The following is a 57671-nucleotide window of genomic DNA, read 5'->3' as shown; positions in this document are numbered from 1 at the left end:
AATCATTCGTGCAGGTCTTGAAGATCATTTTTGTGGGAAATTATTGGGATTACCTATGGGTGTGGATGTTTGTTATACAAATCATGCAGAGGCCGACCAGGATGATATGGATACTTTATTAACATTGTTAGGTGTTTCCGGATGCACTTATATTATGGGAATCCCCGGTGCTGATGATGTGATGTTGTCTTATCAAAGTACATCCTTTCATGATGCACTGTATCTCAGGCAAGTATTGGGTTTAAAACCTGCGCCAGAATTTGAAGATTGGTTACTCAGCCGAGGAATATTTTCAAACAAAATTGGCTTTTTACCCAAAGAAAATCGGGAACTTGGTTTGCTGGAAGATATATTAGGAAAGTAATACACGTGACTTTTTTAGAAGAATGGAAACAATTTAGTCAAGCAAGGATCGGATTGAACCGTACCGGAGGTTCTATTGCCACCAAAGATATGTTAAAGTTTCGGTTGGACCATGCAAGGGCCAGGGATGCTGTTTTGCTGAGTCCGGATTTTTTAGGGTTACTCGAAAACTTAAACTTCTTAGGCAAAGAAAAAAATATCCCCGGTGTATTTGTCGAGAGCAGAGTTCAATCCAAAGAAGAGTATTTGTTGCGACCGGACTTGGGGAGAAGGTTGTCACACAGCTCTTTGGAAAAACTACAAAAGTTAAGAGGTGAATTTGATCTCGTTTTAATTGGTGTTGATGGCCTTTCAGCAAAAGCACTCGATGAAAATTTGATTCCATTTCTAAAACTTTTAATGAAAGAAATCAATCAAACGGATTTACGGATAGGGCCACTTATACTTTCAAAGTGGGGAAGAGTCGCGATTGGGGACGAAATTGGTGAGGTTTTGAATTCAAATATTTCTATCGTCGTGATTGGGGAACGTCCAGGTTTGTCTTCTGCTGATAGTTTGGGAGTATATATCACCTATAGACCACAAGTTGGTAAAACTGATGAAAGCCGCAATTGTATTTCCAATATAAGACCGGGTGGTTTTGTTTTTGAAAGTGCTGTAAAAAAAACAATGTATCTTCTCAAAGAATCAATGCAGAGACAATTATCAGGTGTAGGGTTAAAAGATGAAATGCCACCGGAGTTTTTATTGCAATCAAAAGATATACGAAAGGTCTCTGAATCCAATTGATTGTTGGCATAGATTGAAAAAATGAAAATCATTCGAAACAGAAGATTGACAGAATGGACAAACTTCTTTTTAATCAAAGTAATTCCGGGAGGAATGAGGTGAAACTCCTCAACTGACGGTGCAACCGTGAATTCTATTCCATATATTTTGGATGGAAAAGTCGGATCTTCCCACTAATGAATCGCCCGTAAACGATCATTCGTCCTAAAGTTTTCAAAGGGATCCCGGACAAAGATGCTGGAATTTCCCAACCTCCGCTACAGAGATTGTGCGATTCCTTTTTGAAAGGAGATTCCTCTTGGAAAAATTCAAATCACAAACTTTAAAAATGTTGAATGAGAATCAAATCGATCGGAAACATGAAGAAAAAATTTGTCCCCATTGTTTACGAATTTTTGAATGTAAGGTCGGTTCCATTAGTCTTTGTCAATGTACGAAAGTGACTCTATCCTTAGAAGAAAGAGAATACTTGGCAACACAATATGCAGATTGTCTTTGTTACCATTGTATGCAAACTTTAGCTTTTGAATTCAGAATTAACAAATCCTATAAGACAATCACCTGGAGTTTTTGAATTTTGAAATAAACGAAGATCCCATTTTTGTTATTTAGGTTCGCCAAATGATTGTATGATTAAATTTAAATCTTTTGATACAAAGCGTAAATTTGAATGGTAAAAAAACTTAGGAAGTGGTCTTATTAGTAATAGTAAGGTTTAACTTTATTCTTATGAGTGTATTCTTTTTAGTTCCGTTGTTTGCATCTTTGGCAAATGTAAGTTGTTTTATTGAAAATATCACTCGTGACCATCGTTTTCACCGACTCTTAAGTCTGTTTTATTTTACAATTGGGGTTCAGAATGCTGCAACAGCAGCCCTTTGTTTTGCTTCTGATGAAACTACGGGCCTCGCTTTTTGGATCTTCCAATGCCATTCTTTTTTTCTATTAGCTCCGGTTCTTGTCGCAATTTGTTCGTTTTGTACGGGAAGGCGACTTCTCAATCGAGGGACCATCTCCATCGCAGTATATGCTTTGGTAGTGGATTTACTTTGTTCCTCTATGCCAAAATCGGTTGTATACGGGTTTGCAAAATTTTCTTTTGGGATGGCCCCACTCCTAACTCAGGTTGGTGGAATCCTGGGTGGTTCTGTTCATTTTTTTGCGATTGTTTTGTCTTTATATTTTGTCCTTTTCCCATTGGAATGGAATTCCTTTTTTGAACGTCGAACCTTTTTCGTTGCTCTTTGTATTTGGTGGTTCGGATTGTTCTCCAACTTTTTACCAATGTATGGATTTGATTTTCCACCGCTTCATCCAGTTGTAGATGCCACATTGTCCGTTCTATTATCAATTTATTTAAATCGTTTTAATGCCTCAAAACCCAGTGTTTATAGTTTAATCGCATCCATTTTAATTTCTCTCGCGGTGGGGTTACTTCTTGGTATCATTGTTTTAAGTGTTCTTCCGATCTTTGTTTATAGAGAATTTTTCGTCTCTATTGTGACAACTCTTACAAGTCTTTTGTTTTTTGCATATTTGCTAAAGACTACTCTCAAAGACAACAGACCCAATTTTTCTTTTTCGTTACCTCTTGAACACTTTGGATTGTCCAAACAAGAATTACGAATTTGTGAGTTGATTGCGGAAGGTCATAGTCGTTCTTTTATTCGGCTCATCCTTAATGTTTCAGATGGAACATTAAGGAACCATTTAAAAAATATATATGGAAAAGTTCTTCCGGAGTCTAACTCTACATCAAAAGACCAACTACAACGTCTGACTGTATTTTTATCCAAACAGAAAATTGCACAATAATAAAATATCGAATAGAATTTAAAAATTTGTTTTTATCGTTTATTTTTCTATTGTTCGACACAAACTAACTCGCGATTCACGGAACATTGTTGTAACCCTCTTCCTGCCGTTAGGGTCAAAATATCTTGAGTAAAGGCATCTCCTGTGTTCCCAAGTTCAAAAGTTGCATTGGTGGTCCACTTCAAACAAGCCCCATCTAAATAGGATGTCCAATCTAAATTGAGTCCTGTCCAATGGTCAGAGCTAATTGTTGTTATTGGAGCGGATAAACTTGTGATAAATAATCCATTAGCATTCGTTGTATCTATATTCGTTCCATTTGGTCTTATATACACTTGGTTTGCCTTAAAAACCCAGTCAATTTGACCATCTCCCGTATTTGCAGTGACACTCGCTCGTCTCGATATTCCATCGACGACCATTGCTTTATAATTTCCAGAACCAGGGTAGTTTGGATCCGAATGACAAAAGGAATCAAAGTTAGATGCTTTTCCAATATTGGCAGGGTATCCATTTTGGGTGATAAATATAATACAATTTAAACAGGAAGCCTGGCAGTTAATTTCGATATCGTTTACGTTTTTGTTGGAGACTGTCCCTATAGAATTTACCAACTCACAATAGTTACCGTCTGCTTGCTTTGCAAAATTTACTTCGTAATTTGCACCAACGGGGACCTGAATGGGAAAAACAAACTCAGTGCTACCCGAAGGAATCATAAGGGAAATGTTCTGATTTAAAATGAGTATCAATCCGCTTCCTGTTAGACCAGAAATTTTCCCACCAACAGTAAATCCTGATCGATTTGATACATTCGCTGAAAAACAAGGATGACTTTCGTCACCTAGCATGAATTTTGCTACAACGGTTTTTGAAAAAGATTCTGAATTTACATCACAAGTATTTTCTAGTTGAGATGGAGAACAATTTGTGACCAAGCCAAAGGAAATGATGAAAGCAAAAGTAAACTTAAGGAAAGAATGAAAAAGGGAATTTAGTTCTTTATACTTTTGCAAATCGTACATTGTTATTCGTGTCAATTTGTTCCAAATCCCAGACGTCATCGGGAAGCTTCCTATAAAAGTAAACATCTGGGATTTGTGAATCTGCAATCATTCATTGGGGATGGCTACATATCCTTTTAAGATCGCAGATCGAAAGGGTTGATCCAACATGAGAAAAGATTGTACTTCTGCACAAAGAAACTCTTTCTCTTGAATTTCAAAACTTGTTTTGATTGTATGTTGGCCAGCCAAAGGAATTCCGATATCTAAATCAACAGGAGGGGCAATTGACTCAGGTAAACTTCTTGGACTAACGGCACTTAAATCTAAATGTAAAGAATTTCCATCAACCGGAAGATTGAATTTTGCAGTGATTTCAATTTTGTTACCAGATTTTGTTGTTTCAAAACAATGATCTGCACAATTCCCGTAAGTCGCAGGTGATTTGATTGCATCAGCACATTTTCTTGCGTGTCCAATTCTTAATTCTTTTGTAGAGATCCCAAATTCATTTTTTGCGACAACGAACACTTTATACTTTCTATCTGAATCACAAAGGAAAGTATAACCGGAAAAGTTACTCGCTGTACGTTTTAAAGTTTCTAATGCATTCGTCACGGTACCATCAGGATTTAATTCCATATTTTTTTTCCCGAAGTACATTGTGAGTTCTGTATTTGCTGGAACTGGTTTTTGAAAGGTAATGCTTTTTGTTTGAAATTGTAATAACCCTTTGGTGGAGTATGGGTCGTCAGCGGGATTTGCAGGATTCGTGATATAGGTAACTTCATTCAGGAGAGGAGGGCTTGCTGGAATTTCACCTGCTATGATAGGTGTTTCCACTCCGGATCCAGTTTGATTTCCTCCAAGGTTAGCGGATGTGTTTGGATCAGCAGCAATCAATAGAGGTACAAGAATGGTTTTGGGATCTGGCGAAGACCCCTCACATTTTAGAAAAAAAAGTGAAAGGCCCGTCATGAGTAAAACAGGAAGGTTCCGATGAACAAACTGAATGGTTCTGTCTTGGAGCCGAACAAAATGCCGAAATGTTTGAGTGGGTGTTTTCATGCACCCAAGGTAACATACCTCTCTGGCTCCTACCATGTCCTGGATGTCATGAGTGCGATACAAGTACTATGACAATTGTCATGTTTGGAAAGAGTGATGTTCCTTCCCTGTTATTTTCACCTCGCACACTTTCGAAACTCACTTACTTTTTTCACTGAGTGGTTATCTTTAAATAGTTTCCCATTTGGATAACTATTTTGCTTGCCAGTTTTTGGGTAAATGTTAATAGTTTCCCAAATGGATAACTATCAAAGCCCGAATCTTTTACTCTTCTTCCACCCACTTGCCTCCTTTTGCCATAAGGTTCTCATCGCTCTCTATGAAAATGGGACAGAGTTTGAGGCGAGGTTGGTGGATTTGTTGGAGGAAGAGTCCAGTGCCGAACTTTTTGCCTATTGGCCTGTTGGCAAAATTCCAATCCTTCGGGACCGAGTGAGGGAAAAAACAATTCCAGAGACAAGTATCATCATTGAGTATTTGGATGAATTGTATCCAGGAAAAGAAAGGCTGATTCCCAAAGAACATACTTCTGCCCTCGAAACAAGACTATGGGACCGTTTTTTTGATTTATATGTCAGTGAACCGATGCAGAAAATTGTTGTCGATCGTTTGCGACCCATAGGCCAGAGAGACCAACTTGGTGTAGAACAGGCTTATCAAAGGCTACCGATCGCATATGGAATGTTGGAAACTCAACTAAACTCTCGGAGATTCATTGCTGGGGAGAGTTTTACGATGGCTGATTGTTCGGCAGTTCCTGCTTTATTTTATACGGATACGATTTTGAGTTTTAGAAACACTTATCCAAAACTGGAAGCTTATTTTGAAAGATTGTTAGAGAGACCTTCCGTCAAACGAACGATAGATGAAGCTGAGCCCTATTTTCATATGTATCCGTTATTTGATAAAATTCCCAAGCGGTTCCTAAAAGAAAAAAAGTAAGGACTTTTTATAGGGGTTTGAAATTTTAAATCGATTCCTTTATGAACAATCATTCACAAGGTTTGGAACATATATTTCACGCACTTGCCGATCGCAGTCGATTGTCTATGGTCGAACGATTGAGCCTTGGCCCTGCATCAGTTAAGGAATTAGCGGAACCTTTGGAGATGGCTCTTCCTTCCGTATTAAAACACTTAAAAGTTTTAGAGGAAGGTGGAATTGTTTTATCAGAAAAGTCAGGAAGGGTTCGTACGTATCGATTGGACCCACAAAAACTTGAAGGAATAGATTCTTGGATGGAAGAACGAAAGGCAGCTTGGAATCGCAGTTTTGATCGACTAGGAAGTTTTTTAATCGAATCATCAGATGAAAATTCTGACGGAGAATAAAAATGAAAAAGCGACAAGTCAAAAATTCTACATTTACGATCGAAAGGATTTTACCTGCTTCTAAGGAAAGAACCTTTGCTGCTTGGGCAAATGCCGATTCCAAACGAAGATGGTTTGCTTGCCATGACGATTGGAAAACTGTTGAGTTTAGTTTGGACTTTCAGGTTGGCGGAAAAGAAACCAATTTAGTTCTGACACCATCTGGAAGTCGGCATGTATTTGATGGAACTTATTATGACATTATCCCTAACGAAAGAATCGTTTATGCTTTTGGTATGTATGTAGATAATATTCGGATCTCTGTTTCGCTTGTAACGGTTCTCTTTGAGTCCGTTATCGAAGGTAGAACAAAGATGATATTTACTGAACAGATTGTTCTGTTGCAACAACCATCAGTAGCTGGTTTATCAACTGAAGAAGAAATCAATGGCCGTGTGGAAGGAACCAATGCAGGCTTCGATCGTCTTGCGAAAGAGTTATCCTAAGTTCGAAAATGGTTGAACCTAGGATAATTCTTTGTTATGTTCTGTGCAAATGATTCAAACTGGGTACAAAAATTCGTAAAAAGTACCGTTAATCATAGGGACTCTTATATTCTTTAAATCGCCCTTTCCTTCTGTTTCTAAATATTGAACGAAAGGTTTTTCCGGTTTGTAAAAATATTTGGTTCTTGTTCGTTCCAAAGACTGAAGCGCATTTTGTATGTATGTTTCTTTTGGTTCTTTTGGATTTACAAACTGAAAGAGTCGGCGGTTTTTTGCGGAAGCCGGAAGGGAAGATTCCCAACAAATTTCTTCCTCAATCGAAAGAATTTCTTCATACAATTCCGAATGGTTTGTCGGACCACCTAAGGTAACCAATTTTAAAGAAAGATCATAATACTCATCGAGTAAGGATTCCATATATTCCATAGTCTCTTTTAACCTCTAATTGCAAAGATACCAGTTCCCTAGGACAAACTAAGGCTGGGAGTCGAAAAAAATGAAAACAAGGAGCGGATTCAATCTGATTCTAAAACTCAAATAGCCAGAATTAGCGGAATGCCCTTTCAAAAAGGGCCGCGACCAGCAGAAAATTGAGGTCTTCTGTATGCATTTGGACTATAGGATATGTGATAAGTACGAACTGTTCTTATGAATCAAAGAGGAATCAATGGAAAAATTCGGAAAAATAATCCTCTGTTAAAAATTTGAATGATTGAAAAGAAGAATCCAAATACAAATAGATAAAAAATCTATATGACAAATTCTAGTTCCATGTCTCAAACCTCCCTCAAAGAAAAGATTAACAAAAGTAAGGTGATTGGAATCAAAGGCCAACTGATGTTATTTATATTTTTTATTCTCTCAACTGTTCTTTCCTGTATTTTTTATATTTCTTATACAACGGCCAAAGATCAGGTTCTGAATGTAGGAGAAGAGATGTTTACTAACGTTCTCAAAGATGCCGTTGGGTTGGTTGATGCTTTAAACGAAAGAGTAAAAGCGGGTGACATGACCTTGGAAGAGGCACAGGAAATGGCAAAAACATACATTGTTGGTCCTAAAATGCCAGATGGAAATCGAGACATTTCAAAAACAAAAATGTCAACGAATGACTATATGTATCTTTGGGGGATTACACCGGAAGGGATCGCAACCATGCATCCATTTAATATTGAAGGAGCAAATATTTGGGACTATCAAATCCAAGGGAAATACACGGTGAGAGACACATGGGGCAATCCAAAAGCTACAGGTTATCCTCTAAGAGAAATTTGGCAAAACCCTGGAGAACCCATTTATACTTTTATGGCCTACCAAGCATACTATAAACCTTGGAACTGGGTGATCGGTGCGGGAGGTAGAGAAGAAATCATTTATGAAAGAAGATTACGTGGAATGCAAGTTATCTTTCTCCTCAGTGCAATCATTAGTTTGACATTTTCTATGTTGTTATCTTATTTTTTAGCATCCTTTATTTCGAAACGAATACAAAAAATTAAATTCGTGGTGGAAAAGGCAAGCCAGGGAGATCTTCGAGAAACAGTTGATTTGAGTTTTAAAGATGAATTTGGAATTCTCGGTGATGATTTTAATATCATGGCAACAAATTTACGAGAAATGATGAAACACGTAGTCAATTCATCAACCAAGGTAGCTGAATCTGCAAAAGAAATGTATATGAGTGCGGAAAATTCTTCAGCTGTCGCAGGTGATATTGCCAAATCAATTAAACAAGTTGCTGTCAATACAGAATCACAACTAGTTGCTTTCACAGAAAATAAACGAGGGATGCTTGAAAATTCCCAAGCTGTCGCAAAAATTGCAGAGTCTACCGCAACTGTTTCTGATTTGGCTAGTGAGGTTTTGGAAAAAGTTCAAGATGGAAGAAATGTAATCGGCACTACCATTAAACAGATGTCAGTTGTTAATTCCTCTGTCAGTGGGATTTCAAATAGTATTCATGTTTTAGGTGAAAATTCAAAAGCGATTGGACAAATTGTAGAAACGATCAACCAAATTGCGAGTCAAACTAATTTGCTGGCTCTCAACGCAGCTATTGAAGCGGCCAGAGCAGGAGACCAAGGGAGAGGTTTTGCAGTAGTCGCCGATGAGGTTCGAAAGTTAGCAGAACGATCCGAGTATGCAACCAAACAAATTAGTGTATTGATTGGAGAGATTCAAAACAATACAACTTCTGCCGTTGCAATGATGGAGAATGGTGCAAGAGAAGTGGAACAAGGTGTTTCAATGGTGAATGAAGTTGGGCAAACATTTGAAAGAATTGCTGGTTCTATTGAAAAAGTAACAGATGAAATGCAAGGTGTTTCGGCAACAACGGAAGAAATCTCAGCAAGCACAGAAGAGTTAAATGCATCTACAGAACAATTGGCACAAATCTCTAATGGGATTTCTGATAGCACACAAGCCATCGCCGCTTCTTCAGAAGAACAACTAGCATCTTCTGAAGAAGTAACGGAAGCAGCCAATAATTTAGGAGTCCTGGCAGAAGACTTAAAAGCGGAGATTGGTAAGTTTAAAATTTAATACTTAAAGATTAACCTTCTAAGTATTTCATAAAACTAGCGGATGCTTTTAGTTTTTCCATAAGGACTTTTAAGATGGCGACTAAATCTTTTTCTTTATGCTCAAAGAAGCGGATGATTTGTAGAATTTCCCAAACTTCTTTCCCAACTTCCATCGTTTTTTTGACCATGGGAGGTGGGTTTTTTAGGTAGAGGTTTTCTCCTGCAGCATTGACTTTCACAATCATTTCTGCAAGGTTAGTTGGAATTTTTGCGATGTCTGTGACGTATTTCCAATTATAGCTAAGGCCTGTTAGGAGTGGATTGTCTAATCCATTAAATTCAGTTCTTGGATCATTTTTGTAAATCACGATTGGTTTTCCAACAGCAAAGGATATTCCTGTTTCAGAAATTGAACCATCGTCTGCAGGTCTTCCATTCATATTGAATACAGTTGCGCTACATCGTTCGACAACTTGGTAAACATCCATTGCAAAAACTGCTTTTTGCACAAAAATCATGATATCACGAAAAATTTCGCCTGAAATGATAGGGGTGTTGACCATTGCCATTACTTTGGCTACTTCGATTCCATCCCTTTGTGGAAGATATGTTTTGTATCCTGCACTCTCTAAGCTTGCCGCAATACTTGCCATTGTGTTTAGTTCTTCTGGACTAAACATCGGACCAGAACAATAAATGTATTCGCTCATAATTTCCTCTCATTCATAAGAAATGAATTAGGGGAGATTTTGAATCTCTAATAAATTAAATCATCTCAAATTTTATTAACATTAAAAAAAGTTAGATGTTTGGCGAGATCAGAGGTCAACAACAACGAGTGTTATGTCGTCATCCGGTACAGTTTTTCCACAAAATTCTTTGATTTGTTCTAAAAGACCGTCGGCAAATAGATCAGTCGAACTGTTTTGGGAATTTTCAACAATATAATGACTGAGTCGTTCATCACCAAACATTTCTCCTGCGAGATTTCGTGCTTCGGAAATTCCGTCCGTATATAAAATGACTCTGTCGCCAACTGCAAATGGAATGTCCAAAATTTCATCAGGAATCTCAGGAAAACATCCAAGAATTCTTCCTCTTGGTCGTACCATTTCTACTTTGTTAGTTTTTCTTCTATAAAAAGCTACGGGAGGGTGACCGGCACTTGCATAAAGGATTCTTTGACTTTCTAAATCAAAAAATAAGTAACAAGCCGTGACAAATTGTTTATGAATAGAATCCAGTAATAGTTTGTTGATTCTTTTTAAGACTTCGTTAGGTTTTTTGGACACATGTTTTTGTAAGTTAAATGCCATCTTAAACATTGCGGCAACAATTGCAGCAGGAATCCCATGTCCTGAAACATCGGCAATCACAACACCTAGACTATTTTCGTCGGGAGTGTGAAAGTCATAATAATCTCCTCCAATCGAAGTCATCGGATTGTACCTTGATACAATGGTTGCCCTTCCTCCAGTTGGTGGATTTAAAGGAAGGGAAGAGTCTTGAATTTTTTTTGCTAATTTTAGTTCGGCTTTGATGCTTAAATAATCTTCTTTTTCTTCAACCGCAGATTTTAAAAGGATAAGTGTGTTGACTCTCGCAAGTAGTTCTCTTTTATCAAAAGGTTTTCCTAGATAATCGTTGGCGCCTGCCTCTAAGCCAGAAAGTACATCTTCAATTCTATTTTTTGCCGTTAACATTAGAATTGGCATTTCATACATTGAATAAGATTCTCTCAATATTTTGCAAACTTGATAGCCACTCATTTTTGGCATCATGATGTCTAACAATACCAAATCTGGTTTAATTTCATTTGCGACATTGATTGCTGTTGGTCCGTCCAAAACCGGAACTACGTTAAACCCTGATCCGCTAAGTTGGATTTTTAAAACTTCTAGATTAATGGGGTCATCGTCAACAGCAAGTATCGTTAGATTTCTATTTAAATCTTTCGAGAGATTTGTGCTAAGTTCCATCCTTTCGGTATACGCTTGTTCAACGATAAAATTTCCGCGTAAATCTTCTGTGGACATCCATATATGAGAACCTTCAGCATTTGAACTTTTTGGGAATTGAAATTCTGTTTGACCATTCGCAAGAGGTAATGTAAATCGAAATGCAGAACCTTTGCCTAGTTCCGATTCAACAGATATCGTTCCTGTATGTAATTCTACCAAGTTTTTTGTGATGGAAAGACCAAGTCCTACACCACCAAAGTTTCGCGAGATACTGGCGTCCGCTTGAGCGAAGGGAGAAAAAATTTTATTTTGATCTTCTTTAGAGAGCCCAATCCCTGTATCAATGATGGAAATTTCCAAATAATCAACCAAACCGTTGTTAATTGTTCTCGCAGTGACTCGAATAGTTCCTGATTCGGTGAATTTGATTGCGTTCCCGATTAAATTGAATAGGATTTGCTGAATTCTACTTTCATCTCCAAAAACCAAAGGAGTGTTATCTTGAATTTCGCTGATGAGAGCAATGCCTTTTTCTTTAGCTGTACGTTCTAGTAGGCTCATTGTTACTTCAACGGAAGGTTGGATTGCCAGTGTGATCGGGAAAAGTTTAAACCTCCGATTTTTCATCATTGAAAAATCAAGCAGGTCATTGACTAAGTTGGAAAGTCTTTTGGCAGACGATATGATAAACCCTAAGTTTTTGGCGACTCCATTACTAACGGTACCCATCGCACCTTCTATGAGAGATTCTGTAATGCCGATAATACCATTTAGCGGCGTTCTCAATTCGTGAGAAGTATTGGATAAAAACTCGTTTTTCATTTTATCCAATGAAATTAATTCTTCGTTTTTCTTTTCTAGTTCACTTTTTAATTGGTTTGTTACTTCATAAAGTTTTGCGAAACGAATCGATAATGCAAAGGACAAACTCAGAGTGTAAAATAAAAATCCTTCTGAAAGAGATCGATCTAAAATAGAAACATAAATTTGTAGATAACTTAAAACTGAGAAGATCACGGTGATCCCAAGTCCAATTTGCCCAATTAAAATAATAAAGGCACCTGGCTGTTGATTACGAACTGCTTTGATAGTGAAGGCGAAAATAAAAATAAGTTCTAGAAGTGAGAGAATATCATTCACATTTAATGTATACTTTGAATAAATATCCATGATAAAAGGATTAAATGTAAAAAAGGAAACGATGGCAAGGATTGAATGAAAACAAAGAACACCCTTTATTAATTTGGATGGTTTTTGTCCTGCAAAATCAAAAAAGAAAAGAGTTCCAAATATACCCATTAAGTTCAATGCAGGATGGAAAACAAAATGGTTGAACCAAAAGTTATCCCAAATAAAATACGGGAGGGATAAGTTGCCAAAGGTTGCAAGTCCCGCAAGGATTGCAAAAAAGAAATACATTAAATAGGCACGTTCTCTTCGGCTACGTAACCAAAGGATCAGGCAATAAATTGCAGAATATAAAAAAGCAAAACAAATTGCTGAATTCCACATAATGTATTTATAGAATTTTCCTTGGATGAGATCTGACTCGCCCATATAAAATTCCGAATTTACAAATCCACCCCATCCGACATCATCAGCCACTCGCACAGCAATCGTGTTCTCTCCCTCAAAATTAATGATATAGCTTGGGATTGTATATACACTGATTCTACTGCTTTTTTTAATCAACTCACCGGAATCGGAAATCAAACCTGTTCGACCAACAAGAACTCCGTTGATATAGATTTCATTGGCATCGGCAATGATAGGAGTGAGGATACTTAACTTTTGGTCTAGAAATGATTTTGAAACATGGAAGGTTTGTCTATACCAACCGACTTGAAAACCAGACAAACCTGAATTGTTCCACTGCGCAGGAACGGATAGTTGGTCCCAGTTTGCATCGGGGAAATGTTTTTGGGCTTTGGTTATGTCATCTTTAGGGCTGAAACTCCATGGACCTGAGAGTTTCAGTAGTTCTGTTGGATTGTTTAATTGAAAAATGGTAAGTTTGGGGCTAGCATGAAGTGGCAGTAGGGGGACAAGAGAACAGTAAATCGCAAATAGATAACGAATTTTCATTATAAATCCCAAGAAAAAGACTCTGCCTTTTGCTTCATTAGGGAGGATAGTAGATTTTTACCAAGAACAAAAGGGTTTGGTTTTTAAGAAAAGAAACAAAGTCAAATCTAAATAAAAACGAACAACATGCTTTTACTCGTGATAGAACTTAAGTCAAAATGCTACAAAAGTAACAAAATGGAAGAATGCTATAACGAAATATAAGTGTTATTTCTTCACATAACTGGTGATAGGTTGTCTGCAACTCCAACAAATACGATTTGTTTGCCAAATCATTCGTTGACAAAAGAAAAAAAGTCACAATTATTTTTGGAAGATTATAAAATTTTTATCAATTAAAATTGGAAATTTATGTTCAAAACTCGTAAATCCCGCCTCTGGTTTTTTCTACTGATCGTACTGATACTTCTATCTTTTTTAAAACCAAAAGATGTGGGCTCTGCTTACCAAGAATACTATTCTGCTCTTAATGAAGAGTTAAAAACAAAAGGCTTTGGAAAACCGGTTGTACTTTTGGACTTGGATCGGTTGGATGAAAATTTATCTACCCTGTCGAAAAATATACCACCGCCTTTGCACTATCGTATTGTTGTAAAGTCACTTCCTTCTTTGGATCTTCTTCGTTATATTACGAAAGCAACAAAAACAAATCGTCTTATGGTTTTTCATTCTGGTGATCTCGTGATGTTACTCGGTGATCCAGAGTTTTCTTCTTTCGATATCCTCCTAGGTAAACCGATGCCAGTTCGTGCATTAGAAGATATTTATCAAAAAACAAAACTAGACCGATTCCAAAAAATTCACTGGTTAGTAGATACAAAAACAAGACTCAACCAATACTTGGAATTTGCAAAACTGAAGAATATAAAACTAAACCTTGTTTTAGAAATTGATATTGGCCTTCATCGAGGTGGATTCGTCCATCCAAATGAAGTAAATCAAATTCTTTCCATGATTCAGGGCGATCAAAAGAACTTGGAGTTTGGTGGATTTATGGGTTACGAGCCACATGTCGCTTCCGTTCCAAGTCTATTAGGCGATAAAAATGATGTTATAGAGAAGGAGATTCAATCTTCTTTGAATCAATATGAAGCTTTTGTTCATTCTGGAAAAAAATCTTTTCCTTCTTTGTTTGATAAAGAATTACTATTGAATGGTGGAGGAAGTAAAACATATCGATTTTATCAAAAAAATCAAAATGTTGTCAATGATGTCTCCGTTGGTTCAGCACTTGTGATGCCAACAGATTTTGATGTGAGCACGCTTGTGGAACACAAACCTGCCTTTTTTATTGCTGCCCCAGTTTTAAAACGATTAGAAGGAACAACTATCCCATTTTTAGAATCCATTTCTTTTGTATTTCCATTGTGGAATCCAAACTTACAAGTGACTTATTTCATTTATGGTGGTGCTTATCTTGCAAAAAAAGAATCTCCACAAGGTCTATTTGACAATAGCCTTTATGGTTCTAGTACAAACCAAGGGATATTGAATGGAAGTTTGGCGACTGGATTGAAACCTGATGACTATGTTTTTTTCCGCCCGACTCAGAGTGAGAAGGTGATGGCAGAGATGGGCGAAGTAGTTCTTTTGAGAAAAGGAAAAATCAATGGAACTTGGAAGTGTTTTATCAACTAGCATGCAGAAGTGATTGGCATACTAGGTGATTATTATTTTTTACTTCATTTGGCAGTAAAAAAATCCCACATTACATCATTGGCTTTGATGGCAGTGGAAGGGGTGGCGGACCCAAAGAAAAATGAGGGTTTTTTACCGCCTGGCCAAGAATGTCCTCCCGATTCGGTGACACAAAGTTTTACCTTCACACCATCTTTGCATTCAGTGTATTCGTCGCAGGTAACGCCAGGTTCGTCTAATACACGTTTGGGTGTAGGATTGCACTGGTTGAATCCCACCCATTTGCTTACGGATTTTGGAACAGAAACAAAATCGGTAACAAGCGATCTATCTTTGAAGCTATTCCCAGCACCACCGTTAAATAGTACTTTGTCATCATCTTTTGCGTGAATATGCAAAACGGAAATTGGTTTGGAAGGATTACAAGAGGCCGTATTATCTGTACCTGCAACAGTTGTGATAGCAGAAAATGTATCTGTCATTTCACAAGCGAGACGATAGGTCATCATAGCTCCATTTGACATCCCAGTAGAATAAACTTTGGATTTATCAATATGCATTTGTTTGGTGGCATGGTTTAATACTTCTTTGATAAAACCAACATCGTCGATTTTTTTATCACGTGCTTCGGCACAACAATTTCCCGCATTCCATGTCGCAATTTTTCCAGATTTGTATTTGCTGTAACCATTTGGAAATACGACGATATGTCCAATTTCTTCAGATTTGGATATTTGATGGTAATATTCTTCGTTGGATTGGATTTCCATATCACCACCACCTCCGTGTAAAACAAAGAGAAGAGGCGTTTCTTTGTTAGGTGAATATGATTTTGGTACATGAATTTTGTAATAACGAGGGATTCCCTCAAAAGAAAAAGTGAATGTGTAATCACCAGGACTTTCGATTTTTTGGTTTAGGTCGCTGGACGCAATGGGTGCTGGTTTTTCTTCCATTTTTTTTTGGAAACGCTCTTGGATTTTACTGCGTAACCAGCCACGGGAACAAGAAGCGGTTGAAAAAATGATGAGGATGGAAGATAAAAATAATAGGAATTTGAATTTTCGTTTCATAGACTTTTCCTTCATATTCTACGATAGGACCTGAAATTTTTAAAGAAAGTTCCAGGTATTTCCGTCTATCCGTTCAAAAGTAGTAAGTTAGGCAAAGAAAAATTGGAAGAAGTTGTTTAATTTTATTTTCATTCAGTTACCGAATTTGCCAAAATTTCAAGAGAACGAATTTTTTTATCGGTATCATAAATGGATGTGACAGTCATTAATTCATCGGCTTTTGTCTCATCTAAAACTTTTTTAATACCCACTTTTATTGTCTCAGGTGCACCTACAACTGAATAAGATAACATTTGAGATGCCATTTGTTTTTCTTGTGGAGACCAATAGGAATCCATGTTTTCGATGGGAGGTGGAAAAGGTCCTCTCATATTTCGAAGGATACGAGTAAAAGATTGTTGGGAACTTGTGAAGAGAAACTCCGCTTCTTTGTCTGTATCCGCTGCAATCACATTTACTCCTACCATCACATAAGGTTTGTCCAAATAGAGAGAAGGTCGAAATTGTTTTCGATAAATGGCAATTGCTTCCATAAGTGCTCCCGGTGCAAAATGAGAAGCAAAGGCATAAGGAAGTCCGAGGAGTGCTGCTAATTGTGCACCAAATAAACTAGATCCTAAAATCCAGACGGGGACATGGGTTCCCATTCCGGGAATCGCACGTACTTGTAATTGATTTTCATCATCTTCAAAATAAGCGAGAAGTTCTTTGACATCTTCTGGGAAGGTTTGTGCATTCATGGCATCACGTCTTAACGCACGTAAGGTGAGTTGATCGGTTCCGGGAGCACGACCAAGGCCTAAATCAATCCTTCCGGGATATAAACTTTCTAAGGTTCCAAATTGTTCTGCAATGACAAGAGGAGAATGATTTGGTAACATGATTCCACCTGCACCAACGCGTATGGTTTTGGTATGTCCCGCCAAATGCCCAATGACCACAGAGGTAGCAGCACTCGCAATGGAAGGGAAGTTATGGTGTTCTGCTACCCAAATGCGATGATAACCCAAACTCTCTGCTGCTTTTGCCACTCGCACGGAATTCGCCAGTGCCTCTTTTGCACTATTTCCTTCATTGATAAATACTAAATCGAGAATTGAAAATTTTGCCATTAAGAACACATTCCCTTTTTGCTCTCTCCCGTGTAAATGGGTAAAAAAAGAAAATCATGTTTTATAGAAAAAAAATAAATACGTTTGTTATGTGAAATTTTATTTTGTAGTATAATTTTTAAAAAAAATAATCCAATGAAATCAAATATAAGTCTAAGTAACTTGCAGGCCAAGGATTATACCTTCTTTAGTTTCAAAACATGAGAAGCGACTAGTTTAAGGTTTGTAGTAAGATTGGATTCATTAAGACCGAATGAAAGTATGGAAACCCGATCTAAGTCCTAAGGAAAAATCACTAATCCAATCTGTATTTGTATTTGAATCCAATTGCGAAGAGAAACAAACACTTCCTTTTTATGCGGATGGATTTCCTGGAATTGTTTTTTTTCATTCTAAAAAGCCTGTGACGGTTTTTGTTGGTTCGGAATCCAAAGTAATGGACCCTGTGTTTGTATATGGGCAAACCATTGAACCCATACAAATTGAAATTAATGGTCCTTTTTTCTTCGTGATGGTGCAACTTCTCCCTGCAGTCGTAGAATCTTCTTTGGACATTCCTGTTCTTGAATTAACCAATTCATGTTGGACAATCCCCAGATCCGATTGGAACTTTGAACCTAGTTTTAGTTTGGCGATAGATGAGTTTTCTTCTTCTTTGGGTACCCAGGCATTAATGAATTTCATTATCGAAAAAGGAAAGAAGTTTCACCCAGACCCGGTTTTGCATGTTTGTATCGAAGAAATATTAGAGAAAAAAGGGAACTGTGAAATTGGAAAATTATCTAAAAAACATGGACTTTCGGAAAGAACACTGCAAAGGCGATTCCAAAACTATGTGGGTTTGACTCCAAAACAGTTTTCAACCATCATTCGGTTCCAATTTAGTTTAAATGAAATAAATACAGAAAACAATTCTAGGCTTACGGATGTAGCGTATGTTAGTGGGTATTCGGACCAATCTCATTTTATCCGCCAATTTAAGTTGTTCACCAAAAAAAAACCATTTCAATTCAGAGAAAAAAACTAAAATCTGTCGGGTTTGTTCAATTTTTCTTTTTTGATTTTTTGTATTCTGTATACATGAAACCAAAAACACTCATCATTGGATCCAGCGGAAAAACTGGATCACGAATTCTATCAAAACTAAAACAAGCCAATTATCCGGTTCGGTTGGGATCAAGAAAGGCGGAACCATCCTTTGATTGGGAAAACCCAGAAGGTTGGGAAAAGGCCCTCCAAGGAATCAACCAGGTTTATATTAGTTACCAACCAGATTTGGCAGTACCTTCATCTTTGAAGGCCATCCAATCCTTGGTTCAAGTTTGTCAAAAAAACGAGGTAAAACGTCTTGTTTTGTTATCTGGAAGAGGTGAACCAGAAGCAAGAGCTTGCGAACAAATTGTACAAAACTCTGGGTTAGAGTGGACCATCCTTCGATCGAGTTGGTTCTTACAAAATTTTAGTGAGGGAATGTTTCTCGACTCAATTTTAGAAGGTAAGGTTTTATTTCCAAGGGTAGCAGCCAAGGAACCCTTTGTGGATTTGGATGATCTTTGTGATCTTGCCTTTGATTCTCTTGTGACAGACAAACATAAAAATAAACTCTATGAGCTGACAGGTCCAGAACTTGTTAGTTTTAAAGATGTTTTTCAAACGATAGCAAAAACCACAAATCAATTGATTTTATTCGAGGAACTTCCGTTAGATGATTATTTGGTAACTCTAAGGAAACTTGGGCTTCCAGATGATGTTTTATGGTTAATCGATTATTTGTTTCGCACAGTCCTAGATGGAAGGAATGAATCAGTCACGAACGATTTGGAGCTGGCACTAGGTAGAAAGCCAAAAGACTTTCAGACCTATGTCAAAGAAACAGCTAAATCAGGAATTTGGAAAATCCAAGAGAAAGTAAGTTAACTTTAATTTGATGATTCGGCGGGATATCCGCCGTATGTCATTTTCCCCGTTAAATAGATCGGACTTTTTTGTTCTAACAGAATCCGGGTGTTGAGTTTGGATTGGATCTCTTGAAGTGTTTGTAAGGAATAGGAAGTAATTCCTCCATCCACAACCAAAACATAATGATAAGATGAGTTCGGATTTTCGTCTAGATCCAAATCATCCCATATATGTAAAATGTTTCCAGAACCAACCTCTCGATTCCGATCTGGAGTGATGATGACCTCATTGGTTTCCTGGTTAGGAGTGGTTGGTATGGACTGGTTATAGATTTTTTTTTCGGAAACTAAAATAACCTTCGTAGGATCAAAATGATTGGGAAGGTAGACCTCTGTGGGAGCATCCGAGTACCTTCCTTTCCAAATGACCAATTGAAATCTTTTCCCCACAAAGTATTTTGGTTCCGAGTCTCCCGGTTTGATTGCGGCCCAAGAAAATACATTGTTCCAAGTATCGTACCCAACTGTATTATAATAACTACTGATGATCCGGCCTTGCGATTTGCGCAAATAACCTCGCTCGATGGAATGGTTATTTAAGTTGAAACTGGTTCCATAATTTCCTACCACTGAAAAGTCTTCTTCATTCCATGCATCTTTTGTAGTAACAAGTTTATTTGGATTTCCATTCATATACTCTGCATGGTTATTGTAATAATAATCCCAGTGCCATTGTGTTCCCGATACAATGGGATTGTAAAAATCGGCGAATCTAGATTTGGAACTTTGGTTTCCATCTGAAATCTCCATCGCTTGGTATACGGCACTGATCATTCGAGGGGTATCTTTTGCACCTGTTCCTTTGAGCCACATTCCAAATTCACTCAGGAAAACGGGAATTTTTAGAAACCTGGATTCCTTTCTGATTTCATCTAAATATTTGAAATAGGTTGCATTATCAATTCCAGTAAGGTCTGTTCCCATACGCCCTGCGTCATAGAAGTGAGAGTTAAATACAAATCCTGGACCAGGTGGTGAGAGCAAATGACCACCTCCTGTTGCTGGTGCAATCGCCGAACCAATATTTGTATTCCAAAATACTAAAGGTTCAGCAAATACCCATTTATTTTCCCATCCATTTTGATTTAAAATGGTTCGGATTTTTTTGTACATTGGCCATAACTTTTGATTGTCCCACTGAGCAGGCGTTAATCCTTCCATTCCTCCGTCCACTGGTTCATTAAATGGATCAAGTCCGAGTATATAAGAAAATTCTTCTGCACTAAGTTTATCTTTTAGATAGGCAGATGTTTTTCCGATTTGCCATAGAAACTCTGTTTGCATATTCCTTGTTCCAGAATTTGTGGATAGTGGGGCATTGTTCCAAAAGTTACGAAAGGCACGACGGACTGCTTCGTTTGTTAAATTGTTTTGACTCCAACTGGCACAAATTATGCCACAGTATTCGGTTGGGTAACTCCCTCCCTTGGTAATCCAAGCCGGTGCACCATTTCCTGTATGCCAAGAGTTTTTATTAAATAGATGGCGTGAGAACAAATCTTGATGGTAATCAAGAAGAATGTACATTCGTTTTGCTGTTGCTTTTTTGATTTGGTTTATGACCGAATCTAGGTAATTATAATCAATCGTATCAACTGCAGGATGGACGCCTTCCCAAGCTATCGTATAACGAATGATATTTGATCCTGTGGTTTTTCCGAGCCTAGTAAAAGCAATCTCTGCATCGGATTCATTTGCAAATGGTTTAAACCCATGTTGCGCCAGTTTCATATTCCCTGAAATATTAAATCCTCGGAAACTGACCTCTCGACCTAGTCCATCCACAAAAATCTGGTCTGTGAACGAGTTGTTATTTTTTTCTGAAATCAAAATTTCCCGCTCTTGGGATGTAAGGCTGTAATCTAGATTATGCAGGGACGTTGCAATTGCGGTTGCCTTTGAAGATCCAAAGGAATGAACTTCAGTAGTTCCCGGTTGGTTGTATCCGCCTAATAATAGTAAGGTAACCATGTTTGACCCGTTATCTTTTGCCGGAGTACAGGCAAGAGTGCTGAGTAAAAAAATGCGAATCAGGCCTGAGCCTAGGTTTCCCTGTTTCCGGTTTGGTTTCATAATTCCTCGTTTGGCATTCCTTGGGGAATGGGTTTTGGCCAGTTGCATCACATTAGTCGACGTTTGTCGATCAAAAAAATGACATCAAATTTCCATAAATATGCAATTGAGAAATCCTCATCCGGAAAAAGCACCTGAGTGAAATAGGAAACTGACTTACCTTTTTTACTTGGGAACGGTTTTCATCGCATCACCTCTTCATTCTGTCCGATTCTTACGGAAATCACTCTCTTATTGTAGCGGAAACCTGAACACTGCTCTATAAAAATCGACATATGTCGATTAAATTTCTTGCCATATTTTTAACACTGTTTAGACTTATAAACCGAATTTGGTTTTGGATCGGCCTTGGCCACGAGAGGAAACCCAAGCGAAAACTGTTTTATTTAGAAATTTAGATTCGGAGAAAGTATATGAATTCCAAAAAAGAATCCCGAGTGCGCTTGGGTTTTACCATGATTTGCAGCTTTCTGGTTTTGCATTGTTCCGACCAGAAGCCATCCCCATCGCCCCTACTTGGACTCGTCAGTGCCGGTGCGAGTGAGAGTTCTCAGTTGGATTTGGCCAGTTCGTCTGGTGTGAGTCGTGCCGTGGCACCTTCCCTTGGTTCGTCGCCCTATTTAGTCGGCGCAGGTATTTACGACATCACAGGACCTGCTGCAGAAGTAGGGATGATGGGATTTGCGGAAACAGCTCAAAAAACGGAAGGGATTTATATGCGCCTATGGTCAAGGGCCTATATCATTGGAGATGCTTCCAAACGAGTGGTATTTGTCAGCGCTGATTTGGGTATGATTTTCCAATCCATCAAACAAGCGGTGAGCAAAAAAATCGCTTTGGATTCAGAACTTTCTCCTTATTATAATGAGGCAAATGTTTTGCTTTCTGCAACACATACTCATAGTGGTCCAGGTGGTTATTCACATTATTTTTTATACAATGCGACTACAGCAGGTTTTATTAAAGAAAACTATGACGTAATTGTGGATGGGATTTATCGTTCTATCAAATTGGCTCACCAAAATTTAGTTCCTGGGAATGTCTATATCAACCAAGGAAACCTAACGGACGCTAGTAAGAATCGTTCTGCAGTTGCTTACGATAAAAACCCTGTGAGTGAGAGAAACTTTTATGGATCGAACGTAGACCAAACGATGACATTGTTGAAACTAGTTGCGGCAGATGGTAGAGAATTAGGAATGGTGAACTGGTTTGCCGTACATCCAACTAATGTTGGTCCAACAAATAAACTCATTGGTGGTGATAATAAGGGGCTTGCTTCTTATTTATTTGAAAAGTCTAAAAGTGCAAACTATTCAGCAAACCAAACATTCGTGGCTGCTTTTGCTCAATCGAATGCAGGTGATGTGACACCGAATCTTTGGGGCCCTGCGGATGGAGTGAATGATTATGCGCGCCAAAAGATTATTGCCGAAAAGCAATTAAACAAAGCACAATCTTTGTATTCTTCTGCCAATACTCAATTAACAGGTTCTGTTGACTTCCGACATACATATGTTAACTTTTCGAACCTTTATATCAGTAGTTTAGGAACTACTACTTGCCCTGCGGGGATGGGTGCTTCTTTTTCGGCCGGAAGTGTGGAAGATAATGCTGTCTCTGTGGATTTTTTTGATGAAGGAACCACTGTGGATTCCCTCGACTGGAACACAAATACTGCGGATGCATTTAAAGCTAGTTTCCTCGGTGGATTCCTTGGCGTTCTTTGGCCGACTTCTGTGAGCGAAGCTTATAAACTTTGTCATGCGGAAAAACCCGTCCTGATCCCTACGGGTGTGGCGAGTTTCGATGGAAATCCTTGGACTCCACCGGTGATTCCTATGCAGATCATTAAAATTGGGAACTTAGCGATCCTTGCCATTCCTGCCGAAGTATCGACTATGGCGGGTCGAAGGCTTCGTTCTCTAGTAAAAAATGTTTTGGAAAACGAATACACTGTGATTGCAGGGTTGTCCAATTCTTATACTTCGTATCTGACAACAAGAGAAGAATACTCTTCACAACAATATGAAGGAGCTTCAACCCAATTTGGACCGAACACTTTACTTGGATATGAACAAGAATTTGGAAAACTAGCAAGTGCTATGCGGAATGGAACATCTTCCCCTGCAGGTCCTACCCCACCAGACCTCACCAATTACCAAGCTACTTTCCAAACAGGCGTTGTTTTTGATGATGTCCCTCTCTTTAAAAGTTTTGGAACAGTATTTACCCAACCTTCTGCTTCCTATAGCAATGGTGCCACTGTGAATGCCGTCTTCTGGGGAGCTCATCCAAAAAATAACATGCTCATCGGAAGTAGCTTCGTGGATGTGGAAAAACAAAATGGATCAACTTGGACAGTTGTGGCAAGAGATTACGACCCATCCACGACATACCGATGGCAAAGAGATGGGGTCGCTTATTCCAAAATCAATGTTTCTTGGAATACCACATCCTTTCCAGCAGGGACCTATCGACTTAGACACCGGGGCCATTGGAAATCTGGTTGGACTGGAGCGATCAGTGCTTACCAAGGGGTCACAAATCAATTCACTGTGCAGTAATATCTGAACAATCACTCACCTGACCCTTAAAAAAGGTCAGGTATTTTCTTTACAACGGGATTGACTAGGTAAGATTTTCTAGAAGGCTCGTAGTATGGATAAATTGGTAGACGCATCCTTATCCCCAGACCTTGCTTCCAGGCCCTTTAAATTCACAAGCAAACAGGGAAGAAATAGACGAACTCAATTGTTAACAATTGCTTTGGAATTCCTTAGGGAAAAATCTCCAGAAGAAATTAGTTTTGCAGACATTTGCAAAGAAGCAAATATCCCGAGGCCATCTGCTTACCATTTTTTCCCGAATGTGGAAGCAATCTTCCATGGAATTCGGTTGTTGCATTCAGAAAGCCTTATCGAAAAATCTATATTATTAAAAAGAGAATCTTTTGATTCCTGGAAAACATATATTGAAAGATCAATTGACGTTGCTGTTGAAGTCACCAATAAAGAAAGAGCTTTCCCTCGATTGATTTATGGATATCGAATGAGTAATCCTGACATGCGCCAAGTGGGTCAGGAACTGGATGCAAAACTAGCAAACCTAGCCAAACTCGGACTTATGGACCGGTTCGAATTACCAGAGTTAGAACAGACAGACCAAATCTTCGGAGTTGCCTTTTCTATTGCAGATTCTTTGTTAAAACATTCTTACCGAACCTTTGGAGATTTCACTCCTTGGATGGTGGGAGAAGCCAAAAAGGCTACAATCTCGTATTTAAAAAATTATTTACCTGAAGTCTGCAAACCTAAGTAGAATGTCAGTAATTTCCTGAATAAGACGATCCACCAAATGTCCCTCCATTAATGGTTGTTATATCATTTATGGGGTTAGTGGCTTCATCAAAGTAGAGTGCTGTAGGACAGCTGAATAGTCTATTTCCGTTAAAACTGATGGGACTTGAGCCACTAGCTTCATACAAACAATACCTATTGGATCCTCCGGAAGTAAAGAGCGTGTTGAATTGGTAATTTCCGACATCCGTCGCTCCAGCCCCATGGTAAATCGCCATACTTGAGTTTCCTGTGCCTCCATCTAAAATGTTACTCGTGACTGATGCATTAGAAGGATAACTTGTGTTCACTGCATAGGAGATACCACCAGAACCTCCATTGATCGTATTATTCGCAATCATAGGTGTGTTTGCATGTGGTGAATTATAAATTCCATGTGCAGAATCGTTTGCAATTCCGCCAAAAATCGTATTGAAAACTACTGTAGGTGAAGAAGAATCTTGGACGAATACACCAAATGTATTTGTGACTGAAGAAGTTCCTCCGCGAATAAAATTGTTCGAGATGATTGCTGAGGATGTGGAAAGAAAGATGGCAACGGAAATAGCATTATTCACAACACCTCCTTCCAATCGGTTGTTTGTGATAGTGGGAGATCCAATTAAGCAGTTGAAGGCGATGGATGCCACCGGTGCATTCGGGTTCGATGCCCCTTGAACATAAAATCCATCCACAACTGTGGAAGATGTGATTCCTGAACCAGCATTCATTGCGATTGAATCGGCACTGGCAGTTGCAGTATCAACAATCCTTGTAATGTACAAATTGGAATTGCGATTTAAAAAATCAGAACTAAGTCCACCGTATAACGAAACATTATTTGTCAAATTGACTTGAGTTCCGAGTCCACTATCCACGAAATAATTTCCTTCTGAAACTAAAATAGCTGCAGGCGGAGTTGATGCTGTAATGGCAGCAGGAATTGTCAGTTTTGCACTTCCCGGTGTGGTTCCTGAATTTCCATTATTTCCTGTGGGACTTACATAATATAAGTTTGTATTGGAAGAAAGAACTGTATAAGTTCCATTTAGTGGTGCTAAATGTATCCCAAGAAAATCTGTAGCATCTAATACAAAAGAATACGTTCCGAGAGGGATTGGACCAGAAAGTACCACGGTGTCATTGGGTGAATATGTATCTGACCAAACAGCGTTTAGTTGGATTCCAAGGTTTGCAGAAAATGAATCGGGAATTATACTCCGATTGAATACAACTCGAATCTCAGTGTTGGAAAGAATGATGTTCCCAAGAGAGGGAGTGATTGTTGCTGAAGGTCCTCCGTAAAGTCCTAGAAGTAGTGTTAGGTTTTTCAGGTGGTCCTTTTTTTTGGAAGGGTCAATGTCCAAAAGTTCTCTGACGATGGGGTTTAACAAACAATGGAATTGGATAAAGATTAGAACGAAAACCAGCAGAAAAGAGAACTTTGGAGATTTTCTTTATTTTCGCATAACATATCCAAAGAAGATAAACGTAACTGATTCTGTCAACCAGGCAACCAATTTACTCAAAATTCTTAAAAACAAAAGGAAATTTATTTCATTCCGATATATGCGTACTCTGTGACCGTTTGGATGAATTTTTCCATTTCTTTAGGGTCATTTTTCATTTGTAACCTGCCTTCCAAAAATAACATCGCAATTCCATGGATCATCGCCCAAGAAGCTAATGTTTTTTCCCTGGTATCCCCTTTTGCTAAATGTCCCAAGGATTGACCCAATCGAATGATCTCGTGTAACTGGCGATAGGTTCTCCTGGAGACTGCCAGTAGTGTTGGATGGGTTTTGGCATCAACTCCTGTTCCACCAAACATAATCCTTGCGAATTGCCTGTTCTCCATAATGAACTGAAAATAAGTCCAACCTAAAGCACGATATCTTCCTTTAAAGTCTTGGTCAGTTTTTTCTAATTCTTTTTGATAAGTCTCAAAATACTTTTGAAATCCGATTTCAGCAATGGCAGAGAAAAGGGCGTGTTTATTTTCAAAATGGTGGTAAGTGGCGACGTGACTCACTCCCGCTTTTGCGGCCACTTTGCGAAGTGAGATGTCTTCGAGAGATGTTGTTCCGAGAAGTTCCAAACCTGCTTGGACCAATGCTTCTTTCACATTTAATCCATTTTCTTTCGAAGGGCGGCCCACAGCCTTTGGTTTTTTTTTTGTGTTTTTTTTTCGCGAAATAGCCATTTCCCCAATTCTTGTTCAGACTCTATTCATGACTAGTGTTAATTACCGGTGGTAATTTTAGGGCTTGCAATCTGAATTCTTAATATTACCAATGGTAAATTAATTCAAATTAGGAAATAGTCAGAATGAATCCAGCATTTACACCGATCCAAATTGGTAATTTTACCCTCCCCAATCGTTTTATTATGGGATCCATGCATCTTGGTGTGGAGGGAGAAACTGGCACAGCCGAAAGGATGGCTGCTTTTTATGGCAAACGGTTTGAAGGAGGGGTGGGTCTTATCGTCACCGGTGGGATCAGTGTGAATGAAGAGGGAAAAGGATCTCGGACTTTTTTTAACATCCAAAATCCAGAACATGCCAAAGAATTAAAACGTATGAACGAACTGCTTTATGGCAAAGGGACTATGTGTGCCCAACTTTTCCATGCAGGAAGGTATGCAGCAGATAGAAATTGTGTGGCCCCGTCTGCCATTCGAGCACCAATCAATCGTTATGTGCCAAAAGCACTGACAGAAGAAGAGTGTTGGAACACAGTCGAAGACTTTGGAGTGGCGGCAAAACTCGCAAAAGAATCTGGATTTGGTGCTGTTGAAATTATGGGGAGCGAAGGTTATCTCTTAAATCAGTTTTTCTCTCCTGTGACAAACCATAGAGATGATTATTTTGGTGGGGATGCGTCCCGAAGGATGAACTTTTCGATAGAAGTCCTCCGTGCCGTGAAAAAACAACTTCCAGAGGGGTTCCCTGTAATTTTTCGTATGTCAGGGATTGATCTTATCCCAGGAAATCCTACCTTTGAAGAAGTAATTCACTTAGCACGAGTTTTGCGAGATGAAAAAGTTTCCGCTTTGAATGTCGGGATTGGTTGGCATGAATCCCGAGTTCCTACCATAAGCCAACTAGTTCCTCGTGGGGCTTGGATTCCCATTGCAAGTCGTATCAAAGAGAACACACCAGGTGTTCCCATCATTGCTTCTAACCGAGTGAACGATCCCATTACCATGCAAAAAGTTTTTGATGAAAATCGGGCCGATATCATTTCAATGGCAAGGCCATTTCTCGCCGATCCATTCATTGTCAAAAAATTCCAAACGGGGATGTCAAACCGAATCAATACTTGTGTGGCTTGTAACCAAGCCTGCCTTGATCATGCTTTCCAAGAAAAATTTGTTTCGTGTATTGTGAACCCAGAAGCCGTTCATGAATTAGAGTTTTCTAAACCTAAAACAAAGGATCCTAAAAAAGTTCTTGTGATTGGAACAGGACCTGCGGGGCTTGAGGCAGCACGTGCGAGTGCTAGTCTCGGACATAAGGTCACTCTTGTGGAAAAAGCCAGTGCGCTTGGTGGTCAATTTCAATTGGCATCCAACATTCCAGGTAAGTCAGAATTCAAAGAAACCATTCGTTATTTTTCTAATGAACTGCCAGCTCTTGGAGTTGAGATTCGTTTGAATACAAATGCAACCCTAACATTGTTAGAAACAGAAAATCCAGATGTAACTATTTTTGCAAGCGGAGTGAAACCACGTGAGTTTTCTTTAAAAGGACTAGAAAATCTTCCTTCAGGAAATTATACTGAGTATCTCACTGGAAAGTTCAAACCAGGAAAACGTGTAGCCGTGATTGGCGGAGGAGGGATTGGTGTGGATGTCGCCCATAGATTGACGGAAGAAGAAGAGCCTACTTTGAATTCCTATGATAAAAAATACAATATCAGTTCCTTTATTGATGCTGGGGTTCAGAAAGAAAAAGCCCACCGAGATGTTGCAGTCTTTCGTAGAAATGGAAAACACGGAGCTGGACTTGGACCAACCACATTTTGGGCACTCAAACAAGAGTTAGAATCCGTAGGTGTGGAGTTTTATCAAGGCCTTACTTACAAAGAAGTCACAAAAGAAGGATTAAAAGTAGAACTAAAAAATGGAGAAGAGTTTTTGTATCCTTGTGATTCGCTGATTTTATGTGTGGGTCAGGAAAAAGAAAACTCGGTTCTTGAAGAATTCCAAAACAAATATCCAAACAAACAAACAATTGTGATCGGTGGGGCAAAAGATCCAAAAAATATCGATGCCAAACGAGCATTTTTAGAAGGTTTAGAAGCAGCATATAGCATTCATTAGGAGAAAAACATGATCGCAAATAACTATTTTTCAGAAGACGAAGACTTACAGTTAATTTTTAACCAACTTCTTGATTGGGATTCCATTATAAAAGAAACAGAAGGGGAGGGTTTTTTTGACCATCAAACATTTGTAAAAACAAATAACCCTCGTTATGAAATGGCACCTTCTACAAAGGAAGAAGCGCTCGAATTATATACTTCTAGTTTGGATGCAATGGGAGATTTTTTTGGAAACGATGTTTCCCAAAAATCTCAAACCATGGATCGTAATGAACTAAAGTATTCGAATGGAAAGGTGATTTTTCCAAAAGAAACAATCGAGATTTATGAAAAATTTCGTAACACCGGTCTTATGGCATATTCACTTTCTAGAGAAGCTGGTGGTCTTGCTTTCCCGGCAACGGTTGGTGCACTTTATGCGATGCTTATGGCAAGGGCAGATGTTGCCTTTTGTATGACGACTACCTTACTCAACTTAGCACAAATTGTAGATCGGTTTGGAACACCGGAACAGGTAGAAACCTATGCAACAAAGGCGGCCACAGGTGAATGTTTGTTTGCAATGTCACTCACGGAACCTGATTACGGATCTGACCTTAACAATGTAAGAACGGTTGCAGTGAAACAAGAGGATGGAAGTTATCGCTTAACAGGTACCAAGCGGTTTATTTCACAAGGTTGCGGACTTGGCGACCATCCAGCTCTTCTTCTCACTTTGGCACGCACCGGAAAATCGGAAGGTGGAGCGAGAGGACTCTCTGTATTCATTGTTAAAAGCGAAGATGTTTTTGTCGCAGGTATTGAAAAGAAAATGGGAATTCATGCTTCACCCACTTGTGAAATTGTTTATGATAACACTTACGGAGAAATTTTAGGTGAAGAAGGACTTGGGCTTACACGTTATACAGCTGGGATGACAAACTTTATGCGTCTTGTGAGTGCCTCCGGTGGTTGCGGTGGTGGAGCTGCTGCTTATTTTGAATGTGTGAAGTATGCCAATGAAAGAAAACAATTTGGAAAACCCATTGGTGAAATTCCTGCTGTTGCGGAGATGATTCATAAAATCAAACGAGAAACAAATGCGATGCGACTTCTCACTCTAGAAACAGCACGTGTGATTGATATGTACCAACACCATCAAATTCGGATGGAAAAGGTTGGGAAAGAAGATAGGGAAATTCGAAAAGATGAAAAAGTAAAGTATTGGTCTACACTTGCATCCACTCTCACCCCAATGGCGAAATATTATAGTTCCGAAGAAGGGCATAAATGTACCAATCTCGCTGTGCAAGTGTTTGGTGGAGCTGGTTATACGGAAGACTACGATATCTCTCGCATGTTTAGGGATTCTCGAATCAATACCATCTACGAAGGGACAAGCCAAATTCATGTTCGTATTGCCACAGGTGCTATCCTTGCCGGTATGGCCGGTGATGGAAATTTTAGAAAGTATCTCAATTCTTTGAAAGCAGAGATTCCAACTCCCTCTTCATTTCTTTTGGAACAAGAAAGAGTTTTGGAAGAATCCATTCGCGTGATGCGAAACATCCAAGAAGAAGTGAGAAAAGAAACGGTAGCAGAAAACTTAATGATCCAAATGACTCGTTACATTTGTAGTTTGTTATACGAAAAATCAATTCCGAAAATTACAGACCCGAAGTTGAGCGAAATTTGGAAAAAAGACTGCCATGCTTACGTAATTGATAGTGCAGCCATTGCTCAATCGAGTCTTTATCGAATTCAAAATTTCGGATAAATAAATGGCTGGCTGTTACTGTCACCTTGCAGTTGTTATGATTTTTTCAACTAAGTCCACAATCTCTTGGATTGAAGTTGGGTCTCCATAACCACCTGCAGTGGTCACGATTACCATATCTAAGCTGGGGATGGAAAAGATGAGTTGTCCTCCATTCCCCAAAGCAAGTGACCAAGGTATTTTTTTATTGGAAATTTGCGTTTCGCCAAGCCACCATTGGTAACCATAACCAAAAGATCTCCCATCAGTTCGAAAAATTTTCACCTCTGAATCGATTTGGTATTTCAGTGAATCACTTAACCATTGTTTTGATATAATTTGTTTTCCTTTCCATTTGCCTTCGTTTAAAACTAACCTGCCTAATTTTAACATGTCTCTTGGTTTTAATCGAAGTCCTGCTTGTGCAAGTGCCCTTCCATTTCTATCTTCCACCCATTCAAAGTTTTTAATCTCTAATGGATCAAATAACCATTCCTTCGCTAAATCCTTTAATGATTTTTTGGTTTTTTTTATCAGTATATCAGAAAGGACGGATGTACCTCCGCCGTTATATTTGAATTTTATGCCTGGTTGTGTCACCACCTCTCTGTCGAAAACAAATTCAGCAATGTTTTGTTTCCAAAGAAGTTTTGTTTCATCACTAAACAGAAATCCATATCTCCATTCTTCCCAATCCAACCCACTACTCATTGTTAAAAGATGTTTTAATGTAATATTTTTTTTTGCATCATCAGGTGGGGTAGCCAGTTCTTGATAAAAAGATAAAACTGGGGAATTTACGTTTGAAATTATTTTTTTGTCGATTGCAATTCCGAAAAGTAGAGAGACTACAGATTTGCTAACGGACCTGACGTCATGTAATGTGTTTGAATTGAACTCGGTTTTTCCATCGAAAGGAAAGCGGAGTCCATAGCGTTTGTTAAATGGTTTATCTTCCCTTGTGTTATAGACTTCTGTGATTAATTTTCCGTGTCTTTCGATTACAAGAGAATGCAACTCACTTGAGTCTGAAGTTACTTCATTGACTAATTTGCAAAAAATATCTGTTTTAAAATCTAAATCAATCGATTCGGTGATTTCCCAATCTTGATCGCCGAGAGGTTTTGGGCAAGACCATTGGGGGATTGACTCTCCGTAATTTTGATCACTGGTAAAAAAGAAGATTGAGAAAATAATTCCCGTAATGACTTTTGTTTGTTTCAATTTAAGATACCACCGATACCGCTACTTTCATACAAAGTTTGAGGTTGTTCGGAAATCAAAAAATAGAATGAATTTAAAAAATTTGGAAATAAAAAAACCGATGAAGGTGTTGACGAAAGGAAAAAAACGATCAAAAATACGGCAGAGGTTTTTGTATGAAAAAAATTCTAACGATCTTAACGAGTGTTGCCTTGGTTGCAACGACTTCTGTTTTTGCTCATGACCATGATGGCCATGGGAAAAAAGGAATGCCTAGGGATCATTTCAAAAAAATGGATACCAACACTGACAATAAAGTTTCTAAAGAAGAATGGCAAAAATTTCATGACGGGTTTTTCACCGAACTTGATAAAGACGCCGATGGATCAGTGACTTTAGAAGAGATGAAAGCCTCTCGAATGGAAAAACGAGAAGAGAAAAAAGAAGAAATGAACGAGAAGGCCAAAGAAGCAAAAGCCAAAAAAAACGATAAAAAGAAAAAACCATCCGAATAACATCTGTTTGGGACGGGGCGCCTCGCATTAGTTCTAACATCTAACATCCAAAGATGAATCGACCGGGCTCTCCGCTCCAATCTTTGCACCTACGTGCAAAGGATTTCCGCTACGATCCCTGGCGCGGAAGTTTTGTTTTTTTACTATGAACGTAATAAAAAAGGCGTTTCACCGATTCCACAACAATCAAATAAACAACAACCATAGTAGCCAAGATTGCATAAAATTTCATAGGTGGAGGAATCAATCCAAGATAAGACCCTATGGATGTAAATGGCAGGAAAGCTCCGACTGCTGCAATACTTAAGGAAACAGTCGCAAGTAAACCATGAGGTTTGCTTTTGATAGGATTTCCTCTGGTCCTAATGATAAATATAACCAACACTTGTGTGCAAAGGGATTCCACAAACCAACCAGTTTGGAACAACGCTTCGTTTGCATTTAAAACATTAAGCATTACGTAGAATGTTAAAAAATCAAAGGCAGAACTAATTGGTCCAATAGTTAACATAAAATTACGGATAAAACCAATATCCATCACTCGGGGTACTTTTAATTCTTCTTGATCAACTTCGTCTAAAGGGATTGGTACTTCTGAAAGATCATATAAGAAGTTATTGAGAAGGATTTGAGTGGGTAACATCGGTAAAAATGGGAGAAACAAAGCGGCTCCCGCCATACTAAACATATTTCCAAAATTCGAGCTGGTTCCCATCATAATATATTTCATTATGTTTCCAAAAGTCTTTCTCCCTTCTAAAACACCGTCATATAACACGTGTAAATCATGATCCAGCAAAATCATGTCAGCTGCTTCTTTAGCCACGTCTACGGCAGAATCTACGGACAATCCAACATCTGCCGAGTGAAGAGAGGGAGCATCGTTGACTCCATCTCCTAAATAACCAACGACATGGCCTCTTTGTTTTAGAGCTAAAATGATCCTGTTTTTTTGTGAGGGATTCATACGACAAAATAAATTGGTCGATTCGACATGGACTTTAAGCGCTGAATCATCCATTACATCAACTTCTTTACCGGTCAGGATCCCCTGAATTGGTATTTGTAATTCAGAACATACGTGTTGTGTCACCAGATCACTATCCCCCGTGATAATTTTGACTGAAACACCAATCTCACTTAATGCAGATAAGGCGAACTTTGCACTTTCTTTTGGTGGGTCTAAGAAGGCAGCAAAACCTGAAAGTGTTAACTCTGCTTCGTCACCTACAACAGCGTGTTGATGTTCAATCCCTTCTTCTTTCCAGGCAATTCCTAGAACACGAAATCCTTCCTTCTCTAAAGATTTGTAAGTAGTTCGAATTTTATCCAATCCGGTATTGTCTATCGATTGGACTACTTCGATTTCGGTTTCATAGTTTGTACAAAGTCGAATGATCTCTTCAGGCGCACCCTTTACAATTAGAATCCGTTTTTTTGTTTTGGAATGGTCCAATAAAACAGACACTCTCCTTCGCTCAAAGTCAAAAGGCACTTCATCTATTTTTACCCAATCATTTACACTAATCTCTTCATGTTCTAAAATGGCTTCGTCTAAAGGACTTTTTAAACCCGTTTCATAAAAACTGTTTAGGTAAGCTAGTTCTAAAACCCGTTCATTAGTTTCTCCGTTGAGATTTACATGTTTTTCAAGTTTAATTTTTGCTTCGGTAAGAGTCCCGGTTTTATCCGTGCATAGTGTATCCATTGAACCAAGATTTTGGATAGAAGACAGTTGTTTTACGATTACTTTCTTTTTAGCCATCATTATGGCTCCACGAGAAAGTGTAATAGATATTACCATTGGTAGTAGCTCAGGTGTCAATCCAACAGCTAAAGCAACTGCGAATAAAAAAGAATCTAACCAAGGTTTTAGTAAAATTGCGTTCACTAATAGAACAAAAAGAACGAGGAGAATTGTCATTCGCATGATCAAAATACCAAATTTTTCTGTTCCCACTTCAAATGATGTTGGTGGCGGAGTTATGGTTAGTTTATCTGCAATGGCACCCATTGCCGTGTTAAGTCCTGTGTTTGTTACCAGAACTTTTGCACTTCCGCTAATGACTGATGTACCCATAAATACTGCATTAGATGCTTCTGTGATATCATTCGCATCAGAATTCAGCTCCCCGGGGTGTTTTTCAACAGGATAGGTTTCTCCTGTAAGGATTGCTTGTTTGACAAAAAAATCCTTTGCATCTAACACTCGCCCATCAGCTGGAACCATGTCACCTGCTGAAAGTAAAACAAGATCACCTGGAACAATTTGTGCAACTGGCAAATCAATTGTATGCCCATCTCGGAACACCGTTGTATGGACAGATACTGACTGACGTAAATGATCTGCTGCTTTTCCTGCTTTGTGTTCTTGAAAAAAATCTAAAACAACGCTAAAGAATACTAAGACAGTAATGATAAGGAAATTGGAAATTTCTCCCATGAAAGCAGAAACTCCGCTTGCAAAGAGCAGAAGTAGAATTAGAGGATTTCTAAACCTGGTTAACAATTGCTTCCAAAGGGGTTTCTTTTTTCGATCCAGAAAGAGGTTTGCCCCAAATTTTTGGAGGCGAATGATCGCATCCTCTTTGTTTAGACCGGTGGTATTTGTCTCCAAGTAAAGTAACGTTTCGTTTAGTGAATTCAGCCACCAAGTAGAAGTATTAAAATTTGGCTGCATCAGTAGACCTCAAATAAGAACAAAGAGTGATATCTAAATTTTTTTAGAATTGTTCATTTCGTTCTTATCGTCAATCATATGATTTCTTTCGGTTGACGTTTAAAATTGTAAGACACTAAACTGGTACACGAAAGTTTTATGAAAGCGAAAAAATCCAAAAACAAACCATCTAAAAAAACGAATCATTCTAGTAAACCAGCGGCCAAACAAAAATCTTCATCCAAAAAAAAATCAATCATCCAAGAGAATTTGCCAACTAATTCTCTTTTTTTGGGAAACTCGTCCCACCAATCAACGGCTGAACTCATTGATACCATTCATGAATATTCCATTGGACATGAAATTGCAAATGCAGTCACTCATGGAATTGGAGGTGGTTTAAGTATCGCTGGTCTTTCTATTTTATTGACTATGGCAGTTTTGTATGGAGATATTTGGCATATTGTTAGTTCAGCGATCTACGGAGCCACACTAATACTTTTGTATCTTGCTTCCACTCTCTATCATGGAATCTATCATACGGCTACAAAACGTATTTTTAAAGTAATCGATCATGCTTCAATTTATTTGTTGATAGCTGGTACGTATACTCCATTTACGCTTGTTAGTTTACGGGAACATTCTCAATGGGGATGGACTCTGTTTCTTGTTGTGTGGATTTTGGCATTTGCAGGAGTTCTTTTATTATTATTGTTCCCTGGAAAATATAGTGGTGCTCGAGTTATCGTTTATATCTTAATGGGATGGCTTGCAATTTTTGTTGTCAAAGACATTCGGACGGCCATCGGTATTGGCGGGATATCTTGGCTTGTTGCAGGTGGACTAAGTTATACTGTCGGTGTAATTTTTTATCTTTGGGATAGTCTTCCATTCAATCATGCGATTTGGCATTTATTTGTGCTCTCAGGAAGTCTTTGTCATTTTTTTGCAATTTTGTTTTATGTGTTGCCTCCAACTCATAGATAAAAAAACACCGGGTCATTCATTCTAGCAAATTTTTTAATCCAATAAAACAATTTAAACAACAACGTTGATTGCTACATTTCCTCTTTTTTTGCCAGATTCCACATATCGATGTGCTTCTGCCATCTCTTCTAAACGATAGGACTTATCGATCACTACTTTAAAGTTTCCCTTTCTTGTTAGTTCAGTTAAAAAATTTAAGTTCTCTAAGGTCTCAGCGATTGGTCCAAATTTGATATTGATGCGTTTAGTTAGAGAAATCCATGCTGCTTGAAACATTTCTTTAAAGGAAGCACCTACTAAAACTAAAACTCCACCTTGTGACAGATGTTTTAAATTGGATGAGATTGATGATTTTCCTACGCATTCAAATACGATGTCATATGTTTTGTTATGCGAATCTGAGTGAAAACCTTCATAGTCCATAATATAATCTGCACCAATTGATTTCACCAAATCAAAGTTTCTTGGACTACAAACGGCTGTTACAATAGCACCTAGATGTTTTGCCAATTGGATGGTGGCAGTCCCGACAGAACTAGATGCACCATAGATAATGATGGTTTGGTCTTTTTGTAGATTACACTTTTGAATAAAATCAAGGGCGGTCAATCCTCCAAAGGATAGGCATGCACCCTCAGAAAAACTAATTTCCGCTGGCAGTTGGCAAATAACAGAAGATTCAGGAAGGCAGGTATATTCTGCATAAGCTCCCAGACGCATCCCCGCGGACCCAAAAACTTTATCCCCGACTTTGAATTTTGTTACGTTTGCACCTAGAGAATCTACTACGCCTGCTATTGATATTCCTAGGATGGGTTGTTTAGGTCGAAAAATTCCAAAGTATAATTTTGCTAGTTTAGGATCTGCTTTGCGAATCCGCCAATCACCAGAGTTGACTGCGGTATTGTAAATTTTGATTCTGATTTCATCTTTTTTTGGCGTTGGTATTTCCCATTCTTCCAATTGTAAAACGTCTGGTGTTCCATAATTTCTGTAGGCGATTACTTTCAATGAATTGACTCCTACTGAAAAGTAGACTTACACTGTAAGTGTGTCAACAAAATTTATTTACTAATTGTTCTATTTTTTAAAATAGGCTATAGCGATATTTGAGATCGAAAGGTTTTGTATATGGTAGAAAAGAAAAAAGGGAAACTAAATAAAAGTCCTAAAAAGACAAATTTAAAAAAAAGGAAAACCCTTTCTAAAGATTTGGTTCTAAATGCAGCAATCCAATTGGCAGATGAGTTCGGGTTAGAAGAATTGTCCATGCGAAGTCTTGCCTTCCATCTTGGTGTTGAGGCAATGTCTTTGTACAATCATATAAAAAATAAAGATGAACTTTTGGATGGAATGGTTGATTCTGTGGTCTCTCAAATCGTTTTACCGAAGATAGGTGGTAACTGGAAAAAGGAAATGAAAAAAAGAGCAGGATCTGCTAGAAAAGTTTTGAATCTACATCCATGGTCAACGATCTTGATTGTTTCTCGAATCAATGTAGGTCCTGCTATGTTAGCTTATTTTGATGCTTCGCTTGGGTGTCTTCATTCTGCAGGATTTTCATTGCCGGTTGCAGATCATATTATCAATGCCATCGATAGTCATATATATGGTTATATATTACAAGAATTGAATTTTCCCATAAATCCCAAAGAATACTCTGAAACAGCAAAAGGATTTTTGCCGAGTTTGGAAAAAAGCCCCTTCATTTACTTAACTAGTTTAGCTAAAAAAGTTGTAGTTGGAAAATACAATGGTCTTCATGATTTTGAATTCGGATTAAATTTAATTTTGAATGGTCTTTCCCCGCAAATGAATATTTCTACAATGTCCTTAAAGAAAAAACCAAATCCCCGATGAAATAGAATCTCGGGGAAAATAATTTGTAGCAGAAAAAGCCAACTAAATGGCAAACACACTTTGGAACGTAAAATAACTAGAATTTGGTTTGAAATCGTATCTATGATATGGGTCGGTTTCGTACGGATTGTTTTTTTGATTTCGTATTGCATCACCCGCATACAAAGAGCTTGCCCCAAACCAAAACGAGACGTTCTCAAATGCTGTGACGATATAAATAAAATTAATTTCTGTAGCGACATGCCTCCCTAATTTTGGTCGGTTGGGATTATATGCTTCTGTATTATAATAATCTTCTGTCGATGCGGTTTCCCCTGTTGCTTTACTTCCTGCAACATAATTATTGTTATCATAATAACCATCCTGGAGTTTGACTTTATAATACCAATGTGGGTTTATAATAAATATACCCCACTTCGCAGATTCATATTTAATGTGAACAGAATAATCCTTAATGTTTTGCCAGAATACCATTCCTGAATTACCGTTTCCTGAAAATGGCATTCCACCTCCAGCCATTCGTCTTGTTGCAAAGAGTGGATTGTAAGTCGCAACACTTCCATCATTTCGGTTTGGATCTCCAGAGGCCTGGACATATTGTATTCCAATACGAAATTCCTTTACAGGAGTGTAACCTAATTGAACGGCAACGATATTTGCTTTGTATTGTACGCGGGAAGATAAAGGAGGGGGTTCTCCCGTTTTTTTATCGGTCGTATAAGTTCCTGTTTGGTTTAGCCAATCGGGAGAAACTCTCTCTCCATTGAATCCAGTTTGCCAAGCGGCTTCTACCATCCAGTCAATTCCTGTTTCACCTGCGATTGTATTATTTTTAGTTCTATTGGTAAGTCGAAAGCCAGAAGTGTTGAGTTGGTCTGGTCCTCGGTAGTAGATATCGGACCCATAGTTTGTTGTTGTATTGGTTGCTTTTTGTTTTTGTTTGTACAATGTGAAATTATACATCTCAATACCTAACCATTCCCATGGTTTGTAACCGTAATGAGCTCCATAGTAGGAAGCATTTCCTGTCCCACCAAGTCTTGTCGAATTGTTAGATACCATACTATTGGCGTTGTTTTCTGAACTAATGATCGCACCAAAAAAATCTAAACTTTGTTTTTGGACGGTAACCGTTGTTCGCACAGCATCAAATGAGTTCCCGTTTAAACTATCATTTCTGGATCCCAAAATCCTTCCGTCTCCATAATCCAGAATTTGGCGACCCGTCCGAACACGGAACATTTGGTTGGTCGTTTTTAGGTCAACAAAGGCTTCGCGAAAACCAGTATAGTTGTTTAAGGCAACTTCTTTTTGTTTGGTGGTATCGATTAGTGTTCCACCATTTGGAATTACGCCGTATTTTTGATCAGCGGCCCCACTTGTGATTTCTCCACCCCAAAGCCGGACATCCTGCATCGTTATTTTAAATAGAACATTAGGAGTTAAATCTCCAATCACATAAAATTGAGTTTGGTTACTCACCGTGTTGCGGTTATCAGGTGTAGATCTATCAAAGTCCGTATTGTAGAGTGAATCTGCTTTTGGTCGAATTCCAAATCCAACACGAAACCGATCTGCAAACCAAAGATTCGTATTTTCTTGCATCGCCTTTCTCTGTTTTGCGGTAACTTGTAAACTTTTTAAGTATTCACCGGATAAATTTCCTTTTAGAGGACTCACATATTCGACAGGTTCTTCAGGTAATGCAGGGGCTTGTGGCGGCGGAGTTGGAGGAGGGGGTGGAGTTTCCGGTACTTCTTTTTTGGTAGGAGTGATGAACTGTGCTTCCAAAGGTATGGTAAAGGAAGATAAAAAAATTCCCAACCATAAGAGACCAATGATCATTCGATGATTGCCAACGTACATTTGATACCACCTGTGTTTTGAGCCAGTGGATATAGTTTGTAACAACATTCAAATCTTATATTTTTTGATTGTTAGGAATCTTAGGATTTGTCATAAGATTCAAATGAAAATTTGGAAAGAAATTATCATTTGAGTTGATGCCATCCTTCATGGCCTAAAGTTTTCATCGTTTTTCGATTATTTTCAAAAATACTGTCAATATTTGGATGTGTGTCAACGATTCGACTGATGGAATCTTCACGTAACAGATGTAATATAGGATAAGGAGATTTTCCAACAAAATTAGTTATGTCGTCTACCTGTTTATCAGCAAACTGAAATTGAGGATGGAAGTTTGCAATTTGTATGGTCCCTTCCAAATCCAATTGGCGAAGGAGACGGTCCGTCTCGTCTAAAAAATCATTTTGATCAAGGAAATCATCTAAAACGTAGGGATGGATGAGTAGGGTGGTTTCAATCACATGAGGATCGCTCGAAACAATGGTTTTTAATTCTGATTTTAGATCTGCTAAAAGTTCTTTGTTATTTTGGGAGTGGCTGATCGTATAACGAATTGTATTAGATTGAAAGCTGGGTTTTGCAAAAGGACAAAGGTTGAGCCCTATCACAGCTTTTCGAATCCATTCTTTTGTTTTGAATAAGATTTCATCTGCAGTTTCTAAATCCTTTTGTTGTTTCTCCAAATTTTTATCCATTTTATTTTTCGATTCTGTGTTGATTTCACAAAACCGATCCTTAAAAACAAGTCAATTGTTTGAGATTCGGATTTTGTTACGATTATTTGATTTACGAAGTGACCCTAGGTCAGAAGATTTCAAATATCTCTTCCTATGAATGCAATCACTACAATAGAATTGACTCAATTCCTTTTTGAAATGACAACAAAGTCGGAGCGTGAGTGGTTAGAAGACAAAACAAAAACGAATGTTTTGGATTTGATGACTGCATTTGTTGCAGCACCGCGGTTTCTGTCAAAAAAAAATATTTCTTATGATGATAAAGTAAAAGAAAATTTAATTCCTCATTTACCTGGTTTTCAAGTGGATGGGTGGAGTCTTGTTCGTTTAGCGAGAGTTTGGTTGCTTTTGCAAATACCTAAAGATCCAAAAGAAGAATGTATAAAAAATATTGAAACACTTTTTGATACAGCAGAATTAAATGAATTGGTAGCTTTATATTCCGCCTTGCCACTCCTTCCTTACCCCTGGGAATGGCTTTCACGAGCGACAGATGCTGTTCGCTCAAATATGGGTGTTGTATTCGATGCTATATCCCTTTTAAATCCTTATCCCGAATTATATTTTCCAGAATCTGCTTGGAACCAACTTGTATTAAAAACAATTTTTAACGGTAAACCAATCCATTGGATTTATGGTTTAGATCGACGTAAAAATAAAGAATTGGCGATTGCAATTTCTGACTTTATCGACGAACGATTTGCTGCCGGCAGAAAAATCCCTCCACAAATTTTGCGTCTTCTCTCACCGTTTTCAACAGAGGAACATTCCTCTATTCTCATTCGTATGTTTGCATCTGATGAAAGTGGTGAAAAACTAGCGGCAGCTCTTGTATGTTTTGAATCCAAAGAACCAAAACTTCGCTCTTTATTGTTAAAAAATCCAGAATTAGAATTATCAATACAAAATGGAGAGTTGGATTGGTCTAAACTAGAGTCCATCCCTTAAAAAGTAAATGTGTCAAAATCCAAACGAATCAAAGAAAAATCCTTCTCATTTTGAATCTATAGAACATTTCGAAGATACTCCAACCCATCGTGATTTGTTATGGGAAAATTATGAGAGCCTAATCCAAGGGATGCGCTTCTTCGATCCTCATATCCATATGGTATCTCGGACAACGGATGACTACCAAATGATGTCTAAGGCTGGGATTGTTGCAATCATTGAGCCTGCATTTTGGGTGGGCCAACCAAGGACTGGACTTTCTAGTTTTAAAGATTATTATAGTAGTCTTGTCGGTTGGGAAAGATTTCGATCCTCTCAATTTGGAATCAAACACTATTGTACGATGGGGTTAAATTCCCGAGAAGCAAATAACGAACGTCTTGCGGAAGAGGTGATGGAGATTTTACCTTTGTTTGCTTTTAAAGAAGGTGTTGTTGGAATTGGAGAGATTGGTTTTGATGATCAAACCGTTTTAGAAGAAAAGTATTATCGGCTCCAATTGGAACTTGCAAAAAAAGCAAAGTTACCTGTACAAATTCATACCCCTCATCGAGATAAAAAAAGAGGAACAGAAAGAAGTATGTCGATTGCCACCGAACATGGTTTGGATCCTTCCTGGGTTGTGGTAGATCATAACAATGAAGAAACCGTTAAGTCAGTGTTAGATCAAGGGTTTTGGGCAGCCTTTACCATATATCCATTTACTAAAATGGGAAATGAAAGAATGGTTTCTATCGTTGAAAAATATGGACCGGAAAGGATAATGATTAATTCAAGTGCCGATTGGGGAATTTCAGATCCACTTGCGATTCCAAAAACTGCTGCACTTATGATGCAAAGAGGAATTCCAAAAGAAGTAATTCGAATGGTTACCTACCAAAATGCCATTGATGCTTTTGCAAAAAGTGGACAGATTGATGTTAGTGATTTTGATTTAGAATTTTTGCCTGATCCCAATGCCAAATTTCATGGCAACTCTGTCCTTCGGGGTGGCCAACAACCGGTAATCAATAAAAACTCTTTGTTAATACAATAGATGAATTTAAAAGCGTATCTAACTTTACTAAGACCAGCAAATGTCATCACTGCCTTGGCTGATATTCTGGCAGGTATGGCCATAGTGGGTTTTGTTTGGAAAGACAATTCTCCTGTTTTTCTTTTTCTTTCCACTGTTTGTTTGTATGGTGGAGGTGTTGTATTAAATGATTATTTCGATGCAGTGATTGATGCTAAGGAAAGACCGGAACGTCCAATCCCAACTGGCAAGGTTTCTAAACGTTCAGCCTTTTTTTTTGGCAGTATCCTTTTAGGACTTGGTATTACATTTTCCTTTTTATATCAAACACAAAGTGGATGGATAGCCCTCTTTATTGTTTTCGGAATTCTAACTTACAATCGTTTTGCGAAACACCATTCGGTTTTAGGTCCAGTGGTTATGGGGATTTGTCGCGGTGGTAATTTGATTTTAGGAATGAGTTTGGTAACAAATATTAGATCCAATCAGCTTTTCCTTTCTCTTTTCCCGATCGTTTATATCGCTGCTATCACTATGATTAGTCGAGACGAGGTTAATGGTGGAAAAAAAACTAACTTAGTTGTTGCGGGTGTATTGTATATAATTGTGATTTTTTCTCAATTGTTCCTTTCTTTTTTCTTAGGGAATCTTTATTTTAATTTTCCATTTGTCCTTTTGCATTTGGGAATGATTTTCCCTCCTCTTATAGCAGCCTATCAAAATCCTATAGGACCAAAGATTGGTAAAGCAGTTAAATTTGGTGTTTTGTCTCTTATTGTTTTAAATGCATCTTTTGCTTCCTGTTTTGGATTCGTTTTTATCGCTTTATTGGTTCTTTGTTTGTTGCCAGTTTCTTTGTTGTTATCAAAATATTTTTCGGTTACCTGAAATTCGAATATGTTTGAAAATTTGTATCCTACACTTGCTTCTGAATTCCAAGTTAAGTTCCGTTATTCGGTCCAGTTTACGAAAAAAATTTTCAACCCAGAAAACCAAACTTTGTCTAGATTTTTTATCTCTGAACAAAACTCGGGAACTACTAAAAAAGCTTTGGTCGTTTTAGATGAAGGTTTACTCTTCCATTTCCCAAATTTAGTTTCTGAAATTCGCCAGTATTTCAAAGGTTTGGTTCAATTGGTTCGACTAACGGATGATATCATCGTGATTCCGGGCGGTGAAGGTTGTAAAAACAATCCAAAAATTTGGGAATCTTTAGTCGATTCAATCGATCGCTTTGGGATTGATCGCCATTCTTATATCATCGGAATTGGTGGAGGAGCCATACTCGATTTAGTTGGTTATGTAGCAGCAGTGTCACATCGTGGAATCCGATTGATTCGAATACCTAGTACGGTTTTATCACAAAATGATTCTGGGGTGGGTGTTAAAAATAGTATCAACTACCAAGGTAAAAAAAACTTTCTTGGAACATTTGCGCCACCAGTGGCAGTGTTTAACGATCTTAGTTTTTTAGAAAGTTTAGATGATCGTGATTGGCGGTCCGGAATGGCTGAGGCAATCAAAGTTGCTTTGATTAAAGATCCCATTTTTTTTGAATGGATTGAATCTAATGTTCAAACTTTAAAGAATCGAAATTTAGATACCATGTCGTATTTAATCCATCGATGTGCTGAGTTACATATGGATCATATTGCAAATGGTGATCCATTTGAATTTGGTTCTTCAAGGCCCCTGGATTTTGGGCATTGGGCAGCACATAAATTAGAATATTTAACTGAGTTTTCCTTGCGTCATGGTGAAGCAGTTGCTATTGGAATGGCTTTGGATACCGTTTATTCAAATCAGAATCAGTTTTTGTCAAAAGAAAATAGGGATCGCATCCTTTTTTTACTAAAACATTTAGGGTTTGCAATTTACCATCCAAAATTATCCGAGAATAAAAAACAAAATTTATATTTGGGTCTTCATGAGTTCCAAGAACATCTTGGAGGCAGGCTCACCATTATGTTGTTATGTGGAATTGGTATTTGCAAAGAGGTTCACGAAATGGATTCGGAAACTTTGGCGACTTCTGTTGACTTTCTGGAACAATACATATGAGGACAAAATACGGCCATTTAACCTATTGTTCAAATATTCATCCTGGTGAATCCTGGTCGGATCATTTTTTGCAATTAAAAACTAACTTACCCAAAATCAAACAATCAACTTCCCCTGACGCACCGATGGGATTGGGGTTACGTTTAAGCAATGAGGCATCATTGGAGTTAATGAACCCTCGGGCAATGGCTGAATTGAAAGACTGGTTAAAAAAAGTAGATATTTATGTTTTTTTGATCAATGGATTTCCTTATGGTGGTTTTCATAAAACTATTGTTAAAGAAAATGTTTATCGACCCGATTGGGCAACCAAAGAAAGGTTTGATTACACTCTTCGTTTGTTTTCGATCCTCTCTGAATTATTGCCTCAAGGATTGGATGGAGGAGTTTCCACACCTCCTTTGTCTTATTTTTATTTTGATTCAAATGAATCTTTGCGTAAAGATAGGATTTCTTCAGCAACCAAACAAATTGTGGATGTCGTTATTCATTTGATCCAAATGAAAAAGAATCGAGGTCAAAATTTGCATTTGGATATAGAGCCAGAGCCTGATGGAATTTTGGGGAACGTAGAACTTTGGGTGAAATGGTTTTTGTCTGATTTTCTCCCAATCGCAGTCCCGAGGATACAAACTGTATTAGGAGTTGATGGGGAAGTTGCAGAACAATGGGCCAAAGATCATATCCGAATTTGTTTGGATGCCTGTCACGCTGCGGTTAGTTTTGAAGATAACAAAAATATTTTGTCCTTACTTAAAACACATTCCATTCAAGTTGGGAGGATTCAAATTAGTTCTGCTTTAAAAATAAATTTCTTAATGGAAACAAATTCATTATTGGATTTGGTTTCTAGTTTTGATGAACCAACTTATCTCCACCAAGTAGTCATCCAATCGGAAGATAAAAAATTGAAGTCATTTCCTGATCTACCACAAGCAATCCAAAATGGGGAAAAACAATCCGCTGAATGGAGAGTTCATTTTCATGTACCTGTATTTTTAGGATCCTATGGGTTATTCTCTTCCACGCAAAAGGAACTATTAGAGCTCTTGAATCTACAAAAACAATTTTTGTTCACCGATGCTTTGGAGATAGAAACCTATACATGGGAAGTTTTACCGAAAGGATTACAAATTCCTGTTTCCGAATCCATCATTCGTGAGTTGCAGTGGGTACAATCTGTTCTAGATGATAATAATTTAAAAGAAGATTTTAAAAATGAAACAATCAAAAAATAAAGGATTCCAAAAAACAGTTGTCATTGATGTTGTTGGACTTAGCAGTCATTTGGTAGGAGAGTATACACCTTTTCTAAAAAAATTTCTGAACCAAAAACAAACTCTCCTCATTAAACCTATGTTACCTGCTGTAACAACAAGTGTCCAGTCTACGTATTTAACAGGAAAATTGCCAAGTGAACATGGGATTGTTGGAAATGGATGGTATGACCGAGAAGATGCAGAAATAAAATTTTGGAAACAATCCAATCATTTAGTCTCTGCAGAAAAAATTTGGGAAAGAGCTAAAAAAATAGACCCTAGTTTTACTTGTTCAAAAATGTTTTGGTGGTACAATATGTACTCTAGTGCAGATTATTCGGTTACACCAAGACCCCAATACCATGCTGACGGAGTAAAAGCACCCGACTGTTATTCCCAACCACCCGAACTTCGTGATGAGTTGCAGTCCACTTTAGGTCAATTCCCTTTATTTAATTTTTGGGGGCCGAATGCCAATATCAAATCTACCCAATGGATCGCTGATGCAACGATCTATGTTGATAAAAAATATAATCCTCACTTAACGCTTGTATATCTTCCTCATTTAGATTATTGTCTTCAAAAGTTTGGTTCTGATATTTTTAAGATAAGGAAAGAACTTTTGGAAATTGATTCTGTGTTGAAACAATTAATTGAATATTATGAATCCCAGAATACTAAGATTGTTTTACTTTCAGAATATGGAATTACACCGGTCAATCGGCCAATCCATATCAACCAAATTTTAAGAGAAAATGGGGTTCTTTCTGTTCGCAAGGAAAGATGGTATGAACTTTTAGATCCCGGTGCATCCAAAGCCTTTGCAGTAGCTGATCATCAAATTTCTCATGTTTATTGTGATGATCCGACAGTCAAAAAACAGATCATAGAAATTTTGCGTAAGGTTTCTGGAATTCAACTTGTTTTGGATAAAAAAGACCAAAAAAAATATGGAATAGACCACGAACGTTCAGGAGACATTGTGGTGGTAGCCGATTCCGAATCCTGGTTTACATATTACTACTGGTTAGATCAAAGAAAGGCTCCAGATTATGCACGTTTGGTGGATATTCATAGAAAACCAGGTTATGATCCTTGCGAAATATTTATGGATCCAAATAAACCGATGATTAAATTTAGGGCAGGTCTAAAATTACTCCGAAAAAAACTTGGATTCCGATATCTGATGGATGTCATCCCTTTGGATGCGAGTTTGATTAAGGGTTCACATGGGGCTTTGCACCAGAAAAAGGAATTTTACCCTATTTTTTCCTCTGACATAATTTATCCCCAAAAAGAAATTTCTGCTACTAAAGTGTACGATTTGATTTGGGATCAGATGACTTCTGAGATTTAAGTGTTTGACTGGTAACCTTCGGTAACATTATTTTTAACACAGTGTCTGTAGAAGAAATCAAAGTTGTTAATTATTCCAAAGGTGCTGCCATTGTTGTGCAGAATTCCATTAATACAGGGAACTTTTTTATTGTCAGGTCTGGTCGCGTATCGGTTGATTCCGAACATATTGTGGTAGATCACGAGCTCGCGTTTTACGAAGCAGGCGATAGTTTTGGACTTGTCTCTGCGCTCACCGAACATCGGTTTTTAGTGACTTTATTTGCTGATACAGATGTAGAGCTGGTTCAAATCCCAATCCGACTTCTCGGCTCTTACCTCAAAGAAAGAAAAGAACTCGCAATGAAAATTTTGGGTTTGTATTCAAGAGAACTTCGAACCTTACAAAAACATCTTTCCAAAGCCAATAAACCGGCCGATCGCGATTACCATCCAGAACGTTTGGTCCTCAACGCTCGAACCTATCTTTCTTGGCAAAAACCAAATTTAGCGGCGTATTCCTTACAGACGTTTATCAAATGGTCAAAGGAAAATAATTCAACAGAAAATTTAGCAGAAGCCACTGAATTGCTTAGGTCCATTGGATCCAATTACAAACCTTTTGTTTGGGAAAGTATGCAATCCAATTTAGAAGCCGGCGAAATTTTATTTGTAGAAAGTGAAAAGAATAACGAAATCTATGTTGTGTTAGAAGGGAATGTCAAACTATTCAGTATTGTTCGCGGATATGAATATGTAATCGATGTTTTAGGACCAGGTGAAATTTTTGGGGAGATGTCATTGATTGATAATGCCCCGCGAATGGCATCGGCAATTACTGAAACAAAAAGTAAAGTCCTCCGTGTCACTGCGGAAAACCTATTTGAATCTGTCGGACCATCCTTATTACAAAAAATCTTTGAAAGTATTGCCAGACGGATTTGGTTTTCTCACCAACGTTTGGTGATCCTTCGATTGAAAACACCTGTGATCCGACTTTATGCCTATTTGTATAATTCGATCCGAGACCAGGACATCCGTTTGGGCAGAACTTTAGATGAAAGCCTTGCCAATGCCCATACCATTTATATCCAAATGGAAGAACTTTGCAATATGTGTGGGATCATCAAAGTCAAACAGGATACTATCCAGGAATTTTTGGCTGACACAAATCTTGTGATCGAACCGAGTCGTATTACGATCAAAAGTCGCAAACGTTTGGAAGAAAAATTGGGACATTATAAATCAAAAGAGGGGCAGATTGTCGCTTAAAGAATCAGCGGAAACCTAAATTTTTCTAGGTTTGGGGCCAGGGTGAAAACGGCGTAAATCATTTTTCCCATATTCAAAAATTTGTAATGATTTTTTTTTCCGTTATGTTCTAGTTCGGTGATGAAAAAGTTTCTCGTGTATTCTCTCGGGGCGTTCTACATAACGGCGGGGATCAACCATTTTTTCTCTCCCGAATTCTATTTGGAGATGATGCCGGATTACCTTCCTTTTCATGAACTATTGAATGTTACGAGTGGGCTTGCCGAAATTACCTTGGGTTCCCTTGTTCTTTATGAAAGGATGAGGAAGATGGCAAGTTATGGGATTATCTTACTTCTTTTGGCGATTTACCCGGCAAATATAAATATGTTATTAACCGCATTAGAAGGCAAAGATTATGGCGTTCCGATATGGGCATTGTATGCGCGATTGCCATTTCAGTTTTTATTTATTTACTGGGCCTGGCTTGTGAGAGATTACAAATGGTCAAGTGAATCTACTGAATCAATGTAGTTAGGTGGTATTCTTTCGCGGATACTCCTTTTGTTTTTTTTGTAGAAAAATTAAATAGACTGTATTAGTTAGAACATTAGGAGTTTATGTTTTTTTAATGGGATCTCCAGGTTGAGTTTTAAATAGAAAAATGACAAAAGAACCAAAGAAAAAATTGCAAGAGAACAATAAAAAAGGCAGCCAATGGACTTTTCTCTCTAACCATGCACATGTTTTGATGTGTTTGAGTAAAGATCCGGAAATTCGATTGAAGGATGTTGCAACTCTTGTTGGAATCACTGAACGAGCAGTGCAAGCAATCGTTAAGGACTTGGTTGAAGCCAAAATTTTAGAAAAAAGCAAAGATGGACGGAGAAACCAGTACATCATCCAAACCGAACAAAAACTACGACATCCTTTAGAGGCAAATCATTCCATTTTGGAATTACTCAGGTTAGGTAAATAAATAAATAAAGAGAGGAAGTTCGAATTATTTATTTGCTCTTTTCTAATTCTTTTACTTTTAAAACAATCCATTCGTTTTTTGGTACTTGGATACCTTCGGTGTTTGCTATTTTTACAACTTCACCATTAATATAATCAATTTCTGTTTTCCGTCCATAATCTAAATCTTGGACCATAGAAGTGTGGATTTTATAATACTTTAGGCCAAGTAGAATCAGTATTAGATGCCTTATCCATGTAGGCAGAGCACCTTTTCCGTCACCGAGTTTTTGAATTGGGAAAGAGCCGGGAACTACTTGTTCTTCAATCTTTAGGTGATTCATTAGTGATTTAATTTCTGTTACAGTTTCTAATGCATCTTTTCTTGAGTTTTTACTTAGAAACAATTGGCCTAAACTCAATTGTTTGGAGGCAGCAAGTCCGTTGATGATGGAATTGATTGCAAGTTTATGCCAACGATAACCTATAATTTTGTCCGTTCGTATCACAGGGATATATGGAGGAAGTAGTTGGTTCCAGATTGGTTCTGGTTTTGAAACTCCGCCGATGATAAGACTTCCTACATTTGATTGATAATAAGTTCCATCGGCTAAGGTTTGTGTATTCCAACCAACTACGCCACCAAGTATTTTGTTTTGATATGTTTCAAAATGAACTTCTGGAATCCCATTTTGAATCAGAATCCATTTCCCTTCTGGCTTCAAAAATGTTTTGGTTTCTTCTAAATATTCAGGAAGATTTTGATTTTTGCATCCTATAAAAATGTAATCAAAGGATTCCTTGCAATGGTTTATGTTTGTTAGATGCCCATTTAAATCAATTGAAACAACCTGACCCCTGGGTCCTTGGAATCTAATCGGATTTTCACTTAAAAATTGAAATCTGTTTTCGTTACGACAAAGGATTTTAAATGGAATTGAATTTTGAAAGAGAGCGTGGATGATAGTCGCAGTAACGGAACCAATCCCACTAAAGGCTATGGAAGGATATTTCTCTTTCATTTAACTTTGGTTAAATATAAATAGGGAAAGTTATTTCCCTCTGAGTGTAATGACAAGTTTTACGTTCTCTAATTTTTTACCTGTCTTTCTAAAATAACTTTCCTTCAATTCATCCAAAACTTTGCACTCTAATACTCCGTCCATCTCTACGTCCGTAATCTCTCCCGTTTCTTCATTGAGAGCATGGTGGTGAGGACCAACGTTGGAATCAAAATGTGTAACACCACTTTTTAACTCCAAAGTTCCTAACATTCCTTTTTCCGCAAAGAGTTTGAGGTTGTTGAAAATAGTTGCGCGCGATGCATGTGGAAAGTGGGAATTCACCAAATGGAATACTTCTTCTGCAAAAAGATGTTGGTGTCGCTCTAGGAGCAAATGTGCCATTTCCAATCTCTGCGAAGTGGGGCGAATCCCGTGCGATTCGAGGAGTTCCTTGGTTTTTTGGTAACTTAAATCCATTTCAGTTTCACCTTCTCTGGATGCTTTTTTTTGTCAATAATTAGACTAAGTCTAAAAAATCATTTACTAGGAATCAGTATTATTTTAGATCAAATCTAACTAAAAACTTTTCTACGGTAAGTCAGTGTTTATGGAAAGTCTGGCAATTTCGCATGCGAATTGAAGAACTTAGCTAAGAGAGATGTGAAGATGCGGCGACCGACCGCAAAGCCCATTTTCATATCATTCGCCCATGGGTTGGTTTCAAGGACTTAGGCGGTTTTTTTCTTCTGTGCGGTCTTTTGGTGAGAACCTATCTTTTGTGACTAGCGGCAAAAGGAAACTCACTTACTTTTTTTATTGAGGGAAAAGATCCATCTCCTCTCCAAAGAAAATCCGTCACCCATCCGATTTCTTCCTCCCTCAATTGACCAAGTGGTCTCTTTTTTGCTTTGGCACCTAACAAACACATGTGGTCATTTCTAGGTTAGAAAAAGGACGCATGTAAAGCCAAAAAAAATTCTTGCACTTCGAAAAGGTTCGGATTCAATCCTTTCGGTGCTCTCCCGTGATTCTAAAAAACATCGGAATTACCATCCAATGAAGTATTTGTTTCTACTTCTTTTTTCCTTTGCGTTTCCCCTTGGAGCAGAGGTAATTTCCTTGGAATCCGGTTGGACCTTTCAAGAAGAAGGCAGAAAGGAAATGAATCCAGTGTTAGTTGGTGTTCCTTTAGTCAAACAAGGATATGCGGTTCCTTTGCGGGGAAAATATCGACTAAAAATTTTGATTCCAACTTTTCCTGAATCTTCTCAGGCAATTTATATGGACCGGGTACATTCCGCTGATCAAACTTTTTGGAATGGTGTTCCAGTTGGCACAACCGGAAGTTTTTCTCCAGACTATTACCCTTATTGGCATAAAGTACGTTATTATGAGATCCCAAATTCTCTTTTAAAACAAGGAGAAAATGAGTTGGTTGTTGATATTGAGTGTCGTGAAACACAGTTTAGGTGTGGCATCTTTCGCTCAATTCCCTTCTTTGGGACACAAGACGAAATTAAGGATAAGATGATTTTTGAGGACGTGAATCAAATCCTCATCGGCGCATTATTTTTTGGAATTTTTTTACAACAAGCAATTGGTTATGCACTGAATCGATCTTCCAAATCTGGATTGTATTTAGCTGGTACTGCCATTTTCTTTGTAGGTTGGAGATTGCCTTCGATCAATAAGATTCATTTTTTAATGATTAACCCCGAAATTCTTGTAAGACTTTTATTTTTTTGCCAATTCATTTTTCCCGTCTTTATTATGTTATTTGTGCACACCCTTTTTGATCGAAGGATTACTAAACTTGCAATCATTACATTTTTTTTTGATACTGTTCTCGCTTTCACGCAACTGTTTTCGATGGCGCCTGATCATCGATTTTATTTAGTTTACATTTGGTATATTTTACTTGCTGTTAAGGTTCCGATCCTAATTCAGCTACTAGTCAGAAATTATAAAAAAACGTCGGAAGCTATTGTTGTATCTTTAGGCGCACTGGTAGCAACATTTTTCGGCATTGCAGATGTCCTTACCGATTTGATAACCGGAAAAAATGCTTATTTAACTCAATACGGAATTTTAACATTCCTATTTGCCGGAGTACTTGCGATTGCCTTACAAAGTGCTCGGACCAGAAAGGAACTCAGAAATCTGAATGAATCTCTAGAAATGCTTATCACCTTGCGTACACAAGAACTACACAAACAATATAAGTTGCTGCATGATGATTTGGTGATGGCAGCAGGATTACAATCCAAGTTGATCCCACCTATGGAATTCAAACATCAAACACTCAGTGTCGCTTCCGTATTTATGCCAATGGAAAAAATAGGTGGCGATTATTTTGATTATTATATTCATAAAGACGGTTCCGTAACATTTTTGTTATGTGATGTTCTTGGACATGGGATTGCTGCCGCCTTGATTGCCAGTATGTTAAAGGTCAATTTTTTAGAGATTGCTCCTAAAGTAAAAGATCCCGCTAACTTTTTGTTAGAGATGAATTTGAAAATGTTACCTGTAGTTGAAAAAAATTATATCACTGCCGTTGTTAGTCATTTTGATTTACAACAGTCGATTTTACAGTATTCAGTGATGGGACATCCTAGTCCTTATTCAATGAATGTTGTTTCTAATACCTTAGCGCCGCTTGGAGGGAGAGGGCCGATTATGGGTTGGAAAAAAGATATCTTCTTGGAAACATTTTTTCACCAACTTTCACCGGGGGATCGTTTCTTTTTTTATACTGATGGGATAACGGAAAGTCAAAATAAAAATAGGGAATTATACGGAGAATTGAGGCTAAGGGAACAATTAGCAAGTGGATTTAGTCTATCTCTGTCTGAATTAAACGAAAAAATTAAGAAGGATATTCGAAATTTTGCATTTCGTTTGTCAGATGACGTAACATACTTTACGATCGATATTAGATGAAAACTTTGTTAAATCGATTAGGAGTATTTCGATTACTCAATTTAGGGGTAGTCGAATATTTGGATTTAGAAACCTCCGTTCGTATTCAACTTTCCAACTTGGTTGCCATTTTAGGAATTTTTTCAAATATCGAATATTCCATTTTCTTTGTAATTGCAGGTGCTCCTCATTATCTAATCATGAATTTCATTCATGTTCTAGTAATCTGTTCTTTAATTTTAGTTTTTTATCTAAATACGAGGGGGAGGTATTTTGTCTCTCGAATTCTCTTGGTGTTTACAATCTCAGTTCCTTTGTTTTGTGTTTCAACAATCAGTTTTGGAACATCTGGTGGGTTTTACTATTATTTCTTAGTGTTTGCCATTGTGCCGTTTGTGATTTTTTCATATGATGAAAAGGGTTGGATTTTTTTTGTATTCCTAATGAATACGAGCTTTTATATCTGGTTTGAGTTTTTTGGAAGTCCAGGTGTATTTGAAAAAGGAACGTTATTATATTATAAAGAAGTACAGGATTTGTTTCGTATCAATTCCGTTATATCGTGTTTATCCTTTGTTGCTTTGTTTATGTTTTATTTCTTAAGAAATATCAATCGAATCCAAAAGGAAATGGCCAGGATCAATGATCATAAAGATCGCATTTTTTCTATCCTAGCTCATGATTTGAAAGGCCCAATTGGCACAATCAGTACGTATTTGGGTTATATAACAAATTCTTTGCCAGAAAGAGAAGAACTTCTTTTTGGTTTAACGGAACTGAAAAAAAGTACAAACCAAACTTATCTGGTTTTGGAGAACTTATTGGATTGGGTTCGAAATGAAACGCAAAAAACTCAATGTAATCCCAAAAATCTAAATGTCTCTTCGATTTTAAAAAATGCTTTAGACTTACTCAGCATTCAGGCAAAAGACAAAGGGATTTTATGGGAAACAAAGGTTTCAGAAGATCATTTCGTATATTGCGATGAACGGATGACTGCAACAGTCTTACGTAATATATTGTCCAATGCGATAAAATATTCTCACCCGAATCATAAGGTTTCAATTGAAACTGAAAAAAACGCCAATTATATGGAAATACGATTTCAAGACTACGGTGTGGGTATCAGTCCTGATTTACTTGCCAAAATAATCGAAGGAAAACGATTTGATTCAGGATTTGGAACTGCTGGGGAAAAAGGAACTGGCCTCGGCTTACTTGTTTGTAAAGAGTTACTTACGGAACAAGGTGGAAGTCTTCAGGTCACGAGTATGCTCACGGAGGGAACAAAAATTATCATCCAACTTCCACTCGCAGATTAAATTCATATCTTTTTTTTAAACATTTAGTCCAATCAGTAAGTATGTGGCCGTCATCCTATTTTCGTTGGTTAACCAAATCTGCCCCGATGGGCCCTGTTGAAATTTACCCAGAATTATCCGATTCGTATGAAACGAATCTACCTAACATTTTTATCATCGGTGATTTAACTGGTGTTCCACTACTAAAACTTGCTGCTGAAAGTGGGGTGAATGTTTGGAAACACATTCGTGAAAAAAAAGAAGATTGTTTGGATGTTGTGATCATTGGATCAGGACCTGCCGGCTTATCGTGTGCTTATGAAGGCAAACGATTAGGAAAAAAGTTTATTCTTCTAGAAGCAAATACTCCATTCCAAACCATTCAAAGTTATCCAAAACAAAAACCTATTTTCGCAGAACCGGAAGGATTAGATTCTAAATCTAGGATTAAAATTTCAGATTCGACAAAAGAAGATTTATTAGAATATTTGAATTCTCTAATCAAAGAAGATACAATCACAGTACAAACCGGGAAACGTGTTGTTTCCATCCAGCCAGAGGGCAATTTGTATATGGTGCAAACGGAAACAGGTGAATCGTTTCTCACTCATTCCGTTGTCATCGCAATTGGAAAATCGGGTGATCCAAAGAGATTGGGTGTGAAGGGGGAATCGAATCCATCTGTTTTTTATCGTTTTTTTGATCCTTATGATTCGAATGAAAAATCTGTTGTGATTGTTGGTGGCGGCGATAGTGCGGTCGAAGCAGCGATTGCCTGCTCACGTTATGCGAAGTTGGTAAACTTGGTATACAGAGGGAAAGAGCTGACACGACCGAAACAACAAAATAAAGAAGCATTGGAAAAGTTGGTTCGAGATGGAAAAATCAATCTCCAACTTGAATCAGAAGTCACTGAAATATATGATCAGAACTTATTTGTGAAAACGTCTGTAGGTTCGGCCAAAATCAAATTTGACCTGGTTTATATTTTGATTGGGAGTACGGCACCTACCCATTTTTTAAAAAAATTAGGTATTAAAATTCAAAATGAAAAATCACTTTCTGATTGGGTTGGATTTAGTTCTCTTTTTTCATTTGCAAGTGCTGCTTATTTTGGGAAGGCTTCTTTTTATGGGCCTGGATGGTTTTCGCCTTTAGCAACTGCCTTTGCTACCATTTCGTTTTTGTCTTTGTCCTTTTTTGTATACTTAAAATGGAATCTGAATCACCTGAAAATTTCTTCTTGGGTTTTGTTAAGAAACAGTTATCTACTATTTGTATTTTTTTACTTTCTCTACGTATACCTGTCTGCCACTTATTTTGGTTATACTCTTTTTGGCAAATATCCATCTTTCCACTATACAATGTTATACTCGCTAACTATTGTATTTTTTGGCATTAGAAGGATATTGGTTAGAAAAACTGAATATATCTTTTACCAAACGATAAGCTTAATTTTTGTCCAGGTTTTCTTTTTGTTTTTGTTGCCTGAATTAATTTTACCAACACTTGGTGATTTTGGTTATTTAGGAGCATCGAATGGATACATTCGAACAGAAATATTTCCGAACGATGCCTATTGGAAGGCTTATGGGTTTATTTTGGCATGGCCACTCAGTATGGGAGTATTGTATGATGGAGAGATCACTAATTTTTGGTTAGGTTACGGTCTTCTATTTAGTTTTGGGTTTATTCCTTTCCTTGTTTATCGATATGGTAAAGGTGCTTATTGCGGATGGATTTGTTCTTGTGGTGGACTTGCTGAAACTTTAGGAGATGAACATAGGCAGAAAATGCCTCATGGAAAATGGGCCTATAGATTGGAACATTCAGGGCAATACATTTTGGCTTTGGCATTTTTGTTAACAGCATTAAAATTAATTGGAGTTTACGGAAAAAATATAAATCCAGGTTTAGAAATTTCTGAAGTTATTGCGGATTCAATAAAATGGCTTTATGATCTCATCGTTGACATTGGGCTTGCTGGTGTTGTCGGAGTCGGTTTTTACTTCCTTTTTTCTGGAAGGATTTGGTGTCGTATGTTTTGTCCGCTTGCTTCTTTGATGCATATCTATACTCGTTTTAGTAGTTTTCGAATTTTTTCTGATAAAAAGAAATGTATCTCTTGTAACATTTGTACGAAAAATTGCCATCAAGGTATTGATGTGATGGGTTATGCAAGTAGGGGGATACCTATGGATAGCGTGCAATGTGTGCGATGTTCTGCTTGTGTATCTCTTTGTCCAACGGATGTTTTAGATTTTGGACGTTTGACTCCTTCTGGGATTCAGTATGATTCCCTTAAAGCAAAAACAAGGAAATAAACAACTGAACGCTTTAAGAAAAGATATTGAAGAACTATTTTGGGAAGGTGTGAGAAGTGCAACTCCCGAATATCTTTCTTCAGATTTTTGGAACCAACATTCTGATCTTTGTAAGATATTTACGAGCCCACTGAAGAAAAACTATGTATTTGCTCTAGGAAAAGCAGCTTACTCGATGGCATTGTCTTTTCAAAAGTTTTTTCCTGTTGAGGCTGGTTTTATCCTTACTAAGTATAACCATCTTCCAAAAGAAATCCAAAAAAGTGGAAGTATGGGGGAATGGAAGTGTAGAGTGGCAGCGCATCCAATACCGGATACAAATTCCGAATTATATTCACGAGAAGTATTGGATGAACTTTTACTATTAGGTGAAGATTATCAGTTAATTGTTTTATTATCTGGTGGAGGGTCTAGTCTTTTTGAAATACCAGAAAATGGATATCAGCTGAAAGATTTAGTTGAAATAAATGAAAATTTATTGAAGAGAGGGCTAACAATTCAAGAAATCAATGCGGAAAGAAAAAAATATTCTGCTGTGAAAGCAGGTAAACTCTTAAAAAAACTCAATTCAAAGTTAAAAGTATATACTTTTGCAATTTCTGATGTGTTAGGTGATGATCCCAATGTAATTGCTTCTGCACCAAGTTATCCAGGAAGTGAATATTATGTGATGGGGAATTTAACTTCTTCCCTAAAGGCCATTGAAAAAAAAGCTAATAGTATTGGTTATGAAGTCAAAACTATTTCCGATTCATGGGATTATTCAAGTGAATCAACTGCAAAAAT

Annotated in this window: 48 protein-coding genes (2 of these 48 cut by a window edge); 31 read left to right on the top strand and 17 right to left on the bottom strand. The window is 37.8% G+C overall.

The genetic code is table 11. The features are described from left to right. The 4 genes from CLV96_RS17355 to CLV96_RS17340 form a co-directional block, all read left to right on the top strand. Nucleotides 1-364: the 3' portion of an ethanolamine ammonia-lyase subunit EutB gene (locus CLV96_RS17355; RefSeq protein ID WP_004787166.1), read on the top strand. It extends 1022 nt beyond the left edge of the window; only the last 364 of its 1386 coding nucleotides appear in the window; its start codon lies off the left edge, out of view; it ends in the stop codon at nucleotides 362-364. Between the two features lie 5 nt (nucleotides 365-369). Beyond that, nucleotides 370-1152 (top strand): ethanolamine ammonia-lyase subunit EutC, encoded by a 783-nt coding sequence (eutC, locus tag CLV96_RS17350; protein ID WP_004784455.1) that lies wholly within the window; start codon nucleotides 370-372, stop codon nucleotides 1150-1152. 298 nt (nucleotides 1153-1450) lie between these two features. Further along, nucleotides 1451-1726 carry a cysteine-rich CWC family protein gene (locus CLV96_RS17345; RefSeq protein ID WP_004785446.1) on the top strand — a complete coding sequence of 92 codons (276 nt, stop codon included), beginning with the start codon at nucleotides 1451-1453 and terminating at the stop codon, nucleotides 1724-1726. Between the two features lie 155 nt (nucleotides 1727-1881). Further along, entirely contained in the window at nucleotides 1882-2967 is a 1086-nt protein-coding gene (locus CLV96_RS17340; protein ID WP_004784595.1) for a helix-turn-helix transcriptional regulator, read from the top strand. A gap of 47 nt (nucleotides 2968-3014) precedes the next feature. On the opposite strand, the gene CLV96_RS17335 is transcribed toward CLV96_RS17340, so the two are convergent. Both CLV96_RS17335 and CLV96_RS17330 read right to left on the bottom strand, forming a co-directional pair. Then, nucleotides 3015-4007, bottom strand: coding sequence for a DUF1554 domain-containing protein (locus CLV96_RS17335; protein WP_243836534.1), 993 nt, complete (start codon nucleotides 4005-4007; stop codon nucleotides 3015-3017). Between the two features lie 72 nt (nucleotides 4008-4079). Next, a complete protein-coding gene (locus CLV96_RS17330; RefSeq protein ID WP_004787013.1) occupies nucleotides 4080-5039 on the bottom strand; it encodes a hypothetical protein in 960 nt (319 codons plus the stop codon). 219 nt (nucleotides 5040-5258) lie between these two features. Here CLV96_RS17330 and CLV96_RS17325 point away from each other — a divergent pair, with 219 nt between their 5' ends. From CLV96_RS17325 to CLV96_RS17315, 3 genes are read left to right on the top strand one after another with little or no spacing between them, the layout of a single operon-like run. Beyond that, entirely contained in the window at nucleotides 5259-5981 is a 723-nt protein-coding gene (locus CLV96_RS17325; protein ID WP_243836533.1) for a glutathione S-transferase family protein, read from the top strand. Nucleotides 5982-6022: 41 nt separating this feature from the next. After that, complete coding sequence (locus CLV96_RS17320) at nucleotides 6023-6370, top strand: ArsR/SmtB family transcription factor (protein ID WP_004785198.1); 348 nt, start codon at nucleotides 6023-6025, stop codon at nucleotides 6368-6370. Nucleotides 6371-6372: 2 nt separating this feature from the next. Beyond that, complete coding sequence (locus tag CLV96_RS17315) at nucleotides 6373-6855, top strand: SRPBCC family protein (RefSeq protein WP_004784565.1); 483 nt, start codon at nucleotides 6373-6375, stop codon at nucleotides 6853-6855. A gap of 54 nt (nucleotides 6856-6909) precedes the next feature. On the opposite strand, the gene CLV96_RS17310 is transcribed toward CLV96_RS17315, so the two are convergent. Beyond that, complete coding sequence (locus tag CLV96_RS17310; protein ID WP_004786720.1) at nucleotides 6910-7281, bottom strand: hypothetical protein; 372 nt, start codon at nucleotides 7279-7281, stop codon at nucleotides 6910-6912. Between the two features lie 345 nt (nucleotides 7282-7626). Between CLV96_RS17310 and CLV96_RS17305 the strand changes: the two genes are divergently transcribed. Next, nucleotides 7627-9399, top strand: coding sequence for a methyl-accepting chemotaxis protein (locus tag CLV96_RS17305; RefSeq protein ID WP_243836532.1), 1773 nt, complete (start codon nucleotides 7627-7629; stop codon nucleotides 9397-9399). Between the two features lie 10 nt (nucleotides 9400-9409). On the opposite strand, the gene CLV96_RS17300 is transcribed toward CLV96_RS17305, so the two are convergent. Further along, nucleotides 9410-10090: a nucleoside 2-deoxyribosyltransferase gene (locus CLV96_RS17300; protein ID WP_004786980.1), complete on the bottom strand. Its 681-nt coding sequence runs from the start codon at nucleotides 10088-10090 to the stop codon at nucleotides 9410-9412. A gap of 108 nt (nucleotides 10091-10198) precedes the next feature. Beyond that, entirely contained in the window at nucleotides 10199-13426 is a 3228-nt protein-coding gene (locus CLV96_RS17295) for a SpoIIE family protein phosphatase (RefSeq protein ID WP_004785410.1), read from the bottom strand. Nucleotides 13427-13777: 351 nt separating this feature from the next. Here CLV96_RS17295 and CLV96_RS17290 point away from each other — a divergent pair, with 351 nt between their 5' ends. Further along, on the top strand, nucleotides 13778-15064 hold the full coding sequence (locus tag CLV96_RS17290; RefSeq protein ID WP_004787505.1) for an alanine racemase: 1287 nt from the start codon (nucleotides 13778-13780) through the stop codon (nucleotides 15062-15064). Between the two features lie 44 nt (nucleotides 15065-15108). Here the strand turns inward: CLV96_RS17290 and CLV96_RS17285 are convergent, their stop codons facing one another. Both CLV96_RS17285 and CLV96_RS17280 read right to left on the bottom strand, forming a co-directional pair. Next, complete coding sequence (locus CLV96_RS17285; RefSeq protein ID WP_004786601.1) at nucleotides 15109-16137, bottom strand: extracellular catalytic domain type 1 short-chain-length polyhydroxyalkanoate depolymerase; 1029 nt, start codon at nucleotides 16135-16137, stop codon at nucleotides 15109-15111. A gap of 128 nt (nucleotides 16138-16265) precedes the next feature. Further along, entirely contained in the window at nucleotides 16266-17249 is a 984-nt protein-coding gene (locus CLV96_RS17280) for an LLM class flavin-dependent oxidoreductase (RefSeq protein WP_004787121.1), read from the bottom strand. A 253-nt stretch (nucleotides 17250-17502) separates the two neighbouring features. Between CLV96_RS17280 and CLV96_RS17275 the strand changes: the two genes are divergently transcribed. Both CLV96_RS17275 and CLV96_RS17270 read left to right on the top strand, forming a co-directional pair. Continuing rightward, nucleotides 17503-18276 (top strand): helix-turn-helix domain-containing protein, encoded by a 774-nt coding sequence (locus tag CLV96_RS17275; protein ID WP_004785538.1) that lies wholly within the window; start codon nucleotides 17503-17505, stop codon nucleotides 18274-18276. Between the two features lie 53 nt (nucleotides 18277-18329). Next, nucleotides 18330-19166 (top strand): SDR family oxidoreductase, encoded by an 837-nt coding sequence (locus tag CLV96_RS17270; RefSeq protein ID WP_004784473.1) that lies wholly within the window; start codon nucleotides 18330-18332, stop codon nucleotides 19164-19166. 2 nt (nucleotides 19167-19168) lie between these two features. Here CLV96_RS17270 and CLV96_RS17265 read toward each other — a convergent pair whose 3' ends face one another. Then, complete coding sequence (locus CLV96_RS17265) at nucleotides 19169-21280, bottom strand: cellulase family glycosylhydrolase (protein WP_420813723.1); 2112 nt, start codon at nucleotides 21278-21280, stop codon at nucleotides 19169-19171. A gap of 413 nt (nucleotides 21281-21693) precedes the next feature. On the opposite strand from CLV96_RS17265, the gene CLV96_RS17260 reads away from it, so the two are divergent. Together CLV96_RS17260 and CLV96_RS17255 are read left to right on the top strand one after the other, a co-directional pair. Continuing rightward, nucleotides 21694-23847, top strand: coding sequence for a neutral/alkaline ceramidase (locus tag CLV96_RS17260; RefSeq protein ID WP_004787589.1), 2154 nt, complete (start codon nucleotides 21694-21696; stop codon nucleotides 23845-23847). A gap of 94 nt (nucleotides 23848-23941) precedes the next feature. Next, nucleotides 23942-24601, top strand: a complete 660-nt coding sequence (locus CLV96_RS17255) for a TetR/AcrR family transcriptional regulator (protein WP_004785021.1) — start codon at nucleotides 23942-23944, stop codon at nucleotides 24599-24601. A gap of 4 nt (nucleotides 24602-24605) precedes the next feature. Here the strand turns inward: CLV96_RS17255 and CLV96_RS17250 are convergent, their stop codons facing one another. Continuing rightward, on the bottom strand, nucleotides 24606-26012 hold the full coding sequence (locus tag CLV96_RS17250; protein ID WP_004786113.1) for a right-handed parallel beta-helix repeat-containing protein: 1407 nt from the start codon (nucleotides 26010-26012) through the stop codon (nucleotides 24606-24608). A 158-nt stretch (nucleotides 26013-26170) separates the two neighbouring features. Next, a complete protein-coding gene (locus CLV96_RS17245; RefSeq protein ID WP_004787189.1) occupies nucleotides 26171-26821 on the bottom strand; it encodes a TetR/AcrR family transcriptional regulator in 651 nt (216 codons plus the stop codon). A gap of 125 nt (nucleotides 26822-26946) precedes the next feature. Here CLV96_RS17245 and CLV96_RS17240 point away from each other — a divergent pair, with 125 nt between their 5' ends. Further along, nucleotides 26947-28944: an oxidoreductase gene (locus CLV96_RS17240; RefSeq protein WP_004785005.1), complete on the top strand. Its 1998-nt coding sequence runs from the start codon at nucleotides 26947-26949 to the stop codon at nucleotides 28942-28944. Nucleotides 28945-28953: 9 nt separating this feature from the next. Then, entirely contained in the window at nucleotides 28954-30702 is a 1749-nt protein-coding gene (locus CLV96_RS17235) for an acyl-CoA dehydrogenase family protein (RefSeq protein ID WP_004785304.1), read from the top strand. Between the two features lie 21 nt (nucleotides 30703-30723). Here the strand turns inward: CLV96_RS17235 and CLV96_RS17230 are convergent, their stop codons facing one another. Further along, complete coding sequence (locus CLV96_RS17230; protein WP_004786574.1) at nucleotides 30724-31905, bottom strand: serine hydrolase domain-containing protein; 1182 nt, start codon at nucleotides 31903-31905, stop codon at nucleotides 30724-30726. A 155-nt stretch (nucleotides 31906-32060) separates the two neighbouring features. Between CLV96_RS17230 and CLV96_RS17225 the strand changes: the two genes are divergently transcribed. Next, on the top strand, nucleotides 32061-32399 hold the full coding sequence (locus CLV96_RS17225; RefSeq protein WP_004787457.1) for a lipoprotein: 339 nt from the start codon (nucleotides 32061-32063) through the stop codon (nucleotides 32397-32399). 109 nt (nucleotides 32400-32508) lie between these two features. Here the strand turns inward: CLV96_RS17225 and mgtA are convergent, their stop codons facing one another. Next, nucleotides 32509-35079 (bottom strand): magnesium-translocating P-type ATPase, encoded by a 2571-nt coding sequence (mgtA, locus tag CLV96_RS17220; protein WP_081581527.1) that lies wholly within the window; start codon nucleotides 35077-35079, stop codon nucleotides 32509-32511. 138 nt (nucleotides 35080-35217) lie between these two features. Here mgtA and trhA point away from each other — a divergent pair, with 138 nt between their 5' ends. Next, entirely contained in the window at nucleotides 35218-36045 is an 828-nt protein-coding gene (trhA, locus tag CLV96_RS17215) for a PAQR family membrane homeostasis protein TrhA (protein ID WP_004786160.1), read from the top strand. A 51-nt stretch (nucleotides 36046-36096) separates the two neighbouring features. On the opposite strand, the gene CLV96_RS17210 is transcribed toward trhA, so the two are convergent. Further along, nucleotides 36097-37056, bottom strand: a complete 960-nt coding sequence (locus CLV96_RS17210; protein ID WP_004786774.1) for an NAD(P)-dependent alcohol dehydrogenase — start codon at nucleotides 37054-37056, stop codon at nucleotides 36097-36099. 120 nt (nucleotides 37057-37176) lie between these two features. Here CLV96_RS17210 and CLV96_RS17205 point away from each other — a divergent pair, with 120 nt between their 5' ends. Next, entirely contained in the window at nucleotides 37177-37905 is a 729-nt protein-coding gene (locus CLV96_RS17205; RefSeq protein ID WP_004786395.1) for a TetR/AcrR family transcriptional regulator C-terminal domain-containing protein, read from the top strand. 42 nt (nucleotides 37906-37947) lie between these two features. Here the strand turns inward: CLV96_RS17205 and CLV96_RS17200 are convergent, their stop codons facing one another. Further along, nucleotides 37948-39771 (bottom strand): alginate export family protein, encoded by a 1824-nt coding sequence (locus tag CLV96_RS17200; RefSeq protein ID WP_004787039.1) that lies wholly within the window; start codon nucleotides 39769-39771, stop codon nucleotides 37948-37950. Nucleotides 39772-39896: 125 nt separating this feature from the next. Continuing rightward, nucleotides 39897-40466 (bottom strand): DUF1415 domain-containing protein, encoded by a 570-nt coding sequence (locus CLV96_RS17195; RefSeq protein ID WP_004785287.1) that lies wholly within the window; start codon nucleotides 40464-40466, stop codon nucleotides 39897-39899. 135 nt (nucleotides 40467-40601) lie between these two features. Between CLV96_RS17195 and CLV96_RS17190 the strand changes: the two genes are divergently transcribed. From CLV96_RS17190 to CLV96_RS17150, 9 genes are all read left to right on the top strand, one after another. Next, the gene (locus CLV96_RS17190; protein WP_004787642.1) at nucleotides 40602-41456 is read left to right on the top strand and encodes an EboA domain-containing protein; all 855 of its coding nucleotides are present in this window, start codon (nucleotides 40602-40604) and stop codon (nucleotides 41454-41456) included. 7 nt (nucleotides 41457-41463) lie between these two features. Continuing rightward, the gene (locus tag CLV96_RS17185) at nucleotides 41464-42492 is read left to right on the top strand and encodes a TatD family hydrolase (RefSeq protein ID WP_004784737.1); all 1029 of its coding nucleotides are present in this window, start codon (nucleotides 41464-41466) and stop codon (nucleotides 42490-42492) included. Further along, entirely contained in the window at nucleotides 42493-43359 is an 867-nt protein-coding gene (eboC, locus tag CLV96_RS17180; RefSeq protein WP_004786547.1) for a UbiA-like protein EboC, read from the top strand. 9 nt (nucleotides 43360-43368) lie between these two features. Beyond that, complete coding sequence (locus CLV96_RS17175) at nucleotides 43369-44532, top strand: 3-dehydroquinate synthase (protein WP_004787357.1); 1164 nt, start codon at nucleotides 43369-43371, stop codon at nucleotides 44530-44532. Then, on the top strand, nucleotides 44529-45770 hold the full coding sequence (gene eboE / locus CLV96_RS17170; RefSeq protein ID WP_004784333.1) for a metabolite traffic protein EboE: 1242 nt from the start codon (nucleotides 44529-44531) through the stop codon (nucleotides 45768-45770). Before CLV96_RS17175 ends, eboE begins: the two co-directional genes overlap by 4 nt. Beyond that, complete coding sequence (locus tag CLV96_RS17165) at nucleotides 45751-47148, top strand: alkaline phosphatase family protein (protein ID WP_004785258.1); 1398 nt, start codon at nucleotides 45751-45753, stop codon at nucleotides 47146-47148. The genes eboE and CLV96_RS17165 overlap by 20 nt, the downstream gene beginning before the upstream one ends. Nucleotides 47149-47189: 41 nt before the next feature. Further along, nucleotides 47190-48398 carry a Crp/Fnr family transcriptional regulator gene (locus CLV96_RS17160; RefSeq protein WP_004787625.1) on the top strand — a complete coding sequence of 403 codons (1209 nt, stop codon included), beginning with the start codon at nucleotides 47190-47192 and terminating at the stop codon, nucleotides 48396-48398. A gap of 120 nt (nucleotides 48399-48518) precedes the next feature. After that, nucleotides 48519-48911 carry a DoxX family protein gene (locus CLV96_RS17155; protein WP_020775627.1) on the top strand — a complete coding sequence of 131 codons (393 nt, stop codon included), beginning with the start codon at nucleotides 48519-48521 and terminating at the stop codon, nucleotides 48909-48911. A 130-nt stretch (nucleotides 48912-49041) separates the two neighbouring features. Continuing rightward, nucleotides 49042-49356 carry a MarR family transcriptional regulator gene (locus CLV96_RS17150; protein WP_004786606.1) on the top strand — a complete coding sequence of 105 codons (315 nt, stop codon included), beginning with the start codon at nucleotides 49042-49044 and terminating at the stop codon, nucleotides 49354-49356. 28 nt (nucleotides 49357-49384) lie between these two features. Here the strand turns inward: CLV96_RS17150 and CLV96_RS17145 are convergent, their stop codons facing one another. Then, entirely contained in the window at nucleotides 49385-50356 is a 972-nt protein-coding gene (locus tag CLV96_RS17145; RefSeq protein WP_004787565.1) for a ketopantoate reductase family protein, read from the bottom strand. A gap of 30 nt (nucleotides 50357-50386) precedes the next feature. Next, nucleotides 50387-50815, bottom strand: a complete 429-nt coding sequence (perRA, locus tag CLV96_RS17140) for a peroxide-responsive transcriptional repressor PerRA (RefSeq protein WP_004787122.1) — start codon at nucleotides 50813-50815, stop codon at nucleotides 50387-50389. Between the two features lie 579 nt (nucleotides 50816-51394). On the opposite strand from perRA, the gene CLV96_RS17135 reads away from it, so the two are divergent. The 4 genes in view from CLV96_RS17135 to CLV96_RS17120 are tightly spaced (at most 41 nt apart) and all read left to right on the top strand, a layout consistent with a single transcriptional unit that may run on beyond the window. After that, a complete protein-coding gene (locus CLV96_RS17135; RefSeq protein ID WP_004787552.1) occupies nucleotides 51395-53281 on the top strand; it encodes a PP2C family protein-serine/threonine phosphatase in 1887 nt (628 codons plus the stop codon). Continuing rightward, the gene (locus CLV96_RS17130) at nucleotides 53278-54582 is read left to right on the top strand and encodes a sensor histidine kinase (protein ID WP_004785078.1); all 1305 of its coding nucleotides are present in this window, start codon (nucleotides 53278-53280) and stop codon (nucleotides 54580-54582) included. Before CLV96_RS17135 ends, CLV96_RS17130 begins: the two co-directional genes overlap by 4 nt. 41 nt (nucleotides 54583-54623) lie before the next feature. Further along, nucleotides 54624-56885: an NAD(P)-binding domain-containing protein gene (locus CLV96_RS17125; RefSeq protein WP_040917059.1), complete on the top strand. Its 2262-nt coding sequence runs from the start codon at nucleotides 54624-54626 to the stop codon at nucleotides 56883-56885. Then, nucleotides 56854-57671, top strand: the 5' portion of a protein-coding gene (locus CLV96_RS17120; RefSeq protein ID WP_004786453.1) for a DUF4147 domain-containing protein. It continues 406 nt past the right edge of the window; the window shows 818 of its 1224 coding nt (coding positions 1-818); its start codon is at nucleotides 56854-56856; the stop codon falls past the right edge of the window. Before CLV96_RS17125 ends, CLV96_RS17120 begins: the two co-directional genes overlap by 32 nt.

This window comes from Leptospira meyeri, assembly GCF_004368965.1.
GTDB lineage: Bacteria > Spirochaetota > Leptospiria > Leptospirales > Leptospiraceae > Leptospira_A > Leptospira_A meyeri.
Note: the sequence above shows the minus strand (reverse complement) of the source record. Positions and strands in the feature narration are given on the sequence as shown.

Coding starts and splice junctions, on each gene's coding strand:
- CLV96_RS17340 (WP_004784595.1), top strand. CDS start 1,882: ATGAGTGTATTCTTTTTAGTTCCGTTGTTTGCATCTTTGGCAAATGTA.
- CLV96_RS17330 (WP_004787013.1), bottom strand. CDS start 5,039: ATGAAAACACCCACTCAAACATTTCGGCATTTTGTTCGGCTCCAAGAC.
- CLV96_RS17325 (WP_243836533.1), top strand. CDS start 5,259: ATGTTAATAGTTTCCCAAATGGATAACTATCAAAGCCCGAATCTTTTA.
- CLV96_RS17320 (WP_004785198.1), top strand. CDS start 6,023: ATGAACAATCATTCACAAGGTTTGGAACATATATTTCACGCACTTGCC.
- CLV96_RS17315 (WP_004784565.1), top strand. CDS start 6,373: ATGAAAAAGCGACAAGTCAAAAATTCTACATTTACGATCGAAAGGATT.
- CLV96_RS17310 (WP_004786720.1), bottom strand. CDS start 7,281: ATGGAATATATGGAATCCTTACTCGATGAGTATTATGATCTTTCTTTA.
- CLV96_RS17305 (WP_243836532.1), top strand. CDS start 7,627: ATGTCTCAAACCTCCCTCAAAGAAAAGATTAACAAAAGTAAGGTGATT.
- CLV96_RS17300 (WP_004786980.1), bottom strand. CDS start 10,090: ATGAGCGAATACATTTATTGTTCTGGTCCGATGTTTAGTCCAGAAGAA.
- CLV96_RS17295 (WP_004785410.1), bottom strand. CDS start 13,426: ATGAAAATTCGTTATCTATTTGCGATTTACTGTTCTCTTGTCCCCCTA.
- CLV96_RS17290 (WP_004787505.1), top strand. CDS start 13,778: ATGTTCAAAACTCGTAAATCCCGCCTCTGGTTTTTTCTACTGATCGTA.
- CLV96_RS17285 (WP_004786601.1), bottom strand. CDS start 16,137: ATGAAACGAAAATTCAAATTCCTATTATTTTTATCTTCCATCCTCATC.
- CLV96_RS17280 (WP_004787121.1), bottom strand. CDS start 17,249: ATGGCAAAATTTTCAATTCTCGATTTAGTATTTATCAATGAAGGAAAT.
- CLV96_RS17275 (WP_004785538.1), top strand. CDS start 17,503: ATGAAAGTATGGAAACCCGATCTAAGTCCTAAGGAAAAATCACTAATC.
- CLV96_RS17270 (WP_004784473.1), top strand. CDS start 18,330: ATGAAACCAAAAACACTCATCATTGGATCCAGCGGAAAAACTGGATCA.
- CLV96_RS17265 (WP_420813723.1), bottom strand. CDS start 21,280: ATGAAACCAAACCGGAAACAGGGAAACCTAGGCTCAGGCCTGATTCGC.
- CLV96_RS17260 (WP_004787589.1), top strand. CDS start 21,694: ATGAATTCCAAAAAAGAATCCCGAGTGCGCTTGGGTTTTACCATGATT.
- CLV96_RS17255 (WP_004785021.1), top strand. CDS start 23,942: ATGGATAAATTGGTAGACGCATCCTTATCCCCAGACCTTGCTTCCAGG.
- CLV96_RS17245 (WP_004787189.1), bottom strand. CDS start 26,821: ATGGCTATTTCGCGAAAAAAAAACACAAAAAAAAAACCAAAGGCTGTG.
- CLV96_RS17240 (WP_004785005.1), top strand. CDS start 26,947: ATGAATCCAGCATTTACACCGATCCAAATTGGTAATTTTACCCTCCCC.
- CLV96_RS17235 (WP_004785304.1), top strand. CDS start 28,954: ATGATCGCAAATAACTATTTTTCAGAAGACGAAGACTTACAGTTAATT.
- CLV96_RS17225 (WP_004787457.1), top strand. CDS start 32,061: ATGAAAAAAATTCTAACGATCTTAACGAGTGTTGCCTTGGTTGCAACG.
- mgtA (WP_081581527.1), bottom strand. CDS start 35,079: ATGCAGCCAAATTTTAATACTTCTACTTGGTGGCTGAATTCACTAAAC.
- trhA (WP_004786160.1), top strand. CDS start 35,218: ATGAAAGCGAAAAAATCCAAAAACAAACCATCTAAAAAAACGAATCAT.
- CLV96_RS17205 (WP_004786395.1), top strand. CDS start 37,177: ATGGTAGAAAAGAAAAAAGGGAAACTAAATAAAAGTCCTAAAAAGACA.
- CLV96_RS17200 (WP_004787039.1), bottom strand. CDS start 39,771: ATGTACGTTGGCAATCATCGAATGATCATTGGTCTCTTATGGTTGGGA.
- CLV96_RS17195 (WP_004785287.1), bottom strand. CDS start 40,466: ATGGATAAAAATTTGGAGAAACAACAAAAGGATTTAGAAACTGCAGAT.
- CLV96_RS17190 (WP_004787642.1), top strand. CDS start 40,602: ATGAATGCAATCACTACAATAGAATTGACTCAATTCCTTTTTGAAATG.
- CLV96_RS17185 (WP_004784737.1), top strand. CDS start 41,464: ATGTGTCAAAATCCAAACGAATCAAAGAAAAATCCTTCTCATTTTGAA.
- eboC (WP_004786547.1), top strand. CDS start 42,493: ATGAATTTAAAAGCGTATCTAACTTTACTAAGACCAGCAAATGTCATC.
- CLV96_RS17175 (WP_004787357.1), top strand. CDS start 43,369: ATGTTTGAAAATTTGTATCCTACACTTGCTTCTGAATTCCAAGTTAAG.
- eboE (WP_004784333.1), top strand. CDS start 44,529: ATGAGGACAAAATACGGCCATTTAACCTATTGTTCAAATATTCATCCT.
- CLV96_RS17165 (WP_004785258.1), top strand. CDS start 45,751: ATGAAACAATCAAAAAATAAAGGATTCCAAAAAACAGTTGTCATTGAT.
- CLV96_RS17155 (WP_020775627.1), top strand. CDS start 48,519: ATGAAAAAGTTTCTCGTGTATTCTCTCGGGGCGTTCTACATAACGGCG.
- CLV96_RS17150 (WP_004786606.1), top strand. CDS start 49,042: ATGACAAAAGAACCAAAGAAAAAATTGCAAGAGAACAATAAAAAAGGC.
- CLV96_RS17145 (WP_004787565.1), bottom strand. CDS start 50,356: ATGAAAGAGAAATATCCTTCCATAGCCTTTAGTGGGATTGGTTCCGTT.
- perRA (WP_004787122.1), bottom strand. CDS start 50,815: ATGGATTTAAGTTACCAAAAAACCAAGGAACTCCTCGAATCGCACGGG.
- CLV96_RS17135 (WP_004787552.1), top strand. CDS start 51,395: ATGAAGTATTTGTTTCTACTTCTTTTTTCCTTTGCGTTTCCCCTTGGA.
- CLV96_RS17130 (WP_004785078.1), top strand. CDS start 53,278: ATGAAAACTTTGTTAAATCGATTAGGAGTATTTCGATTACTCAATTTA.
- CLV96_RS17125 (WP_040917059.1), top strand. CDS start 54,624: ATGTGGCCGTCATCCTATTTTCGTTGGTTAACCAAATCTGCCCCGATG.